Source organism: Streptomyces sp. NPDC012888 (genome assembly GCF_042900645.1).
Lineage (GTDB): Bacteria > Actinomycetota > Actinomycetes > Streptomycetales > Streptomycetaceae > Streptomyces.
On record NZ_JBIBBM010000006.1, the window covers coordinates 336646 to 390942 of the forward strand.

Annotated in this window: 57 protein-coding genes and 1 pseudogene (2 of these 58 cut by a window edge); 30 read left to right on the forward strand and 28 right to left on the reverse strand. The window is 73.7% G+C overall.

The genetic code is table 11. From position 1 onward, the window contains the following. Window positions 1-316 carry the final stretch of a hypothetical protein gene (locus ACFY61_RS13850; RefSeq protein ID WP_389471100.1) on the forward strand. Its footprint begins 431 nt before the window's first position, so the window shows 316 of its 747 coding nt (coding positions 432-747); its start codon lies beyond the left edge, outside the window; it ends in the stop codon at window positions 314-316. Window positions 317-350: 34 nt separating this feature from the next. On the opposite strand, the gene ACFY61_RS13855 is transcribed toward ACFY61_RS13850, so the two are convergent. From ACFY61_RS13855 to ACFY61_RS13870, 4 genes are all read right to left on the reverse strand, one after another. Further along, entirely contained in the window at window positions 351-551 is a 201-nt protein-coding gene (locus ACFY61_RS13855) for a PspC domain-containing protein (RefSeq protein ID WP_389471103.1), read from the reverse strand. 36 nt (window positions 552-587) lie between these two features. After that, entirely contained in the window at window positions 588-1172 is a 585-nt protein-coding gene (locus ACFY61_RS13860; RefSeq protein ID WP_389471106.1) for a VanZ family protein, read from the reverse strand. A 49-nt stretch (window positions 1173-1221) separates the two neighbouring features. Further along, window positions 1222-1848, reverse strand: coding sequence for a PH domain-containing protein (locus tag ACFY61_RS13865; protein WP_389471108.1), 627 nt, complete (start codon window positions 1846-1848; stop codon window positions 1222-1224). Between the two features lie 548 nt (window positions 1849-2396). Further along, window positions 2397-3143 carry a hypothetical protein gene (locus ACFY61_RS13870; RefSeq protein ID WP_389471110.1) on the reverse strand — a complete coding sequence of 249 codons (747 nt, stop codon included), beginning with the start codon at window positions 3141-3143 and terminating at the stop codon, window positions 2397-2399. Window positions 3144-3389: 246 nt separating this feature from the next. Between ACFY61_RS13870 and deoC the strand changes: the two genes are divergently transcribed. The 3 genes from deoC to ACFY61_RS13885 are packed head-to-tail and all read left to right on the forward strand — an operon-like array spanning window position 3390 to window position 6680. Continuing rightward, the gene (deoC, locus tag ACFY61_RS13875) at window positions 3390-4352 is read left to right on the forward strand and encodes a deoxyribose-phosphate aldolase (RefSeq protein ID WP_389471308.1); all 963 of its coding nucleotides are present in this window, start codon (window positions 3390-3392) and stop codon (window positions 4350-4352) included. A gap of 5 nt (window positions 4353-4357) precedes the next feature. Next, a complete protein-coding gene (locus tag ACFY61_RS13880) occupies window positions 4358-5794 on the forward strand; it encodes an aldehyde dehydrogenase family protein (RefSeq protein WP_389471112.1) in 1437 nt (478 codons plus the stop codon). Further along, window positions 5787-6680, forward strand: a complete 894-nt coding sequence (locus ACFY61_RS13885; protein ID WP_389471115.1) for an aldehyde dehydrogenase family protein — start codon at window positions 5787-5789, stop codon at window positions 6678-6680. Before ACFY61_RS13880 ends, ACFY61_RS13885 begins: the two co-directional genes overlap by 8 nt. 90 nt (window positions 6681-6770) lie before the next feature. On the opposite strand, the gene ACFY61_RS13890 is transcribed toward ACFY61_RS13885, so the two are convergent. Further along, a complete protein-coding gene (locus tag ACFY61_RS13890; protein ID WP_389471116.1) occupies window positions 6771-7118 on the reverse strand; it encodes a hypothetical protein in 348 nt (115 codons plus the stop codon). Window positions 7119-7141: 23 nt separating this feature from the next. Here ACFY61_RS13890 and ACFY61_RS13895 point away from each other — a divergent pair, with 23 nt between their 5' ends. Next, window positions 7142-7858 (forward strand): uridine kinase, encoded by a 717-nt coding sequence (locus ACFY61_RS13895; protein ID WP_389471119.1) that lies wholly within the window; start codon window positions 7142-7144, stop codon window positions 7856-7858. 149 nt (window positions 7859-8007) lie between these two features. Here the strand turns inward: ACFY61_RS13895 and ACFY61_RS13900 are convergent, their stop codons facing one another. Next, a complete protein-coding gene (locus ACFY61_RS13900; protein ID WP_389471121.1) occupies window positions 8008-8727 on the reverse strand; it encodes a SigE family RNA polymerase sigma factor in 720 nt (239 codons plus the stop codon). Window positions 8728-8883: 156 nt separating this feature from the next. Between ACFY61_RS13900 and afsQ1 the strand changes: the two genes are divergently transcribed. From afsQ1 to ACFY61_RS13920, 4 genes are all read left to right on the forward strand, one after another. After that, a complete protein-coding gene (gene afsQ1 / locus ACFY61_RS13905) occupies window positions 8884-9561 on the forward strand; it encodes a two-component system response regulator AfsQ1 (protein ID WP_190344991.1) in 678 nt (225 codons plus the stop codon). Continuing rightward, window positions 9558-11048, forward strand: a complete 1491-nt coding sequence (locus ACFY61_RS13910) for an ATP-binding protein (RefSeq protein ID WP_389471124.1) — start codon at window positions 9558-9560, stop codon at window positions 11046-11048. Before afsQ1 ends, ACFY61_RS13910 begins: the two co-directional genes overlap by 4 nt. Continuing rightward, window positions 11029-11811, forward strand: coding sequence for a hypothetical protein (locus ACFY61_RS13915; protein WP_389471127.1), 783 nt, complete (start codon window positions 11029-11031; stop codon window positions 11809-11811). The genes ACFY61_RS13910 and ACFY61_RS13915 overlap by 20 nt, the downstream gene beginning before the upstream one ends. A gap of 113 nt (window positions 11812-11924) precedes the next feature. Next, window positions 11925-12272, forward strand: coding sequence for a hypothetical protein (locus tag ACFY61_RS13920; protein ID WP_389471129.1), 348 nt, complete (start codon window positions 11925-11927; stop codon window positions 12270-12272). 72 nt (window positions 12273-12344) lie between these two features. Here ACFY61_RS13920 and ACFY61_RS13925 read toward each other — a convergent pair whose 3' ends face one another. The 4 genes from ACFY61_RS13925 to ACFY61_RS13940 form a co-directional block, all read right to left on the reverse strand. Beyond that, window positions 12345-12779 (reverse strand): CBS domain-containing protein, encoded by a 435-nt coding sequence (locus ACFY61_RS13925; RefSeq protein WP_389471131.1) that lies wholly within the window; start codon window positions 12777-12779, stop codon window positions 12345-12347. A 136-nt stretch (window positions 12780-12915) separates the two neighbouring features. Next, window positions 12916-14595, reverse strand: coding sequence for a phospho-sugar mutase (locus ACFY61_RS13930; RefSeq protein ID WP_389471134.1), 1680 nt, complete (start codon window positions 14593-14595; stop codon window positions 12916-12918). A gap of 44 nt (window positions 14596-14639) precedes the next feature. Beyond that, window positions 14640-15446, reverse strand: coding sequence for a purine-nucleoside phosphorylase (locus ACFY61_RS13935; protein WP_389471137.1), 807 nt, complete (start codon window positions 15444-15446; stop codon window positions 14640-14642). Between the two features lie 226 nt (window positions 15447-15672). Further along, window positions 15673-16110 (reverse strand): gamma-glutamylcyclotransferase, encoded by a 438-nt coding sequence (locus ACFY61_RS13940; RefSeq protein ID WP_219666007.1) that lies wholly within the window; start codon window positions 16108-16110, stop codon window positions 15673-15675. A 216-nt stretch (window positions 16111-16326) separates the two neighbouring features. Between ACFY61_RS13940 and ACFY61_RS13945 the strand changes: the two genes are divergently transcribed. Both ACFY61_RS13945 and ACFY61_RS13950 read left to right on the forward strand, forming a co-directional pair. Next, window positions 16327-17766: an NAD(P)H-quinone dehydrogenase gene (locus ACFY61_RS13945; protein WP_389471140.1), complete on the forward strand. Its 1440-nt coding sequence runs from the start codon at window positions 16327-16329 to the stop codon at window positions 17764-17766. A gap of 175 nt (window positions 17767-17941) precedes the next feature. Further along, window positions 17942-18886, forward strand: coding sequence for a DeoR/GlpR family DNA-binding transcription regulator (locus tag ACFY61_RS13950; protein WP_389471143.1), 945 nt, complete (start codon window positions 17942-17944; stop codon window positions 18884-18886). Between the two features lie 297 nt (window positions 18887-19183). On the opposite strand, the gene ACFY61_RS13955 is transcribed toward ACFY61_RS13950, so the two are convergent. Continuing rightward, complete coding sequence (locus ACFY61_RS13955) at window positions 19184-20947, reverse strand: acetyl/propionyl/methylcrotonyl-CoA carboxylase subunit alpha (RefSeq protein WP_389471145.1); 1764 nt, start codon at window positions 20945-20947, stop codon at window positions 19184-19186. A 306-nt stretch (window positions 20948-21253) separates the two neighbouring features. On the opposite strand from ACFY61_RS13955, the gene ACFY61_RS13960 reads away from it, so the two are divergent. Beyond that, complete coding sequence (locus ACFY61_RS13960) at window positions 21254-21697, forward strand: hypothetical protein (RefSeq protein WP_389471147.1); 444 nt, start codon at window positions 21254-21256, stop codon at window positions 21695-21697. On the opposite strand, the gene ACFY61_RS13965 is transcribed toward ACFY61_RS13960, so the two are convergent. The 4 genes from ACFY61_RS13965 to ACFY61_RS13980 all read right to left on the reverse strand — a co-directional run bounded on the left by ACFY61_RS13965 (window position 21678) and on the right by ACFY61_RS13980 (window position 24369). Beyond that, window positions 21678-22292 (reverse strand): nucleoside triphosphate pyrophosphatase, encoded by a 615-nt coding sequence (locus ACFY61_RS13965; protein WP_389471150.1) that lies wholly within the window; start codon window positions 22290-22292, stop codon window positions 21678-21680. The genes ACFY61_RS13960 and ACFY61_RS13965 overlap by 20 nt on opposite strands. A 43-nt stretch (window positions 22293-22335) precedes the next feature. Further along, window positions 22336-22470 carry a morphogenic membrane protein MmpB gene (gene mmpB / locus ACFY61_RS13970; RefSeq protein ID WP_389471153.1) on the reverse strand — a complete coding sequence of 45 codons (135 nt, stop codon included), beginning with the start codon at window positions 22468-22470 and terminating at the stop codon, window positions 22336-22338. Window positions 22471-22548: 78 nt separating this feature from the next. Next, window positions 22549-22755, reverse strand: coding sequence for an acyl-CoA carboxylase epsilon subunit (locus ACFY61_RS13975; protein ID WP_389471154.1), 207 nt, complete (start codon window positions 22753-22755; stop codon window positions 22549-22551). 15 nt (window positions 22756-22770) lie between these two features. Next, window positions 22771-24369, reverse strand: a complete 1599-nt coding sequence (locus tag ACFY61_RS13980; RefSeq protein ID WP_389471157.1) for an acyl-CoA carboxylase subunit beta — start codon at window positions 24367-24369, stop codon at window positions 22771-22773. A 130-nt stretch (window positions 24370-24499) separates the two neighbouring features. Between ACFY61_RS13980 and ACFY61_RS13985 the strand changes: the two genes are divergently transcribed. From ACFY61_RS13985 to hutH, 5 genes are all read left to right on the forward strand, one after another. Beyond that, complete coding sequence (locus ACFY61_RS13985; RefSeq protein ID WP_389471159.1) at window positions 24500-25351, forward strand: biotin--[acetyl-CoA-carboxylase] ligase; 852 nt, start codon at window positions 24500-24502, stop codon at window positions 25349-25351. A gap of 632 nt (window positions 25352-25983) precedes the next feature. After that, the gene (locus ACFY61_RS13990) at window positions 25984-27123 is read left to right on the forward strand and encodes an adenylate/guanylate cyclase domain-containing protein (RefSeq protein ID WP_389471162.1); all 1140 of its coding nucleotides are present in this window, start codon (window positions 25984-25986) and stop codon (window positions 27121-27123) included. Between the two features lie 34 nt (window positions 27124-27157). Next, window positions 27158-27973, forward strand: a complete 816-nt coding sequence (locus tag ACFY61_RS13995) for an enoyl-CoA hydratase/isomerase family protein (RefSeq protein WP_389471164.1) — start codon at window positions 27158-27160, stop codon at window positions 27971-27973. 106 nt (window positions 27974-28079) lie between these two features. After that, window positions 28080-29195, forward strand: coding sequence for a diguanylate cyclase domain-containing protein (locus ACFY61_RS14000; RefSeq protein WP_389471167.1), 1116 nt, complete (start codon window positions 28080-28082; stop codon window positions 29193-29195). Window positions 29196-29608: 413 nt separating this feature from the next. Next, complete coding sequence (hutH, locus tag ACFY61_RS14005) at window positions 29609-31150, forward strand: histidine ammonia-lyase (RefSeq protein ID WP_389471311.1); 1542 nt, start codon at window positions 29609-29611, stop codon at window positions 31148-31150. A 58-nt stretch (window positions 31151-31208) separates the two neighbouring features. Here the strand turns inward: hutH and ACFY61_RS14010 are convergent, their stop codons facing one another. Beyond that, window positions 31209-31559, reverse strand: coding sequence for a hypothetical protein (locus ACFY61_RS14010; RefSeq protein ID WP_389471169.1), 351 nt, complete (start codon window positions 31557-31559; stop codon window positions 31209-31211). A gap of 106 nt (window positions 31560-31665) precedes the next feature. On the opposite strand from ACFY61_RS14010, the gene ACFY61_RS14015 reads away from it, so the two are divergent. From ACFY61_RS14015 to ACFY61_RS14025, 3 genes are all read left to right on the forward strand, one after another. Further along, window positions 31666-32007, forward strand: a complete 342-nt coding sequence (locus ACFY61_RS14015) for a hypothetical protein (protein ID WP_389471171.1) — start codon at window positions 31666-31668, stop codon at window positions 32005-32007. 122 nt (window positions 32008-32129) lie between these two features. Continuing rightward, a complete protein-coding gene (locus tag ACFY61_RS14020) occupies window positions 32130-33404 on the forward strand; it encodes an Ig-like domain-containing protein (protein ID WP_389471173.1) in 1275 nt (424 codons plus the stop codon). 113 nt (window positions 33405-33517) lie between these two features. Then, on the forward strand, window positions 33518-34489 hold the full coding sequence (locus ACFY61_RS14025; protein ID WP_389471175.1) for a GNAT family N-acetyltransferase: 972 nt from the start codon (window positions 33518-33520) through the stop codon (window positions 34487-34489). On the opposite strand, the gene ACFY61_RS14030 is transcribed toward ACFY61_RS14025, so the two are convergent. Then, window positions 34479-35351, reverse strand: coding sequence for a helix-turn-helix transcriptional regulator (locus tag ACFY61_RS14030; protein ID WP_389471177.1), 873 nt, complete (start codon window positions 35349-35351; stop codon window positions 34479-34481). The two genes, ACFY61_RS14025 and ACFY61_RS14030, sit on opposite strands and share 11 nt — an antisense overlap. A gap of 179 nt (window positions 35352-35530) precedes the next feature. On the opposite strand from ACFY61_RS14030, the gene ACFY61_RS14035 reads away from it, so the two are divergent. Further along, window positions 35531-36586, forward strand: a complete 1056-nt coding sequence (locus ACFY61_RS14035; RefSeq protein ID WP_389471179.1) for an NAD(P)-dependent alcohol dehydrogenase — start codon at window positions 35531-35533, stop codon at window positions 36584-36586. Between the two features lie 16 nt (window positions 36587-36602). Here ACFY61_RS14035 and msrA read toward each other — a convergent pair whose 3' ends face one another. Together msrA and ACFY61_RS14045 are read right to left on the reverse strand one after the other, a co-directional pair. After that, window positions 36603-37280 carry a peptide-methionine (S)-S-oxide reductase MsrA gene (msrA, locus tag ACFY61_RS14040; protein ID WP_389471182.1) on the reverse strand — a complete coding sequence of 226 codons (678 nt, stop codon included), beginning with the start codon at window positions 37278-37280 and terminating at the stop codon, window positions 36603-36605. An 89-nt stretch (window positions 37281-37369) separates the two neighbouring features. Next, window positions 37370-38473: a hypothetical protein gene (locus ACFY61_RS14045; protein ID WP_389471183.1), complete on the reverse strand. Its 1104-nt coding sequence runs from the start codon at window positions 38471-38473 to the stop codon at window positions 37370-37372. Window positions 38474-38523: 50 nt separating this feature from the next. Between ACFY61_RS14045 and ACFY61_RS14050 the strand changes: the two genes are divergently transcribed. Next, on the forward strand, window positions 38524-39693 hold the full coding sequence (locus ACFY61_RS14050; RefSeq protein ID WP_389471185.1) for a cystathionine gamma-synthase: 1170 nt from the start codon (window positions 38524-38526) through the stop codon (window positions 39691-39693). Between the two features lie 320 nt (window positions 39694-40013). On the opposite strand, the gene ACFY61_RS14055 is transcribed toward ACFY61_RS14050, so the two are convergent. The 3 genes from ACFY61_RS14055 to ACFY61_RS14065 are packed head-to-tail and all read right to left on the reverse strand — an operon-like array spanning window position 40014 to window position 41260. Beyond that, a complete protein-coding gene (locus ACFY61_RS14055; RefSeq protein ID WP_389471188.1) occupies window positions 40014-40262 on the reverse strand; it encodes a hypothetical protein in 249 nt (82 codons plus the stop codon). Next, window positions 40259-40693, reverse strand: a complete 435-nt coding sequence (locus ACFY61_RS14060; protein ID WP_389471190.1) for an RNA polymerase — start codon at window positions 40691-40693, stop codon at window positions 40259-40261. Before ACFY61_RS14060 ends, ACFY61_RS14055 begins: the two co-directional genes overlap by 4 nt. A 33-nt stretch (window positions 40694-40726) precedes the next feature. Beyond that, on the reverse strand, window positions 40727-41260 hold the full coding sequence (locus ACFY61_RS14065; protein WP_389471192.1) for a MarR family winged helix-turn-helix transcriptional regulator: 534 nt from the start codon (window positions 41258-41260) through the stop codon (window positions 40727-40729). A 184-nt stretch (window positions 41261-41444) separates the two neighbouring features. Here ACFY61_RS14065 and ilvA point away from each other — a divergent pair, with 184 nt between their 5' ends. Next, window positions 41445-42677 carry a threonine ammonia-lyase gene (gene ilvA / locus ACFY61_RS14070; RefSeq protein ID WP_389471195.1) on the forward strand — a complete coding sequence of 411 codons (1233 nt, stop codon included), beginning with the start codon at window positions 41445-41447 and terminating at the stop codon, window positions 42675-42677. Window positions 42678-42796: 119 nt separating this feature from the next. Here ilvA and greA read toward each other — a convergent pair whose 3' ends face one another. Then, window positions 42797-43294, reverse strand: coding sequence for a transcription elongation factor GreA (gene greA / locus ACFY61_RS14075; protein WP_389471198.1), 498 nt, complete (start codon window positions 43292-43294; stop codon window positions 42797-42799). Between the two features lie 113 nt (window positions 43295-43407). Between greA and ACFY61_RS14080 the strand changes: the two genes are divergently transcribed. Beyond that, complete coding sequence (locus ACFY61_RS14080) at window positions 43408-43539, forward strand: CGNR zinc finger domain-containing protein (protein WP_389471200.1); 132 nt, start codon at window positions 43408-43410, stop codon at window positions 43537-43539. Between the two features lie 16 nt (window positions 43540-43555). Next, complete coding sequence (locus ACFY61_RS14085) at window positions 43556-43927, forward strand: hypothetical protein (RefSeq protein WP_389471202.1); 372 nt, start codon at window positions 43556-43558, stop codon at window positions 43925-43927. A 27-nt stretch (window positions 43928-43954) separates the two neighbouring features. Here ACFY61_RS14085 and ACFY61_RS14090 read toward each other — a convergent pair whose 3' ends face one another. Further along, window positions 43955-44359 carry a DUF4307 domain-containing protein gene (locus ACFY61_RS14090; protein WP_389471204.1) on the reverse strand — a complete coding sequence of 135 codons (405 nt, stop codon included), beginning with the start codon at window positions 44357-44359 and terminating at the stop codon, window positions 43955-43957. A gap of 96 nt (window positions 44360-44455) precedes the next feature. Between ACFY61_RS14090 and mca the strand changes: the two genes are divergently transcribed. Both mca and ACFY61_RS14100 read left to right on the forward strand, forming a co-directional pair. Further along, a complete protein-coding gene (gene mca, locus ACFY61_RS14095) occupies window positions 44456-45337 on the forward strand; it encodes a mycothiol conjugate amidase Mca (protein WP_389471207.1) in 882 nt (293 codons plus the stop codon). A 2-nt stretch (window positions 45338-45339) separates the two neighbouring features. Then, window positions 45340-45597, forward strand: coding sequence for a hypothetical protein (locus ACFY61_RS14100; protein WP_389471210.1), 258 nt, complete (start codon window positions 45340-45342; stop codon window positions 45595-45597). Window positions 45598-45866: 269 nt separating this feature from the next. Here the strand turns inward: ACFY61_RS14100 and ACFY61_RS14105 are convergent, their stop codons facing one another. Continuing rightward, on the reverse strand, window positions 45867-49166 hold the full coding sequence (locus ACFY61_RS14105) for a tetratricopeptide repeat protein (RefSeq protein ID WP_389471212.1): 3300 nt from the start codon (window positions 49164-49166) through the stop codon (window positions 45867-45869). A 168-nt stretch (window positions 49167-49334) separates the two neighbouring features. Between ACFY61_RS14105 and ACFY61_RS14110 the strand changes: the two genes are divergently transcribed. After that, window positions 49335-50003, forward strand: coding sequence for a hypothetical protein (locus ACFY61_RS14110; RefSeq protein ID WP_389471214.1), 669 nt, complete (start codon window positions 49335-49337; stop codon window positions 50001-50003). Window positions 50004-50024: 21 nt separating this feature from the next. Here the strand turns inward: ACFY61_RS14110 and ACFY61_RS14115 are convergent, their stop codons facing one another. Together ACFY61_RS14115 and ACFY61_RS14120 are read right to left on the reverse strand one after the other, a co-directional pair. After that, window positions 50025-50894: an alpha/beta fold hydrolase gene (locus ACFY61_RS14115; protein ID WP_389471217.1), complete on the reverse strand. Its 870-nt coding sequence runs from the start codon at window positions 50892-50894 to the stop codon at window positions 50025-50027. 136 nt (window positions 50895-51030) lie between these two features. Continuing rightward, entirely contained in the window at window positions 51031-51474 is a 444-nt protein-coding gene (locus ACFY61_RS14120) for an Lrp/AsnC family transcriptional regulator (RefSeq protein ID WP_389471219.1), read from the reverse strand. Between the two features lie 123 nt (window positions 51475-51597). Here ACFY61_RS14120 and ACFY61_RS14125 point away from each other — a divergent pair, with 123 nt between their 5' ends. Beyond that, the gene (locus tag ACFY61_RS14125) at window positions 51598-52143 is read left to right on the forward strand and encodes an RBBP9/YdeN family alpha/beta hydrolase (protein ID WP_389471222.1); all 546 of its coding nucleotides are present in this window, start codon (window positions 51598-51600) and stop codon (window positions 52141-52143) included. Between the two features lie 162 nt (window positions 52144-52305). Here ACFY61_RS14125 and ACFY61_RS14130 read toward each other — a convergent pair. Next, a pseudogene (locus tag ACFY61_RS14130) lies at window positions 52306-52422 on the reverse strand (Uma2 family endonuclease); the annotation flags it as partial. 193 nt (window positions 52423-52615) lie between these two features. Between ACFY61_RS14130 and ACFY61_RS14135 the strand changes: the two are divergent. After that, window positions 52616-54297 carry the 5' portion of a thioredoxin domain-containing protein gene (locus ACFY61_RS14135; protein WP_389471225.1) on the forward strand. Its footprint extends 379 nt past the window's final position, so 1682 of the gene's 2061 nt are visible here — the first part of the coding sequence; it begins with the start codon at window positions 52616-52618; its stop codon lies off the right edge, out of view.

Consider the following 54297-nt stretch of genomic DNA (forward strand, 5'->3'; position numbering starts at 1 on the left):
GAGGCTGATGAGCCGCCTGAAGGAGGCGGTGGCCGCCTGCGGTTCCGGGTTCTCCGCCACCGTCGAGAAGCAGACCGGCACCTACAGCCAGGTCACGGCCACCCCGTACCCCACGGGCGGCGAGGAGTCCGTCAGCTGGTCCACCGTGGCCGCCGCCGAAGGCGTCTCGGCCCGGGTACACCTGGTCGTCGTACGCCAGGGCGCGACCGTCATGCGGCTGATGGCGCTCAACGTGGCCGGCGCGAAGACCCGGGCCGAGGTACCGCACGAGATCGCCGACAAGCAGCTGGAAAAGGTCCGCCGGCACATCCGGTGAAACGCGGCGGCCGCCTTTCACCCGGCCACCGGGATCACCAGGCGGCCGAAGCCGACTTCTCGTTCGGCAGGAGCACCCACAGCGCCAGGTAGAGCAGGAACTGCGGGCCGGGCAGCAGGCAGGAAACGACGAAGATCAGACGCATCGTGTTCGCGGAAATACCGAAGCGTCGAGCGAGGCCGGCACAGACTCCGCCGATCCAGCGTCCGTCACGGGGGCGGGCAAGGGCGCTCATGGTTTCTCCTTATCGAGGACCGCTTTCTGCGATGCCTCAATACTCGCGCCGCGCCGCCGTCAATACCTCGGTCCACGGGTCGAATCCGACCCTGGCAATTCTCGGGGTCGAGCCCTGAGAACCCGCCGTTCCGCCAGCTCCGGGCCTCGCCCGCCGCAGCCGCGCCCGCATGACCGGCACCACCGCCAGGTGCGCCAGCGCCACCCCCGCCGTGTTGAGCAGCACCTGGTCCACGTCCGCGACCTGCCCCGGCACCGCGGTCTGCAGCAGCTCCAGCACGAGGGAGACCAGGGCCCCGGCGGCCACCGTCCGGCACAGCGAGGACCAGGCGGCCAGCGGGGAGGGCGCGAGCCGGCCGCTCACCAGCGGCAGCAGCACGCCCAGCGGCGCCAGCAGCGCCAGCGCCGAACCGATCCGGCGGGCCGCCTCCAGCGGCCCGTACGCGAGGTCCGCCCGGATCCCCGCCAGCGGGCTCAGGTTCGGAGCGGCCACCCAGGGCACGTCCAGGGGACGCAGGGCCAGCCAGCCGACCAGGGCGCAATGGGCGAGCAGCAGTACGCCGCCCAGTACCCGGAGCCGGAGTGGTATGGCGGTGTAGCCGCCCGCCTGATGACGCTGCACACCCGCGATGACGCCGCCCCCGCGCCCGCGGTTCCGCCCGGGCCCGGCTCTAGCGGGTGACGAGCAGCACGATCAGCAGGACCGCCCCGGCCAGGGCCGGCGCGATGACCTCGTACGCCCAGCGCACGCGCGGGCTGCCCTGGGCACCGGGACGGCCCGCTCCCCGCTCGGCCAGTTCGCGCAGCTCGTCCACGGTGCGGTCGGCCTGGGCCCGCGGCGGCGGCGCGTGCACGGCGTGCGGGTCGGCCGTGCCGCCCGCGGCCCCGGCCTGGCGGGCCTGCGCCCGGGCGGCCTTCTTCCGGTCGCGCAGCGAGACCGGGACCGCCCACAGCTGGTACTTCGCCCCGCCGCTGAGCGCCTCGACCGAGTAGGAGGACCGCAGGGCGTCCACGCTCGCCCAGGGCAGTTCGACGGTCCGGAACGGGTTGCGCACCCGCAGCCGGTCGGCGTTGGCGTACACGGCGGGCCGCAGCGTGAACGCCACGGTCAGCGGGACGGCGAACAGGGCGGCGGCCGCCCCGAACCAGGGCGCGGCGTCCTCGCCGCGCAGGACGGCGTCACCACACAGCCACAGGATCAGGGCCAGCATCAGCACGCCGCCGACGATGGCCATGGGGGAGCGGTACACGCGGTCCTGGTAGACCGGCTCGTCGGCGGAGGGCGAGGGGCTCGTCATGCCGCCGATTCTGCCGTACGCCCGCCCCCGCGGCGGGGCCGCCCGGCCCGAGCGGCGTCCGCCCGGCCGCGGGGCGCCGCCCCGCGGCCGGGTCCCGGCGGGGCGTTTCCAGCCCGAGCGGCGTTTGAGCGGGTCCGGCGGGGGCTCCGCCCGGGCTCGTGGGGCGCTGCCCCACACCCCGCGCCTCAATCGTCGGCGGGGCTGGAATGGCCTGGCCCAGGCGTTGGCCGCGCGGCCGGGCTCCGGTGGGGCCTATCAAGCCCGAGCGGCGTTTGAGCGGGCCCGGCGGGGGCTCCGCCCGGGCTCGTGGGGCGCTGCCCCACACCCCGCGCCTCAAACGCCGGCGAGGCTGGACGTGCCGGCCGGGCTGGAGATGCCAGCGGGGCTGGATGGCCCGGCGAGGGCGTTGCCCGTGCGGCCGGGTCCGGCGGGGCGTCTCCAGCCCGAGCGGCGCTTGAGCGGGTCCGGCGGGCGCTCCGCCCGACCACGCGGGCCCGCGCCCCCAGACGCCGCCGGGGCTGGACGTGCCGCCCGGCGCGGGCGTGGGGCTACGCCGTCGGGGCGCAGCCCGTCGGGAGGGGCGGGAACGGGTGGTGGCCGGGGCCGGCGGGGCCGCCCTGGGTCTTCCACTCCAGGACCGGCGCCGCCGTGGCCGCGTCCAGGACGCGGACCGTGATCCCGGCCGAGGCCGGCAGCGAGGTCCGCGCCCGGCTGAGGGTCGCGAAGGCCTTCTCCCCGCCCCACTCCCGCAGCACCGCCTTGGGCCCCCGCGGCGACGTGGTCAGGTCGGCGTACACGCCCGCGCCGAGGTCCAGGCGGGTCGTCTGGGAGACGCAGCCGCGGCCCACGTCGGAGTCGCGGACCGGCAGCGAGTGGGAGCGGGTGGCGGCGCCGGCCTTGGCGACGGTGAGGACCGGGCGGTCCGAGTCGGCGCGGGTGAGCTCCAGGTCCAGGCCGCCGATCCGCTCCTTGGTACGGGCCGAGTCGAGCAGGCCGGCGACCCGGACCATGTACGTCCGGCCCGGCTTCCAGTTCCGGCCGACCGTGCGGATCCAGACCTCGGGGCCGTGCTCGCTGGTGTTGCGCAGCACGGCCAGCTGGCCCTCGCCGAGGTAGACCGCCTGCCCCAGGTAGCGGCTGTCGTCGGCGGCCGGGACCTCGACCGGGGCCTGGGGCCGGGCCTGGGCCCCCTGCCCGGCGCCGGCGCCGGACGCGGACGCGCTGCCGGCCACCGGGGCCAGCACGGTGCCGGCGAGGGCGGCGGCGACGAGGGAGGATCGGAGGGCGGGGCGCATGACGACTCCTTGGAGCATTGTCGCGGGCGGGAGGGGCAGCCGCATGCCGCGCGGTCCTGTTCGGCCGGGGCTCAGTCTAGTGATCTTGTATGTACGGAAGGGGCCCCCTTCCGTCACGTCACCGTCACGGCACCTTCGGAACGACGCGCGCGCCCGCGCGCCCATTACAGATGTGTCACGTGCGGCTCGAAGGAGCGCCGGGGGGTGACAGCTCGCTACGCGCGTAGATATGCTCATGTGGTGACCATGCCCACCACCCTCACCGCATTCGCTGACGTGACGACGTCCGACAGCGCGCTGCGCCGGTTCCTGCACGGGCTCCCCGGCGTGGACGCCGTCGGCCTGGAGGCCCGCGCGGCCGCCCTCGGCACCCGTTCGATCAAGACCACGGCCAAGGCGTACGCCATCGACCTGGCCATCTCGATGATCGACCTGACGACGCTGGAAGGCGCGGACACCCCGGGCAAGGTCCGGGCGCTCGCCGCCAAGGCCGTCAATCCCGACCCGACCGACCGGACGACCCCGATGACGGCGGCCGTCTGCGTCTACCCCGACATGGTGGCCACCGCCCGGGCGGCGCTGAACGGTGCCGACGTCAAGGTGGCGTCCGTCGCGACCGCCTTCCCGGCCGGCCGCGCGGCCCTGCCGGTCAAGCTCGCCGACACCCGGGACGCCGTCGCCGCCGGCGCCGACGAGATCGACATGGTCATCGACCGTGGCGCCTTCCTCGCCGGCCGCTACCTGGAGACGTACGAGCTCATCAAGGCCGTGAAGGAGGCGTGCGTCCGCGAGGACGGCACCGCCGCCCGCCTGAAGGTGATCTTCGAGACCGGCGAGCTGTCCACGTACGACAACATCCGCCGCGCCTCGTGGATCGGCATGCTCGCGGGCGCCGACTTCATCAAGACGTCCACCGGCAAGGTCGGCGTCAACGCCACCCCCGCCAACACCCTCCTGATGCTCGAAGCCGTGCGCGACTTCCGGGCGCAGACTGGAATCCAGATCGGTGTGAAGCCGGCCGGCGGCATCCGGACCACCAAGGACGCGATCAAGTTCCTGGTCCTGGTCAACGAGACCGTGGGCGAGGACTGGCTGACCAACGAGTGGTTCCGGTTCGGCGCCTCCAGCCTGCTGAACGACCTGCTCATGCAGCGGCAGAAGCTCAGCACCGGGCGTTACTCCGGTCCCGACTACGTGACGGTGGACTGATCACCATGGCATCTGTATTCGAGTACGCACCGGCCCCCGAGTCCCGCTCGGTCGTCGACATCGCGCCGTCCTACGGTCTCTTCATCGACGGCGAGTTCACCGACGCCGCCGACGGCAAGGTCTTCAAGACCATCAGCCCGAGCAGCGAGGAAGTGCTGTCGGAGGTCGCCCGGGCCGGTGCCGCCGACGTCGACCGCGCCGTGGGGGCCGCCCGCCGCGCCTTCGAGAAGTGGTCCGCTCTGCCCGGCTCGGAGCGCGCGAAGTACCTCTTCCGCATCGCCCGGATCATCCAGGAGCGCAGCCGCGAGCTGGCCGTCCTGGAGACGCTGGACAACGGAAAGCCGATCAAGGAGACCCGCGACGCGGACCTCCCGCTGGTCGCCGCGCACTTCTTCTACTACGCCGGCTGGGCCGACAAGCTCGACCACGCCGGCTACGGCGCGAACCCGCGCCCGCTGGGCGTCGCCGGCCAGGTCATCCCGTGGAACTTCCCGCTGCTGATGCTGGCGTGGAAGATCGCTCCGGCGCTGGCCACCGGCAACACCGTCGTGCTGAAGCCCGCCGAGACCACCCCGCTCTCCGCGCTGTTCTTCGCCGACGTCTGCCGCCAGGCGGGCCTGCCCAAGGGCGTCGTCAACATCATCCCCGGCTACGGGGACGCCGGCGCCGAGCTCGTCGCGCACCCGGACGTCAACAAGGTCGCCTTCACCGGCTCCACGGCGGTCGGCAAGGCCATCGCCCGCCAGGTCGCCGGTACCGGCAAGAAGCTGACCCTGGAGCTGGGCGGCAAGGGCGCCAACATCGTCTTCGACGACGCCCCCGTCGACCAGGCCGTCGAGGGCATCGTCAACGGCATCTTCTTCAACCAGGGGCAGGTCTGCTGCGCGGGCTCCCGCCTGCTGGTCCAGGAGTCGATCCACGACGAGCTGCTGGACTCCCTCAAGCGCCGCCTGTCCACGCTGCGCCTCGGCGACCCGCTGGACAAGAACACCGACATCGGCGCCATCAACTCCGCCGAGCAGCTCGCCCGGATCACCGCGCTCGCCGAGACCGGTGAGGCGGAGGGCGCCGAGCGCTGGTCCCCGGCGTGCGAACTGCCGTCCGCCGGCTACTGGTTCGCCCCGACGCTGTTCACGGGCGTCACCCAGGCGCACACCGTCGCCCGCGACGAGATCTTCGGCCCGGTGCTGTCCGTGCTGACCTTCCGCACGCCCGACGAGGCCGTCGCCAAGGCCAACAACAGCCAGTACGGCCTGTCCGCCGGCATCTGGACGGAGAAGGGCAGCCGCATCCTCGCGGTCGCCGGCAAGCTCCGCGCGGGTGTGGTGTGGGCCAACACGTTCAACAAGTTCGACCCGACCTCGCCGTTCGGCGGCTACAAGGAGTCGGGCTTCGGCCGCGAGGGCGGCCGCCACGGTCTGGAGGCCTACCTCGATGTCTGAGCCGACGCGCCTGCACGTCTTCAAGACCTACAAGCTGTACGTCGGGGGCAAGTTCCCCCGTTCCGAGAGCGGCCGGGTGTACGAGGTGACCGACACTAAGGGCAAGTGGCTGGCCAACGCCCCGCTGTCCTCCCGCAAGGACGCCCGTGACGCGGTCGTCGCCGCCCGCAAGGCCTTCGGCGGCTGGTCGGGCGCGACCGCCTACAACCGCGGCCAGATCCTCTACCGCATCGCCGAGATGCTGGAGGGCCGCCGCGGCCAGTTCGTCCGCGAGGTCGGCGAGGCCGAGGGCCTGTCGAAGGCCAAGGCCGGCGCGGTCGTGGACGCGGCCATCGACCGCTGGGTCTGGTACGCGGGCTGGACCGACAAGATCGGCCAGATCGTGGGCGGGGCCAACCCCGTCGCGGGCCCGTTCTTCAACCTCTCCACCCCGGAGCCGACCGGCGTCGTCACCGTCGTCGCCCCGCAGGACTCGTCCTTCCTGGGCCTGGTCTCGGTGATCGCCCCGGTCATCGCGACCGGCAACACCGCGGTCGTCATCGCCTCGGAGAAGGCGCCGCTCCCGGCCCTCTCCCTCGGCGAGGTGCTGGCCACCTCCGACCTGCCCGGCGGCGTCGTCAACATCCTGTCCGGCAAGGCCGCCGAGATGGGCCCGCACCTGGCGGCGCACCAGGACGTCAACGCGATCGACCTGGCCGGTGCCGACCAGGCGCTCGCCAAGGAGCTGGAGATCGCCGCGGCCGACAACCTCAAGCGCGTCCTGCGTCCACAGCCTGTGGACGACTGGACCGCCGACCCGGGCACGCACCGCATGACGGCGTTCCTGGAGACCAAGACCGTCTGGCACCCCACGGGTTCGCTGGGCGCGTCCGGCTCGTCGTACTGACCGACGGGCACCGCGAGACCGGCCCCGGCAGCACATCCCCCGTCTGCCGGGGTCTTCGCGTACCCGGTGGCCGGTTGCCCGGTGGGCCGGTTACCGGGCCCCGCCCAGGGGCCCCAGGAGCGACGAGACGGCCGCCGTGGGGATTTCGCCCACCGAAGGGCCCTGGGTGAGCACTCCGGTGACCATCGTGGTGCCCACCGCCGGGAAGTCGGCGACCTGCGTGCCCACCCCGTTGTCCAGCGGGTCGACGCCCGTGCCCGCGAGCGGGTTCACCTTCAGGCTGGTCAGCGGGTCGGTCACCCCGGCCACCGCGTGCGGCACGGAGACCTCGGCCTGTGCGGTGCCCGCGGCCATCGCCAGGGCCGCGCCGGCCATCGATACGGTCAGACCGGCGCTGCGCAGGGCCTGCCGGGATACGGATGCTGCGTGACGTCCCATGCACCCACCGTAATCGAGGTGTGATGCTCGATACCAATGGCCCGGTACGGGGATCCCCTACCCGGGGGAATGGTTCAGACTGGTGTCCCGTGAGCTTCTCATCTCCCCTCCCCACGCGCGTCGTCCTGCTGACCGGGCCCTCGGGTTCCGGCAAGTCCTCGCTCGCCGCCCGCTCCGGGCTGCCGGTGCTCCGGCTCGACGACTTCTACAAGGAGGGCGACGACCCCACCCTCCCGCTGGTCGAGGGCAGCTCCGACATCGACTGGGATTCCCCGCTGTCCTGGGACGCCGACACGGCCGTGGCCGCCGTCGCCGAACTCTGCGCCACCGGACGCACCGAGGTGCCGGTGTACGACCTCGCCACCAGCTCCCGCACGGGCACCGAGACCCTGGACATCGCCCGCACGCCGCTGTTCATCGCGGAGGGCATCTTCGCCGCCGACATCGCCGCCCGCTGCCAGGAGCTCGGCCTCCTCGCCGACGCGATCTGCCTGCGCGGCCGCCCCTCCACCACCTTCCGCCGCCGCCTGGCCCGGGACCTGCGCGAGGGCCGCAAGTCGGTGCTGTTCCTGCTGCGCCGCGGCTGGCGGCTGATGCGGGCCGAACGCGGCATCGTCGCCCGGCACACCGCCCTCGGCGCCCACCCCTGTGGCCGTGACGAGGCCCTCGGGCGGCTCACCGCCGCCGCGGCCGGCCGTCACCGCACCGCCGGCACGGCCCCGGCCACCGCCACCGTCTGAACGCGTACGTACGGACGGGACGGACACCGGGCAAGACGAAGGGGCGGGAGCAGCCGGACCCCCGACCGGCTGCTCCCGCCCCTCTCCCCATGGCCTCCGCCCCACCCCCGCAGGACGGTTCCCCCCGGCCGCTGGTCCGGTGGCCCGTCTCAGGCGACGAGCTCCTCGAAGGACTCGGCCTCGTCACGGCCGAAGCTCAGCGCCTCGTCCTCCCGCAGCCGGCGCAGCGAACGCCAGATGCTCGACTTGACCGTGCCCACGCTGATGCCCAGGATCTCCGCGATCTCCGGGTCCGTGCGGCCCTCGTAGTAGCGCAGCACCAGCATCGTCCGCTGCGGCTCGGGCAGCCGGGTCAGGGCCTGCCACAGCACCGCGCGCAGCTCCGTGCCGCGCATCGCGTCCGAGTCGCCCACCGTCTCCGGCAGCTCCTCGGTCGGGTACTCGTTGAGCTTCCGCCGGCGCCACGCGCTGATGTGCAGGTTCGTCATCGTCCGGCGCAGGTAGCCGCCGACGGCCGCCTTGTCGGTGATCCGGTCCCAGGCGCGGTACGTCGAGAACAGCGCGCTCTGCAGCAGGTCCTCGGCCTCGTGCCGGTCGCCCGTCAGGTGGAAGGCCGTCGCGTACAGCGCGGCCCGGCGCTCCCGCACGTACGCCGTGAACTCGGCCTCCGAGGACGGCGACGGGGCCGCCGCGGAAGAAGTGCGCTGAGCGGGAACCGCCTGGTACTGGTTCGCGTCGATAGCGGTGACAGAGGCGGCCACCGCGTGTGCCGGCCGCTGCCGGGAGACCGTACGGACTCCGGCGCGGCGGTTCACGTCGTGCAGCCGCGTGACAACCGCGCTGGTGGTGGTGCTGTGCAGCGGGCTCATCTCGCGCCTCCCCGTCCTGGAGTCCGTCCTGTCCGATGGCAAAAGACTGCCCGGCCGACATAACCGGGGTGTCCGCCGACTGTCACAGCCCTGTCACAGGGATCCGCGCCGTCCCGACGGTCGAACTCCGATCGGGGCATGGGCCAGAATGAGCGGGTGCCTTTCCTGTTGCTGATCGAGGACGACGACGCCATCCGCACGGCCCTCGAACTCTCCCTGTCCCGCCAGGGCCACCGCGTGGCCACCGCGGCGACCGGCGAGGACGGCCTGAAGCTGCTGCGCGAGCAGCGCCCGGACCTGATCGTGCTCGACGTGATGCTGCCCGGGATCGACGGCTTCGAGGTGTGCCGGCGGATCCGGCGCACCGACCAGCTGCCGATCATCCTGCTGACCGCCCGCAGCGACGACATCGACGTGGTCGTCGGCCTGGAGTCCGGCGCCGACGACTACGTGGTCAAGCCCGTGCAGGGTCGCGTCCTGGACGCCCGCATCCGCGCCGTGCTGCGCCGCGGCGAGCGCGAGGCCAGCGACTCGGCGACCTTCGGCTCCCTGGTCATCGACCGGGCCGCCATGACGGTCACCAAGAACGGCGACGACCTCCAGCTCACCCCGACCGAGCTGCGGCTGCTCCTCGAACTCAGCCGGCGGCCCGGCCAGGCGCTCTCCCGCCAGCAGCTGCTCCGGCTGGTCTGGGAGCACGACTACCTCGGCGACTCCCGGCTGGTGGACGCCTGCGTCCAGCGGCTGCGCGCCAAGGTGGAGGACGTCCCGTCCTCGCCGACGCTGATCCGTACCGTGCGCGGAGTCGGCTACCGCCTGGACTCCCCGCAGTGATCCGCCGGCTGCGCCCGGGCCGGCGCTGGACCAGCCTGCGGCTGCGGCTCCTGGTCGTGTTCGCGCTCGTCGCGCTGACGGCCGCGGTGTCCGCTTCGGGCATCGCGTACTGGCTGAACCGCGAGGCCGTGCTCACCCGCACCCAGGACGCGGCCCTCGGCGACTTCCGGCAGGAGATGCAGAACCGGGCCGCCGCGCTGCCCGGCGACCCCACCCCGCAGGAACTCCAGCGCACCGCCGAGCTGATGGCGGGCAGCGCGCCCGGGTACAGCGTGCTGCTGGTCGACGAGCGTGAGGGCGGCGTACAGGTGACCGGGTCGGCGGGGCCCGACGCGTTCACCCTGGCCGACGTGCCCAGGTCCCTGCGGCACGCGGTGAACGACCGGCAGAAGGTGACCGCCGCCAACGACGCCGAGTACCACATGTACTGGCAGCGGACGAAGCCCGGCGGGAACCCGTACCTGGTCGGCGGCACCCGGATCGTGGGCGGCGGCCCGACCGGCTACATGTACAAGTCCCTGGCCACCGAGCGGGACGACCTGAACGCGCTGGGCTGGTCGCTGTGCATCGCCACCGTGCTGGCCCTGCTCGGCTCCGCGCTGCTGGCGCAGGCCGCGGCGCGCACGGTGCTCAAGCCGGTGCAGCGGCTCGGCGACGCCGCCCGCAGGCTGGGCGAGGGGGAGCTGGACACCCGCCTGGACGTCTCCGGCACCGACGAACTCGCCGACCTCTCGCACACGTTCAACAAGACGGCCGAGGCGCTGGAGAAGAAGGTCGCGGACATGAGCGCCCGGGAGGAGGCCAGCCGGCGCTTCGTGGCGGACATGTCGCACGAGCTGCGGACCCCGCTCACCGCCCTGACCGCCGTCACGGAGGTGCTGGAGGAGGAGGTCGACGGCCTCGACCCGATGATCGCGCCGGCCGTGGAGCTGGTGGTCAGCGAGACCCGGCGGCTCAACGACCTGGTGGAGAACCTGATGGAGGTCACCCGCTTCGACGCGGGCACCGCCCGGCTCGTCCTCGACGACGTGGACGTCGCCGACCAGGTCACCGCCTGCATCGACGCGCGGGCCTGGCTGGACGCCGTCGAACTCGACGCCGAGCGGGGGATCGTGGCCCGGCTGGACCCGCGGCGGCTGGACGTCATCCTCGCCAACCTCATCGGCAACGCGCTCAAGCACGGCGGCTCGCCGGTCCGGGTCTCCGTGCGGGTCGCCGACGACCGGCTGGTCGTCGCCGTGAAGGACAACGGGCCGGGCATCCCCGAGGACGTACTGCCGCACGTCTTCGACCGCTTCTACAAGGCGAGCGCCTCGCGGCCGCGGTCCGACGGCAGCGGGCTCGGCCTCTCCATCGCCATGGAGAACGCACACATCCACGGCGGCGACATCACCGCCGCCAACGCGCCCGACGGCGGCGCGCTGTTCACGCTGCGGCTGCCGGTCGACGTGGGGAAGGTGATCGACGGTGACGCTGCTCAGACGTGACGGGAGCGCGCGGACGGCGGCGGTGGCCGCCGGCACGGCCGCCGTGGCACTGCTCCTGGGCGGGTGCGGGATCCGGGCGACGACCGTGCCCGTCGACGTCGGCCCGGCGCCCTCCCGGGTCTCCTGCGACACCCCGGCCGACAAGGCCACCCAGGGGGTGCAGGGGTTCCGCGCCACCATCGAACTGGTCTGCGGCTCGCAGCTGGTGGGCGTCGAACGGGTGGTGCCGGTCCCGGAGAAGCGGCAGACGAAGGACCCCCTGGTGCTCGTCGCGCAGGCACTGCTGGAGGAACTCGAACGCGTCCCCTCCGAGGCGGAACGCGACGCCGGCTTCAGCACCGGTGTGCCGCCCGGGCTGACCGCCGGCCCGGCGCGGCCGGGAGACCCCCGGGGCACGCTGCGGCTGAGCCGGAAGCCGGAGGACCTGCCGCCGGTGGCGCTGGCCCAGCTGGTGTGCACCACCGCGGGCAGCGAGGCCGTGTCGGCCGGGTCCGGCCCGGTGGTGCTGGGCGGACCGGACGCGGACCCGCCGCGCAAGTGGGAGTGCACCGACGCCATGCGGGCCCGGCCCGAGTCGGTGCCGACGCTGGGCGAACTCGTACGGACCACCCCGTCCCCGGCCCACGCGCCCTCGCCGGAACCCTCCCCTGAGCCGTCGGCGGAGACCCGGCCGGGGGAGGGGACCGGCCCCGGCTCCGTCGCCCCGCCCGCCGCGAGCACCGGGCCCACCGGAAGCGACGCCGGGGCCACGCCGGCGGGCTGACGGCCTCGCGGCCGGACGGCCTTGACCTCGACCGCGCTCGAGGTCCGAGGATCGGCGCGTACGGTCCCGGCGGCGGCCCCGCCGGGACGGAGCACGCGACCCGGGGAGCCCCCTTGAGCGGAGAGTTCGCCTCCATCATCGAGTACGCCGTCGACGGGCCCGCGACCCAGCGGGAGCTGGTCGCCGCCTTCGTCCCGCTGCTCCACCGGTGGGTCGCCGGCCACCCCGGCTACGTGTCGGCCCGGTTCCACGCCAGCACCGACGGGCTGCGCGTCAGCAACGTGGTGACCTGGGCGAGCGAGGCCCACTACCGGGCCTTCCTCGACACCTCGGACACCCCCGGCCGGCTGGCCGCGATCGAGGCCGCCCTGGCCGCGCTGTCCGGCACCACCGAGTACGCCGTGCCGGGCGCCCCGACGTACCGGGTGCTCGCGGAGGTCGGGCCCGTCGCCGGCACCTGAGCGGGGGCGAGGGGGCCCGGTGGCGGGGGCCGCTCACAGGTTCCGCCACCGGGCCGCTGTGGGGCGCCGGGTTCAGTTGGCCGCGTACACGCGTACCGCGAACTCGGCGATCTCCTCGTCGGAGAGGTTCTTCGCGAGGTTGGCCTCGGTGATCATCCCGACCAGCCGGTGCCCGTTCCTGACGTCGATCACCGGCAGGCGCTTGATCTGGTGCGTCTCCATGGTGTCCACGGCCGCGGTCGCCTCGCTGTCCGCGTCGATCCAGTGCAGGTTGCCGCCGAGCTCGCCGGCCATCATCGTCGCCGGGTCCTTGCCCTCGGCACAGCAGCGGACCACGATGTCGCGGTCGGTGATCAACCCCTGGAGGCGCTGGTCGTCGCCGCATATGGGCAGGCAGCCGACGTTCAGGTCCCGCATCATCCGCGCCGCGTCCAGCAGGGACTGGTGCTCGCCGACGCACTGCACGCCCTCGGTCATGATGTCCCGGGCCCGCAGGTTCTTCGCCATGGCTCCTCCTTGGTTGCCGTTCGCTTGCCTGTCGTTCCCACTTACGAGCACAACACGGATGGCGCAGCACGGCGCGCCGGGCGCACGAAGGCCCCCGACCGGGCAGGTCGGGGGCCTTCGCGGCCTGCGGTCCGGATCAGATGCCGGCGGCCGCCGCCAGGTCCTTCTTGATCGCCGCGAGCACGTCCGCGCCACGGCCGCGCGCCGGACCCAGGTCGGAGGCGTCGGCGACCGGGACCACGACCTCCAGGTAGCACTTCAGCTTCGGCTCGGTGCCGGAGGGGCGGACGATCACCCGCGCCCGGTAGTCGCCGTCCAGGTAGTAGCGCAGGCCGTCGGTGGGCGGCAGCCTGTCCGTGCCCCGGGTCAGGTCCTCCGCCGAGACCACCCGCAGTCCCGCCAGGGCCGTGGGCGGCTGCTCGCGCAGCCGGCGCATCGCGTCGGAGATCACCGACAGGTCCTGGACCCGCACGGACAGCTGGTCGGTGGCGTGCAGGCCGTGCTCCATCGCCAGGTCGTCCAGCAGGTCGGTCAGGGTGCGACCCTGCTCCTTCAGCACCGAGGCCAGCTCCGCCACCAGCAGGGCGGCGGTGATGCCGTCCTTGTCGCGGACGCCCTCGGGGTCCACGCAGTAGCCGAGCGCCTCCTCGTAGCCGTACCGCAGACCCTCCACCCGGGAGATCCACTTGAAGCCGGTCAGGGTCTCCTCGTAGCCGACCCCGGCCGACTCCGCGATCCGCCCCAGCAGGGACGAGGAGACGATCGACTCCGCGAAGACGCCGCGCGCGCCCTTGTGGACCAGGTGCGCGGCCAGCAGCGCGCCCACCTCGTCGCCGCGCAGCATCCGCCAGCCGCCGTCGGCGGAGGCGTCCGGCACGGCCACCGCGCACCGGTCGGCGTCCGGGTCGTTGGCGATCACGATGTCCGGGTTCACCGCGCGGGCCGCCTCGAAGGACAGGTCCATCGCGCCCGGCTCCTCCGGGTTGGGGAAGGCCACGGTGGGGAACGCGGGGTCCGGGTCCGCCTGCTCGGCGACCAGCGCGGGCGCCGGGAAGCCGGCCCGCGCGAAGGCCGCCGTCAGGACCTCCCGGCCGACGCCGTGCATGGCCGTGTACACGGTCCGCACGGTCCGCGGGGACCCGGGGGTCAGGACCGCGTCCGTACGCGCCAGGTAGGCCTCCAGGACCTCGTCGCCGAGCTGTTCCCAGCCCTCGGACGGGCGCGGTACGCCGGCCAGCGCGCCGACCGCGGCGATCTCGGCCGCGATCTCCGCGTCGGCCGGCGAGACGATCTGCGAGCCGTCGCCGAGGTACACCTTGTAGCCGTTGTCCCGGGGCGGGTTGTGGCTCGCGGTGACCTCGACGCCGGCGACGGCACCCAGGTGCCTTATCGCGTAGGCCAGGACGGGCGTGGGCAGCGGGCGGGGCAGGACGGCCGCGCGGAGCCCGGCGCCGGTCATGACGGCCGCGGTGTCGCGGGCGAAGTCCGCCGACTTGTAGCGGGCGTCGTAACCGACGACCACCAGGCCGCCCTCGTGGCCCTTGGCCTTGAGGTACGCGGCGAGGCCGGCGGCGGCCCGGATGACCACGGAGCGGTTCATCCGCATCGGGCCGGCGCCGATCTCGCCGCGCAGTCCGGCGGTGCCGAACTGCAGGGTGCCGGAGAACCGGTCAGCGAGCTCGGTGCGGTCGTCGGCGGCGACGAGCGCGCGGAGCTCCTCGGCGGTCTCCGGGTCCGGGTCCTCGGCCAGCCAGGCCCGGGCCCGTGCGATCAGGTCGTCGTCCTGGTCGTCCTGCTGGTGCTGCGCGTCCTGCACTACTTCCACCTGTCTCGTCGGTCGCGTACGGCTGGTCGTCCCGCTCAGATCCGGGCGAGGACCTGGGTGAGCAGCTGGCCCATGCGGGCGGCCGAGTCGCGGCCGGCCTGGAGGACCTCTTCGTGGTTGAGCGGCTCGCCGGACAGGCCGGCCGCCAGGTTGGTGACCAGGGAGATGCCGAGCACCTCGGCGCCGGCCTCGCGGGCCGCGATGGCCTCCAGCACGGTCGACATGCCGACCAGGTCGGCGCCCATCACGCGGATCATGTTGATCTCGGCGGGGGTCTCGTAGTGCGGGCCGGGGAACTGGACGTACACGCCCTCTTCGAGGGTCTCGTCGATCTCCTTGCACATCGCGCGCAGGCGCGGCGAGTACAGGTCGGTGAGGTCCACGAAGTTCGCGCCGACGATCGGCGAGGTGGCGGTGAGGTTGATGTGGTCGCTGATCAGGACCGGCTGGCCGGGCTTCATGCCCTCGCGCAGGCCGCCGCAGCCGTTGGTCAGGACGACGGTCTTGCAGCCGGCGGCGACGGCGGTGCGGACACCGTGCGCGACGGCGGCGACGCCGCGGCCCTCGTAGTAGTGGGTGCGGCCCAGGAAGACCAGGGCGCGCTTGTCGCCGATCTTGTACGAGCGGACCTTGCCGCCGTGCCCTTCGACGGCGGCCGGCGGGAAGCCGGGCAGCTCGGTGACGAGGAACTCGGCCTCGGGGGCGCCGAGCGCCTCGGCGGCGGGGGCCCAGCCGGAGCCCATCACGAGGGCGACATCGTGGGTCTCGGCGCCGGTCAGCTCACGCAGACGCGCGGCGGCGGCGGTGGCGGCGGCGTGGGGGTCGGTAACAGATGCGTTCACGCGGACGAGGGTAGCCGCTCAATCCCTACGCGCGTAGATGGCACAGCTCACGGTGTTCGGATCGTTGCCTTGTCGTTTCCGACGATTTGGGCGCGGTGCCGCGAATCGCGCCCCGGGGGAGGCCTCCTGCGCCGCCGCGCCGCGGCCGGGCCGGGACAGGGGTTCCGCCCGGCTGCGCCAGGTGCCGGGGGCCCGGGCTGGGCGGGGGTGGCCGGGGGCCGGGGCGTCAGCAGGGGCGCTTGCGGAGTTCCATGACGTAGTCGTGCGGCGCGCCCGCCATCTCCGCCGCGTCAGCGATCTCGCCCAGGTACCGCGCCGAGGGCAGCCCGCCCTCGTACCCGTTCAGGACGTACACCCACGCGGCCTCCTCGCCGTCCAGCGTGTGCACCCGCACCCGCATCCGGCGGTAGATGTCCAGCCCGACGCCCTCCCACCGGTCCATCGAGTCCTCGTCCAGCGGAGCGATGTCGTACAGGGCCACGAACACCTGATGGCGCGGGGCCTCGACGATGGTCGCGAGGGCGCCTTCCCAGCCCATCTGCTCGCCGCCGAAGGTCAGCCGCCAGTCCTGGAGCCACCCGGTGCCGCGCAGCGGGGAATGCGGAGCGCGGCGCGTCATCAGCCGCGGGTCGAGGTTGCCGGCGTACGCGGCGTAGAGCGACATGAGGTCGAGGGTACGGGAGCGCCGGCGGTCACCGCGCTCCCGGCCGGTCCCCGGCTGGTCCGGCTGGTCCCGGCCCGTCCCCGGATGGGGCGCCCCGGGCGGAAGCACCTTGAAGCGTGCGGGACAATGGAGCACGGAATGCATCCCCCGGGGAGACCCCCCGGACACACCGGCCGAGGGCGGCAGCCGGCCGGGTAGACGTGAGGCGGACTTTTCGTGACCCGGATCGTGATCATCGGCGGTGGACCCGGCGGGTATGAGGCGGCGCTCGTGGGCGCCCAGCTCGGCGCGGAGGTGACCGTCGTCGACTGCGACGGCCTGGGCGGGGCGTCGGTGCTCACCGACTGCGTCCCCTCCAAGACCCTCATCGCGACCGCCGAGGTCATGACCAACTTCGACTCCTCCTACGAGGAGCTGGGGATCATCGTCGCGGACGACACCCCGCACATCGAGCAGGCGGCCCGCGTGGTCGGCGTGGACCTCGGCAAGGTCAACCGGCGCGTCAAGCGCCTCGCGCTCGCCCAGTCGCACGACATCACCGCCTCCGTCACCCGGGCCGGCGCCAAGGTCATGCGCGGCCGCGGCAAGCTGGGCGGCCCGCAGGGCATCGACGGCACCCGCGACGTGATCGTCACGACGGCCGACGGCACGGAGACGATCCTGACCGCCGACGCCGTCCTCATCGCGACCGGCGGCACCCCGCGCGAGATCCCCGACGCCCAGCCCGACGGCGAGCGCATCCTGAACTGGACCCAGGTCTACGACCTGGAGGAGCTCCCCGAGGAGCTCATCGTGGTCGGCTCCGGCGTCACCGGCGCCGAGTTCGCCGGCGCCTACCAGGCGCTGGGCTCCCGGGTCACCCTGGTGTCCTCCCGGGACCGGGTGCTGCCCGGGGAGGACCCGGACGCCGCCGCCGTCCTGGAGGACGTCTTCCGCCGCCGCGGGATGAACGTCATCTCGCGGGCCCGCGCCGAGTCCGCCAAGCGGGTCGGTGACCGGGTCGAGGTCACGCTGGCCGACGGCCGGGTCATCTCCGGCACGCACTGCCTGATGGCGGTCGGCGCGATCCCGAACACCAGGGACATGAACCTGGAGGAGTCCGGGGTCCGGCTCAAGGAGTCCGGCCACATCTGGACCGACAAGGTCTCCCGCACCTCCGCGCCCGGCGTGTACGCGGCCGGCGACGTCACGGGCGTCTTCGCCCTCGCCTCGGTCGCGGCCATGCAGGGCCGCATCGCGATGTACCACTTCCTCGGCGACGCGGTGACCCCGCTCAACCTCAAGACGGTCTCCTCGAACGTCTTCACCGACCCCGAGATCGCGACCGTCGGCTACACCCAGGCCGACGTGGACTCCGGCAAGATCGACGCACGCGTGGTGAAGCTGCCGCTGCTGCGCAACCCGCGCGCGAAGATGCAGGGCATCCGGGACGGCTTCGTGAAGCTGTTCTGCCGCCCGGGCACGGGCATCGTGGTCGGCGGCGTGGTGGTCTCGCCGCGCGCGAGCGAGCTGATCCACCCGATCTCGATCGCGGTCGACAACAACCTGACGGTCGAGCAGATCGCAAACGCGTTCACCGTGTACCCCTCGTTGTCGGGATCGATCGCCGAGGTGGCCCGCCAGCTGCACACCCGCAAGGCCGCCGGCGGGGCGTGACCCGGCCGAACCCCCGCGCCGGTCAAGGCGGTTGGGGCGGGGGTTCGTCGTGTCGCACGGGGTTCACCCGGCCGGTGGGCCGCGTATACCACTAGTCGACCCACGGTGCGAACAACTTCGGTATTCCGGCGCAAAGAGCTGAAAGCAGACGGTCGTTGGCATTACCGTCTGTTTCGTGTTCGCTGCAGAACGTCGCCAATTGATCCTCGAAATGGTGCGCGCCAACGGGGCGGTATCGCTCCGTGAGCTCGCCCGCGTCGTCCAGACCTCCGAAGTGACCGTACGTCGGGACGTGCGGGCGCTGGAGGCAGAAGGACTCCTCGACCGCCGGCACGGCGGTGCGGTGCTGCCGGGCGGCTTCACGCGGGAGTCCGGCTTTCCGCAAAAGTCCCACCTCGCGACGGCGGAGAAGACCGCCATCGCGGATGTCGCGGCCGGCCTCGTCGAGGAGGGCGAGGCCGTGGTCGTCGGCGCGGGGACCACGACCCAGGAGCTGGCCCGGCGGCTCGCCCGGGTGCCCGGGCTGACGGTGGTCACCAACTCGCTGCTGGTCGCCCAGGCATTGGCCCACGCCAACCGGGTGGAGGTGGTGATGACCGGCGGCACGCTGCGCGGCTCCAACTACGCCCTGGTCGGCAGCGGGGCGGAACAGTCGCTCCAGGGCCTCCGGGTCTCCCGCGCCTTCCTCTCGGGCAGCGGCCTGACGGCGGAGCGCGGGCTGTCCACGTCCAACATGCTGTCGGCGAGCGTCGACCGGGCGTTGGTCCAGGCGGCGGCGGAGGTGGTGGTCCTGGCGGACCACACGAAGCTGGGCACCGACACGATGTTCCAGACGGTGCCGACGGACGTGATCACGCGCCTGGTGACGGACGAGCCGCCGTCCCACGACGACCGGGCCGCGGCCGAACTCCAGGCCCTCGCGGACCAGGGCGTCCAGGTCACGGTCGCCGGCGCGGGCCCGGCGGCGGGGGTGGACGGCCTCCCCGGCCGCCGCCAGCCGCGCCGCGACTCCCCGCTCCCGGTCCAGCGCCGCGGGACCCCCGCAGCGCAACTCCGCAGCGCGGCCCCGGTCCCGGACCCGGCCGACCGCCCCCGCGTGGCAGACCTCCGCCGGCGCTGACCCGCCCGGCGGTACGTGGACCCCGAGCGGCGTTTGAGCGGCCCGGCGGGGGCTCCGCCCGGGCTTCGGGGCTCTGCCCCGTGCCCCGCGCCTCAAGCGCCGGCGGGGCTGAACTGCCGCCGCTCGGCGGCACGTAGAGCCTGAGCGGCGTTTGAGCGGCCCGGCGGGGGCTCCGCCCGGGCTTCGGGGCTCCCCGTGTCCCGCGCCGCAAGTGCCGGCACGGCGTGCCCGGGGTGTGCGGGAGCCCCCGGCCCGGGGGACCGGCGGCGGGGGCTCCGTGCGGGTGCGGGAAGGGCGTCAGTCCTTGATCTCGCAGATCACGGCGCCGGACGTGACCGACGCGCCCACCTCCGCCGTCAGGCCGACGATCGTGCCCGAGCGGTGCGCGTTCAGGGGCTGCTCCATCTTCATGGCCTCCAGGACCACGATCAGCTCGCCCTCCTGGACCTGCTGGCCCTCCTCGACGGCCACCTTGACGATGGTGCCCTGCATCGGGGACGCCAGGGTGTCGCCCGAGGCGGCCGGGCCCGACTTCTTCGCCGCGCGGCGCTTCGGCTTCGCGCCGCCCGCCGCGGCCGTACGGGCCAGGGTCATGCCCAGCGAGGACGGCAGGGAGACCTCGAGGCGCTTGCCGCCGACCTCGACGACCACGGTCTCGCGGCCGGGCTCGTCCTCCACGTCCTCCGCGGCGGGAGCGGCGAAGGCCGGGATCTCGTTGACGAACTCGGTCTCGATCCAGCGGGTGTGGACCTTGAACGGGGTGCCGTCCGTCGGGGCGAACGCCGGGTCGGAGACGACCGCGCGGTGGAACGGGATGGCCGTGGCCATGCCCTCCACTTCGAACTCGGCCAGGGCGCGCGCGGCCCGCTGGAGGGCCTGCTCGCGGGTCGCGCCGGTGACGATCAGCTTGGCGAGCAGGGAGTCCCAGGCCGGGCCGATGACCGAGCCGGACTCCACGCCCGCGTCGAGGCGGACGCCCGGGCCGGTCGGCGGCGCGAAGCGGGTGACCGTGCCGGGCGCGGGCAGGAAGTTCCGGCCCGGGTCCTCGCCGTTGATGCGGAACTCGAAGGAGTGGCCGCGCAGCACCGGGTCGCCGTAGCCGAGCTCCTCGCCGTCGGCGATGCGGAACATCTCGCGGACCAGGTCGATGCCGGTGACCTCCTCGGTGACCGGGTGCTCCACCTGGAGGCGGGTGTTGACCTCCAGGAAGGAGATGGTCCCGTCGAGGCCCACGAGGAACTCGACGGTGCCGGCGCCGACGTAGCCGGCCTCCTTCAGGATGGCCTTGGACGCGGCGTACAGCTCGGCGTTCTGGGCCTCGGAGAGGAACGGGGCCGGGGCCTCCTCCACCAGCTTCTGGTGGCGGCGCTGGAGCGAGCAGTCGCGGGTGGAGACGACGACCACGTTGCCGTGCTGGTCGGCGAGGCACTGGGTCTCGACGTGCCGCGGCTTGTCCAGGTAGCGCTCGACGAAGCACTCGCCGCGCCCGAAGGCGGCGACGGCCTCGCGGACCGCGGAGTCGTAGAGCTCCGGGACCTCTTCGAGCGTGCGGGCGACCTTCAGGCCGCGGCCGCCGCCGCCGAAGGCGGCCTTGATGGCGATGGGCAGGCCGTGCTCCTTGGCGAACTCCACGACCTCGTCGGCGCCGGAGACCGGGTCCGGGGTGCCGGCGACCAGCGGGGCGCCGGCGCGCTGGGCGATGTGGCGGGCGGCGACCTTGTCGCCGAGGTCGCGGATCGCCTGCGGCGGCGGGCCGATCCAGGTCAGGCCCGCGTCGAGGACGGCCTGAGCGAACTCGGCGTTCTCGGACAGGAACCCGTAACCCGGATGGACGGCGTCCGCGCCGGAGTCCGCGGCGGCCTGGAGCACCTTCTGGATGTCGAGGTAGCTGGCAGCCGGGGTGTCACCGCCCAACGCGAAAGCCTCGTCGGCGACGCGGACGTGCAGAGCGTCCCGGTCCGGGTCGGCGTAGACCGCGACGCTCGCGATCCCGGCGTCCCGGCATGCCCTGGCAACGCGGACCGCGATTTCGCCTCGGTTGGCGATGAGCACCTTGCGCACGATGACTCCCTCCTGGAAACAAGCTGAGTTTAGGGACAGCCGACACGGGCTTTCGACCCGTCCCCAGAGGTGAGCTTGCCCACACGGAGGGTGATTCGAGGCCGTTTCGAGTCCGGGAACCCTTGTGGCGCCCCAGGTCGGGGGCGTCCCCTACGGCACAGTAGCCCTGTCGTGTGGTCAAGGTCTCTGTGCCCAGGCGCAGCGGGCCCCGACTTTTCTTTGTGGGGTCCCTACCAACGCCCCGATCATTCTTTGCCCGTGTGAGACCTCTTGTCCCGAGGTTTACCCGTTAGTAGCCTCCGGGGCATGGTGCGCAGACTGGTGGCCGGGGCGGCCGCGCTGGTGCTCGTCGGGGAAGCGGCCGTCCTCGGCCTGGTCCACCTGGTGCTGGGGAGGACCACCCGGAACCAGTCCATGTCGATCGCCGGCATGGACCCGAATGTCATGTCCACGGCAACCTACGTCATGGGGGTCGGCCTGGCCGCCTTCCTGCTGTGCTGTGCCGTCCTGCTGGCCCTGACGGCCCTCCGCGACCGCCCACCCGGCAGGTTCGCCCGGGTGGCCCTCGTGTCGGCCGCCGTCACCCACGGCGTGCTCGGCGCACTGTCCGTCGGCCTGGTCGGCTGGACAGCCTTCGCCGTGACGATGACGATCCTCTGCCTGGTCGTCCTCACCCTGCTGCTCCACCCGGCCCCCGTACGGCCCCGAGCCCGGGTCGAGCGGACGGAGGTCAGGCCCACAGCTCCGTGATGGACACGCCCAGTTCGCCGAGGAGCGAGCGGAGCAGCGGCAGCGACAGGCCGATCACGTTCCCGTGGTCGCCCTCGATGCCCTCGATGAACGGCGCGGACAGCCCGTCGAGGGTGAACGCCCCGGCCACGTGCAGCGGCTCCCCGCTCGCCACGTAGGCCGCGACCTCCGCGTCCGTCGGCTCGCCGAAGCGGACCGTCGTCGAGGCCGTCGCCGACACCTGCCGCCCGGTCGCCGTGTCCACCACGCAGTGGCCGGTGCGCAGCACGCCCGCCCGTCCCCGCATGGCCTTCCAGCGCGCCGTCGCCTCCTCGGCGTCCGCCGGCTTGCCCAGCGCCTCGCCGTCCAGCTCCAGCACCGAGTCGCAGCCGATCACCAGCGCCCCCGCCGCGTCCGGCAGCGCCGCCACCACGGCCGCCTTGGCCTCCGCCAGCGCGAGCGCCAGCTCGGCCGGCGTGTCGGCGTCCACCGAGTCCTCGTCGAAGCCGCTGACGATGACGTGCGGCGCGAACCCCGCCTGGCGCAACAGGTTCAGCCGCGCGGGCGAAGCGGAGGCGAGGACCAGGGAACGCGGTGCGGCGGCGGCAGCAGTCATGCCGCTCATCGTAGGCCCGGCCGCCGTCCCGGCCGACCGGCGGTCAGAACCGGCCCACGCCCAGCACGTAGACCAGCACCGCCACGGCCACCGCCAGCACCACCACGAGCCTGCGCAGCATCGCCTGCGCCTCGCGCATGTCCTTCGGCGGTTCGTTCTCGGGATCGGACCAGAGCATGCCCCGATCCTGCTCCCCGGGGCCCCGGCGGCGCCTGAGTACGGGTACTCAGGCGCCCTCCGGGGACCGCCGGCCCGGCTAACCCGGCCAGTACGTACGGCCCCACGCGCGCGGCCCCGGCTGCGGCAGCGTCCGCCGCGCCACCCGGGCCGGATCCGCCCACTGGTCCACCGGCTCCGGCGCGCCCGGCGGCACCGAGGCCAGTGCCGCCGCGCGCGCCTGGACCACCGCCAGTGCGGCGGCCAGCTCCTCCGGGGTGGGGTTCCCCTTGACGACCTTGATCACTGGACCTCCTCGGGCCTACAGGGGGATGTTGCCGTGCTTCTTCGGCGGCAGGGACTCCCGCTTGGTGCGCAGCTGCCGCAGTCCCTTCACGATGTGTGCCCGCGTCTCGGACGGCATCACCACCGCGTCGACGTAACCGCGCTCCGCGGCCGTGTACGGGTTCAGCAGGGTGTCCTCGTACTCGGCGATCAGGCGGGCCCGGGTGGCCTCCACGTCCTCGCCGGCGGCCTCCGCCTCGGCGATCGCGCGGCGGTGCAGGATGTTCACCGCGCCCTGCGCGCCCATGACGGCGATCTGCGCCGTCGGCCAGGCCAGGTTCAGGTCGGCGCCCAGGTGCTTGGAGCCCATCACGTCGTACGCGCCGCCGAACGCCTTGCGGGTGATCACGGTGATCAGCGGGACGGTGGCCTCGGCATAGGCGTAGATCAGCTTGGCGCCGCGCCGGATGATGCCGCCGTACTCCTGGTCCACGCCGGGCAGGAAGCCGGGCACGTCGACGAAGGTCAGCACGGGGACGTTGAACGCGTCGCACGTCCGGACGAACCGCGCCGCCTTCTCGGAGGCGTTGATGTCCAGGCAGCCGGCGAACTGCATCGGCTGGTTGGCGACGATGCCCACCGGGTGGCCCTCGACCCGGCCGAAGCCGGTCAGGATGTTCGGCGCGAACATCGCCTGGGTCTCCAGGAACTCGCCGTCGTCCAGCACGTGCTCCAGCACGGTGTGCATGTCGTACGGCTGGTTGGCGCTGTCCGGGATGAGGACGTCGAGCTCGCGGTCGAGGTCGGACACCTCGGTGTCGGTCTCCTCGGGGAAGGCCGGCGGCTCCGACAGGTTGTTCGAAGGGAGGTAGGAGAGCAGCGACTTGACGTACTCGATCGCGTCCTTCTCGTCGCCCGCCATGTGGTGCGCCACGCCCGAGGTGGTGTTGTGCGTGCGGGCGCCGCCCAGCTCCTCGAAGCCGACGTCCTCGCCGGTGACCGTCTTGATGACGTCCGGACCGGTGATGAACATGTGCGAGGTCTGGTCGACCATCACGGTGAAGTCGGTGATCGCGGGGGAGTACACCGCGCCGCCCGCGCAGGGGCCCACGACCAGGCTGATCTGCGGGATCACGCCCGAGGCGTGGGTGTTGCGGCGGAAGATCTCGCCGTACATGCCGAGGGCCATGACGCCCTCCTGGATGCGGGCGCCGCCGGAGTCGTTGATGCCGACGACCGGGCAGCCGGTCTTCAGCGCGAAGTCCATCACCTTCATGATCTTCTGGCCGAAGACCTCGCCGAGGGCCCCGCCGAACACCGTGAAGTCCTGCGAGAACACGGCGACCGGGCGTCCGTCGACGGTGCCGTAGCCGGTGACCACGCCGTCGCCGTACGGGCGGGTCTTCTCGAGGCCGAAGTTGGTCGAACGGTGCCGGGCGAGCTCGTCCAGCTCGACGAAGGACCCTTCGTCCAGCAGCAGGGCGATGCGCTCACGCGCCGTCAGCTTGCCCTTCGCGTGCTGCTTCTCGACGGCCCGCTCGGAGCCGGCGTGGGTGGCCTCGTGGATCCGTCGCTGCAGATCCGCGATCTTCCCCGCGGTGGTGTGGATGTCGATCGGCTCTGAGGGTTGAGACATCGGGGTCGCGGCTCCCTGGTGGTGTCCACTGCCTGGTCAGTTGATTGACTACTGCTGGCTACTGGTGCGTAGCGTATCGGCGGGCATGGCGCGGCACAGTGCGGCGTTTGACACACCTACATTGACTTGCATGACGCCATCAGATGCCTCAGCCGGACGCTGGTCCGACCTCGACCGGCCGCCCCTCTCCGCCGCCTCCCTGCGCCGGGCCCTCGTCACCGAGGGCAGCCTCTGGACCTCCCTGGAGGTCGTCGAATCCACCGGGTCCACGAACGGGGACCTCGCGGCCCGGGCGGCCGAGCTGCCCGAGGGCGCCGTGCTGGTCGCCGAGGAGCAGACCGCCGGACGCGGCCGGCTGGACCGCAGCTGGGTGGCGCCGGCCCGGTCCGGGCTGTTCTTCTCCGTCCTGCTGAAGCCGGGGGCCGCGGTGCCGGCCGAGCAGTGGGGCTGGCTGCCCCTGCTGGCCGGGGTGGCCACGGCGACCGGGCTGTCCCGGGGGGCCGGTGTGGACATGGCCCTGAAGTGGCCGAACGACCTGCTGGTGACGGTGGACGGCGAGGAGCGGAAGGCCGGCGGCATCCTGGCGGAACGGACCGCGGACGGGATCGTCCTGGGCATCGGCCTGAACGTCACGCTGACGGAGGACGAGCTGCCCGTGCCGCAGGCGGGCTCGCTGGCCCTGGCGAAGGCGGCGGTGACCGACCGGGACCCGGTGCTGCGGGCGGTGCTCCGGTCGCTGGAGGAGTGGTACGGGCGCTGGCGCGACGCGGGCGGCGACCCGGCGGCGAGCGGCCTGCAGGAGACGTACGCGACGGGCTGCGCGACGCTCGGGCGGCACGTGCGGGCGGAGCTGCCGGGGGGGCGGGAGCTGACGGGGACGGCGGAGGCGGTGGACGCGGAGGGGCGGCTGGTCGTGCGGACGGCGGAAGGCGAGCGCTCGGCGGTCGGCGCGGCCGACGTGATCCACCTCCGCGGCCACTGACCCGCCCGGCCGCGCCCGGCCCGGCTCCACCGCGCCCGGCCCGGCTCCACCGCGGCCCTCCCCGGCTGTGCCCGGGCCCCTGCCCGGCCCGGCCCGCGCCCGGCCTGGCTGCGCCCGTACCCGGCCCGGCGTGGGGTCGGCCGTGTACCCGCCGCCGGGCGGTGGCTCCGCCGGGGCCCGCTCAATCGCCGCTCGGGCTGGATGGCGCGGCCCGGCTGCGCCAGGTGCCCGGGACCCGGGCTGGGCCCGCTCAATCGCCGCTCGGGCTTGGTGGGGCGCCGCGGGGTTTGGCCCTGCGGGCCGGTGCCGGGCGGGGAAATCCAGCCCCTCCGGCGTTTGAGGAGCGGGGTTCGGGGCGGAGCCCCGGGGCGTCGGGCGGAGCGTCGGCTGTGGGGCTTGGCTCCGCCGGGGCCCGCTCAAGCGCTGCTCGGGCTCGGTGCCCCGGGGCTCCGGTCGGGCCCGTTCGAGCGTCGCTCGGGCTGGATGGGGCGGCCCGGGCGAGCGGGGTCCGGGCGGGCCGGGGTGCGGTCCCGGGCGGGGGCGGGTGGACTGGCGAGTGAGCTACGGCACACCTGCCGTATGGTTTAGGCGTTCGGCAGGGCAGTGCGCACGGAATGGACAGGAGGCGGCCCTTGACCGTCGACGACGCTGGTTCCGGCGCTCCCGCCTCCTCCGGTCCCGCTACGCCGATCGGGCGGGATCAGCACACCCCGCACCACGAGGTGGACCACACGGCGCAGCCGACCGCGGACCCGCTGGCGATCCGGCTGGAGCAGCTCATCCTGGGCGCGGAGCGGCGGTACACGCCGTTCCAGGCGGCGCGGACCGCCGGGGTCTCCATGGAGCTGGCGTCCCGGTTCTGGCGTGCGATGGGCTTCGCGGACATCGGCCAGGCGAAGGCGCTCACCGAGGCGGACGTACTCGCGCTGCGCCGGCTCGCCGGCCTCGTCGAGGCCGGTCTGCTGAGCGAGCCGATGGCGGTGCAGGTGGCCCGGTCGACCGGCCAGACCACCGCCCGACTGGCCGAGTGGCAGATCGATTCCTTCCTGGAGGGTCTGACCGAGCCGCCGGAGCCGGGCATGACCCGCACCGAGGTCACGTACCCGCTGGTCGAGCTGCTGCTGCCGGAGCTGGAGGAGTTCCTCGTCTACGTGTGGCGGCGGCAGCTCGCCGCGGCCACCGGCCGCGTGGTCCAGGCCGCGGACGACGAGGAGATGGTCGACCGGCGGCTCGCGGTCGGGTTCGCCGACCTCGTCGGATTCACCCGTTTGACGCGGCGACTGGAGGAGGAGGAGCTCGGCGAGCTCGTCGAGGCCTTCGAGACGACCGCCGCCGACCTGGTCGCCGCCCACGGCGGCCGGCTGATCAAGACGCTGGGCGACGAGGTCCTGTTCGTCGCGGACGAGCCCGGCACCGCTGCCGAGATCGCGCTGCGGCTGGTCGAGACGATGGAGGCCGACCCGTCGATGCCGGAGCTGCGGGTCGGCATGGCCTTCGGCACGGTGACGACCCGGATGGGCGACGTCTTCGGCACCACCGTGAACCTCGCGAGCCGGCTCACCTCCATAGCCCCGAAGGACGCGGTCCTGGTCGACGGGGCCCTGGCGGAGGAGCTCAGCCGTACGGGTGACGCCCCGGTCTCGGAGAAGGAGGCCGAGGAGGACCGGACGTACCGGTTCGCGCTCCAGCCGATGTGGCAGCGGCCGGTCCGCGGCCTCGGTGTGGTGGAGCCCTGGTTGCTGACCCGCCGGAGTTCTAAGATCCCCGGGTGATGCGGTAACGCTCGTTAACCGGGAGGGTCTGGCAATGGCCGAGCAGGAGCAGCGGTTCGGGGAGTTCGTCGTGGTCCGGCGGCACGGCGGCGAGGAGCCGACCGGGGTCGTGGAGCTGGTGCTGGACCGGCCCAAGGCGATGAACGCGGTGTCGACCGAGATGGCGCGGTCCATCGGCGCGGCCTGCGCGGCGCTGGCGGCCGACCCCGGGGCGCGCGTGGTGGTGCTGACGTCCACGCACGAGCGGGCGTTCTGCGTGGGCGCGGACCTCAAGGAGCGGAACTCCCTGTCGGACGCGGAGCTGGTGCGGCAGCGGCCGACCACGCGGGGCGCGTACGGCGGCGTCCTGGAGCTGCCGATGCCGACGATCGCCGCGGTGCACGGGTTCGCGCTGGGCGGCGGCTTCGAGCTGGCGCTGGCCTGCGACGTGATCGTCGCGGACGAGACGGCCGTGGTGGGCCTGCCGGAGGTTTCGGTCGGGGTCATCCCCGGCGGCGGCGGTACGCAGCTGCTGCCGCGCCGGGTGGGGGCGGCCCGGGCCGCCGAGCTGATCTTCACCGCGCGCCGGGTGGAGGCCGCCGAGGCGGTCTCGCTGGGCCTGGTGGACGAGGTGGTGGCCGCGGGCGGCGACCGTGAGCGGGCGCTGGAGCTGGCCGGGCGGATGGCGGCGAACTCGCCGGTCGGACTGCGGGCGGCGAAGCGGGCGCTGCGGCTCGGGCACGGCATGGACCTGGCGGCCGGGCTGGAGATCGAGGACGCGGCGTGGCGGACGGTGGCCTTCTCCGGCGACCGGGCGGAGGGCGTGGCGGCGTTCAACGAGAAGCGCAAGCCGAACTGGCCGGGGGAGTAGCGCACAGTCGTGGTGGCGCCCCGATCGGTCACGGGGGGTGATGGGGCGGGGGCCGGATGCAGTACCAACCATCACTGAATCGGACAAAACTCCCTAACCTGGGGTGATGGGAGTTGACGGGCGGCTTCGGGCCGTGGTGAGCCTCGCGCAGGCCATGGCGGCGGCGCACACGCCGCGGGACAGCGTGCGGGCGGCCGCGCGGGGCGCGCGCACGGCGATGGACGGGTCCTTCGCCGCGATCTCCGCGTGGGAGCGGGAGCGGGGGCGGCTGCGGGTGCTGGTCAACGAGGGGGAGCGGCGGGCCGGGGAGGAGGAGTTCCCCGAGGACGAGTCCTACCCGGTGCACGACTTCCCGGAGATCACCGAGTTCCTGCACGAGCGCTGGGCCGGGGGCGGCGGCCCGCACGCCTGGGTGGACAGCGCGGCCGGTGGCCGTCCGGGCCGGCGCGGGGAGGCGCTGCGGCGGCGCGGGCGGGCGACCTGCGTGGTGGCGCCGCTGGTGCTGAGCGGGCGGGCCTGGGGCGAGCTGTACGTGGCCCGGGACGAGGGGCTGCCGGACTTCGACGAGGACGACGCGGAGTTCGCGACGGTGCTGGCGGCGGTGATCGCGGCCGGGCTCGCCCAGAACGAGCGGCTGGAGGAGGCCCGTCGGCTGGCCTTCACCGACCCGCTGACCGGGCTCGCGAACCGGCGGGCCGTGGACATGGCGCTGGACGAGGCGCTGGAGCGGCACCGGGCGGGCGGGGTGGTGGTCAGCCTGGTGGTCTGCGACCTGAACGGGCTCAAGCGGGTCAACGACACGCTGGGGCACGCGACGGGGGACCGGCTGCTGGAACGGTTCGGCTCGGTGCTGAGCCTGTGCGGGGCGATGCTGCCGGGCGCGCTGGTGGCGCGGCTCGGCGGGGACGAGTTCTGCGTGGTGTCGGCGGGGCCGTCGGCGGACGAGGTGGTGCGGGTGGCGGAGCTGGTGTGTGCGCGGGCGGGGGAGCTGGAGCTGGGGGAGGGGGTGGCCTGCGGGGTCGCTTCGACGGGGGACGACATCGGGGCGGTGAAGACCTCGCGGCGATTGTTCCGGCTGGCGGACGCGGCGCAGTACAAGGCGAAGGCGGCGAGGGCGGCGGGGCCGGTGGTGGCGGGGCGGGACACGGCGGTCGTGCGGCTGGCCGACGCGGCGCCCACGGGGTCGGCGGACCGCCGCCGCTTCCGGGGCCGCCCCACCTGACCGCCGCCGCGCCGCTGGCCCGCTCGGGTCCCGGGTACGCGCCGGAGCCGGGCCGCGCGATCCAGCCCGAGCGGCGTCTGAGCGGGCCCGGGCGGAGCCGCGGCCGCGCGCCCGGTGCTCCGCCCGAGCACACGGGGCTCCGCCCCGCACCCCGCGCCTCAAACGCCGGCGAGGCTGAAAGGCCGCCTCAATCGCCGGCGGGGCTGAAGGTCGCCTCAAGCGCCGGCGAGGCTGGATTTGCCCCCGGAGCCGGCCCGCAGGGCGGCACCCCGGTCGGGCCGTCCAGCCCGAGCGGGCCCGCCCGGGCGTCGGGCGCCTGGCGGGCCGGGCCGGGCCGGGGGATCGGGCGCGTCGCTTCGGGCAGTGGGCTAGTGACAGGTTGGGATTCAGTCCGTAGGGTGCTGAATATGGATATGCACACTGTCGTCGTGGGGACGTCCGGCACCACCGCCGAGGACGTCATCGCCGTCGCCCGCGGCAACGCGCGCGTCGAGCTGTCCGGGGAGGCGCTGGACGCCCTCGCCCGTGCGCGGGCCGTCGTCGACGCGCTGGCCGCGAAGCCCGAGCCCGTCTACGGGGTGTCCACCGGCTTCGGCGCCCTCGCCACCCGTCACATCTCGCCCGAGCTGCGGGCCCAGCTCCAGCGGAACATCGTCCGGTCGCACGCCGCCGGCATGGGTCCGCGCGTCGAGCGCGAGGTGGTCCGCGCGCTGATGTTCCTGCGGCTCAAGACGGTCGCGTCCGGGCACACCGGCGTGCGCCCCGAGGTGGCGCAGACCATGGCCGACGTGCTGAACGCCGGCATCACCCCGGTCGTGCACGAGTACGGCTCCCTCGGCTGCTCCGGCGACCTCGCGCCGCTCTCCCACTGCGCCCTCGCGCTCATGGGCGAGGGTGACGCCGAGGGGCCGGACGGCACCGTCCGCCCCGCCGGCGAGCTGCTCGCCGAGCACGGCATCGCCCCCGTCGAGCTCCGCGAGAAGGAGGGGCTCGCGCTCCTCAACGGCACCGACGGCATGCTCGGCATGCTCTGCATGGCCCTCGCCGACCTCCGCCGGCTCTACACCGCCGCCGACATCACCGCCGCGCTGTCCCTGGAGGCGCTGCTCGGCACCGACAAGGTGCTCGCCCCCGAGCTGCACGCCATCCGCCCGCACCCCGGCCAGGGCGCCTCCGCCGCCAACATGGCCGCCGTGCTGAAGGACTCCGGCCTCACCGGCCACTTCCAGCACGACGAGGCCCCCCGCGTGCAGGACGCCTACTCGGTGCGCTGCGCGCCCCAGGTGGCCGGCGCCGGCCGGGACACCATCGCGCACGCCGCCCTGGTGGCCTCCCGCGAGCTGGCCTCCTCCGTCGACAACCCGGTCGTGCTGCCCGACGGCCGCGTCGAGTCCAACGGCAACTTCCACGGCGCGCCCGTCGCGTACGTACTGGACTTCCTGGCCATCGCCGCCGCCGACCTCGGTTCCATCGCCGAGCGGCGTACGGACCGCCTGCTCGACAAGAACCGTTCGCACGGCCTGCCGCCGTTCCTCGCCGACGACGCCGGCGTCGACTCCGGCCTGATGATCGCCCAGTACACCCAGGCCGCCCTGGTCAGCGAGATGAAGCGGCTGGCGGTCCCGGCGTCCGCCGACTCCATCCCGTCCTCCGCGATGCAGGAGGACCACGTCTCGATGGGCTGGTCCGCCGCCCGCAAGCTGCGCACCGCCATCGACAACCTGACCCGGATCGTGGCCATCGAGCTGTACGCGGCCACCCGGGGGATCGAGCTGCGCACCGGGCTGGTCCCGGCGCCCGCCTCCGCCGCGGCGATCGAGGCGGCGCGGGCCGCCGGCGTGGGCGGTCCGGGCCCGGACCGCTTCCTCGCGCCGGACCTGGCCGCCGCCGAGCAGTTCGTCCGCTCGGGCGCGCTCGTCGAGGCCGTGGAGAAGGTGACCGGCCCGCTGCTGTGACGGGGCCGCGAGAGGGCCGGTCCGCCGCGGTGCGGGCCGGCCCTTCCGGCTTTCCGTGTCAGTGGGCGCGGCCGCGGCTCGCCGAGAAGACCACGAAGCCCGCGCCGACGCCCAGGCAGGCGATGCCGCCGAAGACGTACGGGGTGGTGTCCACGCCGCCGGTGTCGGCCAGCACCAGCTGCGGGCGGACGCCGCCGCCCTCTTCGGCGGTGGTGGCGCCGTCGTTGGCGTTCGCCGGGGCGCCGGCCGGGACGGGCGCGCCGCCGAGCGGCGCGGAAGCGGAACGCACAGCGGTGGTGCCGGTGGTGGCGCCCTCCGGCGCCGTGGCATTGGCGGAGGGTACGAACCAGAGGGCGCCGAGGAGGGTGGTCGCCCCGAGGGCGGTGAGCAGCGGTCGACGTGCGGACACGGTTCGATCCCCCTTGTGGCAGCGCGAATTGGCCGTGCGGGACGATGCTAGTGAAAGGGGCGGGTCGTGGGAAAGTCAGGGGGCCCGCAGGCTTACTCTCCGTCGTATGGAGACAGAAGAGAACGTGCGATATGTCCGCCTTCGGGTTGATCTGGTGCTGGAAGTGCCGGATCCGGATGCACTCACCGGAGCCGCACTGGAGCACGTCAAGGCCGACGAGTACATGCACGAAGAGGAGCGTGGGCACGCCGAGACGGTCGTCCGCGAGGACCTGGCGGAGGCCCTGGCCTACCTGGTGGACCCGACCGACCTGGTCGCGGAGGTGCCCGGGGTGGAACTGGCCCAGGCCTCCTGGAGCACCGAACCGGTCGAATACGACCCCGACTCCCTGGAGTGGGACATCGACGAGGAAGATGGGGTGTTCGACGAAGGGGACGACAAGGCCTGACAGTGGGATTGCCCACATCCGAACGGGATGTGGAACCAAACCGGTCCGCGCACGCGTTGTCTTCTGAACAGGCCGGGGGGGATCCCTCCTGCCCGGGGTATCCGGCAACGATGGAGTGACGTGTGAGGACGTACGGCAAGGGGCGGAGCGCGACCCGCAGAAGGGGCCTTGCGGCCGCTTCCGCCCTGCTCGGCGGTGTACTGGTGCTCTCGGCATGCAACGACGGCGGCGGTGACGAGCCCAAGAACGCGGGCGGCGCCTCGGCCAACTCGCAGGCGGACGTCGACGCCGCCGCGGCCAAGGACACCTCCAAGGCCCGAATAGTCATCACCCCCAAGGACGGCGCCACCAACGTCGGCCTGAACTCCGACGCCGCCGTCACGGTCACCGACGGCACCCTCACCAAGGTGGAGATGAAGTCCTCCGAGGGTGCCGCGGTCACGGGCAAGATCTCGGCCGACGGCAAGAGCTGGAAGCCGGAGGGCGCGCTCAAGCGCTCCACGAAGTACTCGCTGGCGGCGACCGCCAAGGACGCCGGCGGCCGCGAGGCGCACGAGAACGCCTCCTTCACCACCGTCTCCCCGGAGAACAGCTTCATCGGCTCGTTCACCCCGGAGGACGGCCAGAAGGTCGGCGTCGGCATGCCCGTGTCGATCAACTTCAACAAGCCGATCAAGGACCGCAAGGCCGTCCAGTCGGCCATCACGGTCACCTCCAGCAGCGGCCAGGAGGTCGTCGGCCACTGGTTCAACTCCCAGCGGCTCGACTTCCGCCCCGAGCAGTACTGGCAGGCGAACTCCACCGTCACGCTGAAGATGAAGCTGGACGGCGTCCAGGGCGCGCCCGGCATCGTCGGCGTGCAGGACCGCACCGCCACCTTCCAGATCGGCCGCAGCCAGGTCTCCGTCGTCGACGCCAAGACCAAGAAGATGACGATCAAGCGGGACGGCCAGGTCATCAAGACCATCCCGATCTCGGCCGGCTCCCCCGAGACGCCGACCTACAACGGCCAGATGGTGATCTCCGAGAAGTTCAAGGAGACCCGGATGAACGGCGCCACCGTCGGCTTCACCGACTCCGACGGCAAGGGCGAGTACGACATCAAGGACGTGCCGCACGCCATGCGCCTGTCCACCTCCGGCACGTTCATCCACGGCAACTACTGGGGCTCCGACTCCATCTTCGGCAGCGTCAACACCAGCCACGGCTGCGTCGGTCTGAACGACGTCCAGGGAGCGGGCGACCCGGGTCAGCCGGCCGCCTGGTTCTACGACAACTCGCTCATCGGCGACGTGGTCACCGTGATGAACTCCCCGGACAAGACCATCAAGCCGGACAACGGCCTCAACGGCTGGAACATGAGCTGGGCAGAGTGGAAGGCCGGTTCGGCCGTCTGATCCGAGCACACGTTCCCCCGGCCCCGGCGCGCGGCGGGGAGTCCACCACGGACTCCCCGCCGCGCGCGCATTTCCGGGCGTGCCGGAACCCCTCACGCCGTAGGGTCCGCTGTATGACACACCCCGCAGCGCCCGCACCCCTGTCCGTCCCGCCGACCGACGACGAGGTGGACACCTGGTGGGCGGTGCTCACCGCCGCCCGGACCGCGGACCTGCCGGGCCTGCCCCCGCCCGGCCGCGCCGAGGTCGCGGGCCGGCTGCGGACCGCCCCGCCGCGCGGCCGGTTCCTGCAGTGGCTGGCCGGGGACGAAGGGGTGGCCGCGCTGCTGCTGCACTCGGAGGCCGCGAACGCGCACACCGCCTGGCTGGACGAACTGACGGTACGTCCGGACGCCCGGCGGAACGGCACCGGAACCGCCCTGTGGCAGCGCGTCCGGGCCGAACTCGAGGCCGACGGCCGGACCTCGGTCAGCACCGTGCTCGACCTGGGCGGCCCGGGCCAGGCCTTCGCCGAGTCGCTGGGCTTCGTCAACGTGCTGCCCATGGCCTGGTACGTGCAGGAGGTGGCGGCGCAGGCCCCGGCCGCGCCGGCCGACGCCCCTCCCGGCTACCGCTTCGTGTCCTGGGAGGGCGTCGTCCCCGACCCCTGGGCGGACGCGGCGGCGGCCGCGCACGCGGCCATGGAGGACGCGCCCGACGGGGACCGGGAGGAACGCATCCCGGCCTGGGACGCCGACCGGCTGCGGGCGGCCGGCCGGCTGGTGGTGGACCGCGGCGGCCGCATCCGCACCGTCGCGGCGGTCACCGGCTCCGGCGAGGTGGCGGCGTACACGGAACTGGTGCTGCCGGTGCCGTCCGCCTCCCGCGCCCTGCAGTACGACACGGTGGTGGTGCCCGCCCACCGGGGAAGGGGACTCGGACGGGCCGTCAAGCAACGCATGCTGTCCGAGGCCTCGGCCGCGTACCCGGGGCTGCGGTGGATCGGCACCACCGTCGCCGACGACAACGCCCCCATGCGCGCGGTGAACCAGGCGCTGGGCTACCGCCACGAGCGCGCCGCGGGCCTCTTCCAGCTCAAGCTGTAGCCTCCGCCGGGTCGGGAACCCCCCAGGAGGACAGCAGGGCCAGCGCTTCGGCCGACGCCGAACCCGGCTCCGCGTGGAACACCACCAGCGCCTGCTCGGGGTTGTCCGTCACCCTGAACGTCTCGAAGGACAGCGACATCGGGCCGGCCAGCGGGTGGCGCAGCCGCTTCACGCCGTGCGTCTTGTCCGCGACCGTGTGCGCCGCCCACAGCCGCCGGAACTCCTCGTTCTTCACCGACAGTTCGCCGACCAGCGCGGACAGCTGGGGGTCCTCCGGATGCAGCCCGGCGTACAGGCGGAGGTTGCTGACCACCTCGCAGGCCCGGCAGTCCCAGTCCTGGTAGAGGTCGGCCGTCGCCGGGTCCAGGAACACCAGCCGCACCAGGTTCCGCTCCGCCGCCGGCATCGCCGCGAAGTCCCCGAAGACCGCCCGGGCCAGCCGGTTCCAGCCGATCACGTCCTGCCGCCGCCCCACGATGTACGCCGGGACGCCGTCCATGGCGTCCAGCAGCGTCAGCAGCTCCGGCCGCACCCGCTCGGGCCGGTAGCTCTGCCGGCACATCCGGCCGCGCCCCTTCGGGCGGGCCAGGTGCGTCAGGTGCGCCCGCTCCACCTCGTCCAGCCGCAGCGCCCGCGCTATGGCGTCGAGCACCCCGGCGGAGACGTTCTGCCCGTGCCCCTGTTCCAGCCGCGTGTAGTACGCGACCGACACCCCCGCCAGCTGGGCGAGTTCCTCGCGGCGCAGGCCCGGCACCCGCCGGTGCCGCCCGTACTGGGGCAGGCCCACGTCCGCGGGCTGCAGGCGGGCCCGGCGCGACCGCAGGAACTCGCTCAGTTCGGCTCGCTGATCAAGGTGGTCCATCCGGCCAGTATCACCGCTGCCCCCGCGACGCCGGCCCGTGAGCACCGCCGGGTTCCTGACCCTGCTGGGGATACGTTCGCCGGTCCTAGGCAGAGCAGGGGGCTGGGTGGCCCGCGCGGCCCGCGGCATCGTTCCCCACGACCCGCAAGACCGACGGAGCAGACCCGAGGAGCACCACGATGTCCCAGGCCACCGCCACCCGGGCCGCCGCCTACGCCGCGCCCGCCCCGAAGGCCCCGCTGGAGCGGACCACCGTCCCCCGCCGCGCCGTGGGCCCGCGCGACGTCCTCGTCGAGATCAGGTACGCCGGTATCTGCCACTCCGACATCCACCAGGTCCACGACGGCTGGCACGAGGGCATCTACCCGATGGTCCCCGGCCACGAGATCACCGGCGTGGTCACCGCGGCCGGCGCGGAGGTGACCCGGTTCGCGGTCGGCGACCGGGTCGGCGTCGGCGTCATCGTGGACTCCTGCCGCACCTGCGAGCACTGCCTGGCCGGCCAGGAGCAGCACTGCGCCGACGGCCCGACCGGCACGTACAACGCCCTCGACCGCGCCGGTGAACCGACCTACGGCGGCTACTCCACCCACATCGTGGTCGACGAGGGCTACGCCGTCCGGATCCCCGACGCCCTCTCCCTGGACGCCGCCGCGCCGCTGCTGTGCGCCGGCATCACCCTCTACTCGCCGCTCAGGCGCTGGCAGGCCGGCCCGGGCAAGAAGGTCGCGATCGTCGGGCTCGGCGGCCTCGGCCACATGGGCGTGAAGATCGCGAAGGCGCTGGGCGCGGAGGTGACCGTCCTCTCGCAGAGCCTGCGCAAGAAGGACGACGGCCTGGCGCTCGGCGCCACCCACTACCGCGCCACCTCCGACCCGGCCACGTTCACCGAGCTGGCCGGCCGCTTCGACCTGGTCGTCTCGACCGTCTCCGCCCCGATCGACCTCGGCGCCTACCTCCGGCTGGTCAGGGTGGGCGGCACGCTGGTGAACGTGGGCGCGCCTGAGGAGCCGGTCCGCCTCGACCTGTTCTCCGTCATCAACGGCAACAGGTCGCTGGCCGGCTCCATGATCGGCGGCATCGCCGAGACCCAGGAGATGCTGGACTTCTGCGCCGCGCACGGGCTCGGCGCGGAGATCGAGCTCATCCGCGCGGACCAGGTCAACGACGCCTACGACCGGGTCCTGGCCGGCGACGTCCGCTACCGGTTCGTCATCGACGCCGCCACCATCTGAGCCCGGGCGGTCGCGGTCACCCGTCCGACCCCGACCCGGCCCCGGCGATGCCGACCGGGCAGGACACGCCGGTGCCGCCGATGCCGCAGTACCCGCCGGGGTTCTTGTCGAGGTACTGCTGGTGGTACTCCTCCGCGTTCCAGAACGGGCGGTCGGCGGCCGGGAGCACGGCGGTGCTGATCGTGCCGTACCCGGAGCCGGTCAGCACCCGCTGGTAGGCGTCCCGGGAGGCCTCGGCGGTGGCCTGCTGGGCCTCGGAGTGCGTGTAGACGGCCGAGCGGTACTGGGTGCCGACGTCGTTGCCCTGGCGGAAGCCCTGGGTGGGGTCGTGCGCCTCCCAGAACACCTTCAGCAGCGTCTCGTACGCGACCTCGGCCGGGTCGAAGACCACCCGGACGACCTCCGTGTGGCCGGTCAGGCCCGAGCAGACCTCCTCGTACGTGGGGTTCTCCGTGAAGCCGCCCTGGTAGCCGACCAGCGTGGTCCACACGCCGGGGGTCTGCCAGAACTTGCGCTCCGCGCCCCAGAAGCAGCCCAGGCCGAAGTCCGCGACCTCCAGCCCCTCCGGGTACGGGCCGGCCAGCGGGTTGCCGAGGACCGTGTGGCGGGCGGGCAGCGAGAACAGCGGCTCCGGGCGGCCCTTCAGGGCCTCCTCGCGGCTGGGGAGCTCGGGCGTGCGGCGGTACGTGAACATGCGTGGCCTCCTTGTGTACGAGGAGAACGGGAACGGGCGGGCGGGGATTCCCCCCGGCGCGCCCGTTCCGGCGGTCCGCCGGTCGCCGCTCAGCGCGGCAGGGTCGCCGGCGAACCGCCGTTGGACTCGTAGCCGGCCACCGCCAGGGCGCGGAACACCGCGTACATCTCGGCCGGGTCCGGGCTGTGCGACCAGGGCAGCGCGCCCACGTAGCCGTCCACGTGGCGGACCTGCTCCATCGCCTCCGCCCACCGCTCGCCGCCGACCAGGAACCACAGCAGCAGGTGCCGGACGTGGGCCAGCATCGGGTCGTCGGCGCGGGCGTTGCGCACCGCGAACATCGCGCCCTCGACCGCGCGCGTGACCACCGCGGTGCGGTGGAAGTCGGTCAGCACCACCTCGGGGACGTGCTCGTACACGCCGAACAGCGGCAGCGCCGCCAGCAGCGAGCCCTGCGGGGCGCGGGCCGCCGCCGCATGCGTGAACGCGTCGGCCTGCTCGCGCGAACCGTGCCACTTGGCGCACCAGTAGTGCAGCGCCGCCAGGTGCGCCCCCATGTGGTCCGGCGCCCGGTCGATCACCTTCGCCCACAGCGCGTCGAACTCGACCGGCGGGTACGCCAGACCCCGCGCGACCGCCAGCTCGGTGATGTACGGGACGGGGTCGCCCGGCGCCAGCAGCGCCGCCTTCGCGCAGGCCTCCCGCGCCTCCTCCAGGATGATCCGGTGGTCGTCCGAGCCGACCCCGCCCGACTGCCGCCAGGCCTGCTGCACCAGGAACTCCGCGTGCACCTCGGCGCCGCCCGGGTCCTTCTCCGCCTCCAGCCGCCAGGTCCGCAGCCACTGCGCGCCCGTACCCGGCCGCTGCGCCAGCTCCAGCGCCGCCGCGCCCGCGAAGGCCTGGACCCGCTGCCACCGCAGCTCGCCCTCCTTCGGGGTGCCGGCCAGCAGCTGCGACGCCGCCCGCCACTGCTGGGTCTGCTGCACCAGCTCCAGGGCGTCCATCAGGTCCGTGTCCGGGCCCGGCACCCGGATGTCCAGCTGCTCCTGCCGGACGAATCCGTAGTTCGCGGGGTCGGCCGCGTCGGGGCTGCCCGGCGCGACCAGGCGCACACCGCCGCGCCTGCGCCGTATCCACGGGCCGAGGGCGGCCAGCAGCAGGCCGATCGCGATCAGGAACCAGAGAATCTCCATGTCCCCAAGCGAACCAGACCAACCGGCCCGGAGGCGAATAGGCTCTGTCCATGAGCCACGACAGCCACGACGGCAGCCACGAGCACCAGAATTTCGAGACCCGCGCCATCCATGCGGGCAATACGGCCGACCCGCTCACCGGCGCGGTCGTCCCCCCGATCTACCAGGTGTCCACGTACAAGCAGGACGGTGTCGGCGGTCTGCGCGGCGGCTACGAGTACAGCCGCAGCGCCAACCCGACCCGTACCGCACTGGAGGAGAACCTCGCCGCGCTGGAGGGCGGCCGCCGCGGCCTCGCCTTCGCCTCCGGGCTGGCCGCCGAGGACTGCCTGCTGCGCACCCTGCTCTCGCCGGGTGACCACGTGGTGATCCCCAACGACGCGTACGGCGGTACGTTCCGCCTCTTCGCCAAGGTGGTCTCCCGGTGGGGCGTGGAATGGTCGGTGGCCGACACCTCCGACCCGGCGGCGGTGCGGGCCGCGCTGACCGACCGCACCAAGGCGATCTGGGTGGAGACCCCGTCCAACCCGCTGCTGGGCATCACCGACATCGCGGTCGTCGCCGACATCGCGCGGGGTGCCGGCGCCAAGCTGGTCGTCGACAACACCTTCGCCTCCCCGTACCTGCAGCAGCCGCTGGCGCTGGGCGCCGACGTGGTCGTGCACTCGCTGACCAAGTACATGGGCGGCCACTCCGACGTGGTCGGCGGGGCCCTGGTCACGGCGGACGCCGCGCTGGGCGAGGAGCTGGCGTACCACCAGAACGCGATGGGCGCGGTGGCCGGGCCGTTCGACTCGTGGATCGTGCTGCGCGGCATCAAGACGCTGGCCGTCCGGATGGACCGGCACAGCCAGAACGCGGCGCGCGTCGCGGAGATGCTGACCCGGCACCCGAAGGTCACCCGGGTCCTGTACCCGGGACTGCCCGACCACCCCGGCCACGAGGTCGCCGCCAAGCAGATGCGGGACTTCGGCGGCATGATCTCGTTCCGGGTCGCGGGCGGCGAGGAAGCGGCCGTGGAGGTCTGCAACCGGGCGAAGCTGTTCACGCTCGGCGAGTCGCTGGGCGGGGTGGAGTCGCTGATCGAGCACCCCGGTCGGATGACGCACGCGTCGGTCGCCGGGTCGGCGCTGGAGGTTCCGGGGGACCTCGTGCGGCTCTCGGTCGGCATCGAGTCGGCGGACGACCTCCTGGCCGACCTCACCCAGGCCCTGTCCTGACTCTCTGACGCCCCCGCCCCCGCCCCCCGCCCGCCCCCCCCGCCCCCCCCCCCCCCCCCGGGGGGGGGGGGGGGGGGCGGGTGGGGGCGGGCGGGGCTCCGCCGCGCCTCGATCGCCGGCGGGCCGGATTCGTCCCCGGGAGCCGGCCCGCGGGGCGGCGCCCCGGCCGGGCCACCGAGCCCGAGCGGCGTTTGAGCGGGCTCGGGCGGAGTCGTAGCCGTGCGGCCGGGGCTCTGCCGGGGCACACGGGGCTCCGCCCCGTACCCCGCGCCCGCGGCGGGTTCCGGCCCGGGCGGGGGTGCACGTCGGGGGTGGCGTGGTCACCAGCCCTGGAGGGGTGGGGCTTTCGGGGCGGGCGGTGGGAGCCAGGGTTCGGTGTGGGAGGCCCAGACGGCCAGCGCGAGGGTGGCCAAGGCCACTAGGGCCCAGGCCAGCCGCCGCAGCAGCCGGCGCCGGCGCCGGATGCGGGTGCCGCGCGCCGCGGCCGCCGCGGCCAGGTCCGGCGGGACGGCCCCGTGCGGACCGGCTTCGAGCAGGCGGCGCAGGTCGGCCGCACGGTCCCCGGTCACGCCGCCCGCTCCCGCGTCCGCAGCACCGCCTCCGCATGGGCCCGCAGCGCGCGCAGCCGTTCCGGCGCCAGCCCCAGCTGGGCCGCCGCCTGCTGTTCCGCCACGCTCTCGTACACCAGCAGGACGACCGCCAGCCGCTGCTGCGGCCGCAGCCGGGACAGCACCCCGCCGCGCCCCCGCTGGTAGCGCCAGGCGCTGCGGGCGAACGCCGCGCACAGCTCCTGCCGGGTGTGGTCGTACGGATCGTCACCCCGCAGCCGCCGCCAGTCGGCGAAGGTGCGGGCCAGCGCACCCGCCAGCAGCTCCCGGGCGGCCGGGGCCCCGCCCTCCGGCTCGGCGGTCAGCAGCGTGGCGACGTGCAGCAACCGCGCCGCCGCACCCGCGACGAACGCTTCGAACTCCCTGAACCCCGCCTGGGTTTGGTGGTCCACATGCTCATGGTGCGGGCAGCCGGACCACCCGGGTCAAGAGGTCGGACCGCCCTCGGACGCCGCGCCCATCAGGTCGGACAGCGACAGGTTGAAGCGGGTCAGCAGGGCGGTGAAGGACTCCCGCTCTTCCTCCGTCCACTCGGCCGTCACCCGCGCCATGAGTTCGCGCCGCGACGAACGGACCTCCTCCAGCCGGGCCAGCCCGCGCGGGGACAGCGCCAGCACCACCGCGCGGCCGTCCTCCGGGTGCGAAGTCCGCTTCACCAGACCGGTGTCGACCAGCGGCGCGACCTGCCGGGTCACCGTCGACGAGTCGATCCCCATGCCCGCGGCGAGCGCCTTGACGCCCATCGGGCCTTCCAGGTCGAGCCGGTTGAGCAGCAGGTACGCGGCCCGGTCCATGGAGTTGCGGGCCTGGCCGACGCCGCCCAGCCGGGTCTGCTCGGCCCGGCGCGCGAACAGGGCGACCTGGTGCTGGAGGGCGTCGAGCAGGCCGGCTTCGGCCGGGGTCTCGGCCGGGGTCTCGGCCGTGGCCGGCAGGTCGGGACGGGCCGGGGTGGAGGACATGGCCGTGGGCTCTCTTCGCGTGGGGCCGACAGGGATGGGGCACAGCGTACGCGGCCGGGCTCCGGCCCGTGCGCGCCGTGGCAGAACTGGCGAGTAGCGGCCCGGGCCGCCCCGCCGCGGCGGGCCGCTGCCCGCACCTCGGACGTCCCGCGCCCCGTCGCTCCCGGACTGCGAGACTTGCGGCATGAACTACCGCGTGCCCGAGCCCGTCCCCCAGGTGATCCTCGACGACGTCAGGGGAGCGCAGAAGATGCTCTCCGGCGTCGCCCGGGTCACCGCCATGGAGGGCAGCCGGCACCTGTCGGCGCTGGTCGGCGCGCCGGTCCACCTCAAGTGCGAGAACCTCCAGCGCACCGGATCCTTCAAGCTGCGCGGCGCGTACGTGCGCATCGCGGGTCTCCGCCCCGAGCAGCGCGCGGCCGGCGTGGTCGCCGCCAGCGCCGGCAACCACGCCCAGGGCGTGGCCCTGGCCTCGTCCCTCCTCGGGGTGCGCTCGACGGTGTTCATGCCGGTCGGCGCCCCGCTGCCGAAGGTGGCCGCGACCCGGGAGTACGGGGCGGAGGTGCGGCTGGAGGGCCAGGTGGTCGACGAGACCCTGGCCGCCGCGCAGGAGTACGCGGACCGGACCGGGGCGGTGTTCATCCACCCCTTCGACCACCGGGACATCATCGCCGGGCAGGGCACCGTGGGCCTGGAGATCCTGGAGCAGTGCCCCGAGGTGCGGACCATCCTCGTGGGCATCGGCGGCGGCGGGCTGGCCGCCGGCGTGGCCGTCGCGGTGAAGGCGCTGCGTCCCGACGTGCGGGTCGTCGGCGTTCAGGCGGCGGGCGCGGCCGCGTACCCACCCTCGCTCGCGGTGGGCCACCCGGTGTCCGTGGACGAGCCGAGCACGATGGCCGACGGCATCAAGGTGGGCCGCCCCGGCGACGTCCCGTTCCGGATCATCGCGGAGCTGCTCGACGACGTCCGTACGGTCTCCGAGGACGCGCTGTCCAGCGCCCTGCTGCTCTGCCTGGAGCGGGCCAAGCTGGTGGTGGAGCCGGCCGGCTGCAGCACCGTCGCGGCCCTGCTGACCGAGCCGGAGCTGTACGGCAAGGGTCCGGTGGTGGCCGTGCTGTCCGGCGGCAACGTGGACCCGCTGCTGCTCCAGCGGATCCTCCGGCACGGCATGGCCGCGGCCGGCCGCTACCTGTCGCTGCGGCTGCGGGTGGCGGACCGGCCCGGCGCGCTGGCCGGGCTGCTGGGGGTGCTGTCGGGCATGGACGCCAACGTGCTCGACGTCAGCCACGTGCGGACCGACCCCCGTCTGGGCCTGACGGAGGTCGAGGTCGAGCTGCACCTGGAGACGAAGGGGCCGGAGCACTGCAAGGAGGTGGCCCGCTCCCTGCACGCGGCGGGCTACCGCGTGATGGGCTGAACCGTCCCCGCCCCGGTACCCCTACCCGTGCCCGTACCGCTCCGTCCGCGTCCCCGGGCAGCGGCGAGCCCCCGCCGGAAGGGGTCCGGCGGGGGCTCGACGGTCGTCGTGCGGGGCGGTCAGCCGGTGAAGGGCTTGACCGCGAGGATGCGCACCGAGGCCTTCTTGCCGTTGGGCAGCTCGTACTCGGCGTCCTCGCCCTCCTTCTTGCCCATGACGCCGGTGCCCAGCGGGGACTGCGGCGAGTAGGTCTCGAAGTCGGAGGAGGCGTACTCGCGCGAGGCGAGCAGGAACTCCATGGTGTCGTCCGGGTCGCCGTCGAAGGCGATGGTCACGACCGTGCCGGGCGCCACGACGCCGTCGGACGCGGGCGCGGTGCCGACCTTGGCGCTCTCCAGGAGCTGGGTGAGCTGGCGCACGCGGAGCTCCTGCTTGCCCTGCTCCTCCTTCGCAGCGTGGTAGCCGCCGTTCTCACGGAGGTCACCCTCCTCGCGGGCGGCCGCGATCTTGGCGGCGATCTCCGTGCGTGCGGGACCAGACAGGTAATCCAGCTCGGCCTTGAGCTGGTCGTACGCCTCCTGGGTCAGCCAGGTGACGCTCTCGCTCGTCTGGGTCACAGGTGCTCCTCGTCGGTACAGGGGACTTCATGGCCGCGCACTCGTCGGTGCGGGCGAAACCACGAGCCTAACAATTCGGGAAGAAAAGGGGGAGGACACCGTGTGTATGAAGTGTGTCATTGCGGCCGGACGCGGGACGCCTCCGGCGCCGCTGGTGCTCGATGGACCGGTGCGGCAACCTCGCGGAGATCGCCGCCTACCGGTCCCGCAGGAGCGGGGGGAGACTGGAGGGACAGGGGGCGTGACCGACCTGGAGGAGCCATGACGTCAACGACATGGGACAGCACTCCGGTGATGTTCAAGACCGACGGGGCGGAGCTGCGCACCGTGGACATCGGAGGGGACATCAGCGTCGCGTTCGTCCGGTTCGTCGCCGGCACGGACATGACCCCGGCCTTCAAGGGCCTGCCCGACGACCTGTGCGACTGCCCGCACTGGGGCTACGTGATCAAGGGGCGGATCAAGCTGCACATGACCGACGGCTCGGCGCCGGTCTACTCCGCCGGAGACGCCTTCTACTGGGCGCCCGGACACGCGCCCGAGGCGCTGGAGGACTGCGAGTTCCTCGACTTCTCGCCGAGCTCGGAGTTCAGGAAGGTCGTCGACCACGTCAAGGCGGCGGTCGGCGGATAGCGGGACCGGAGGAGAGAGAGGGCAGGGTCAGCCGGCTGCCTGGCAGCCGACCAGCTCGATCATCACGGCCCGGCTCGTGGTCTTCAGCGTGACGAGTTCGTCGACCCGCCCCACCGGCTGTGCGAACGTGAAGTCGCCGCGACCGACCTCACCGTGCTCCTTGTCCTGCGAGCTCAGCGTGCAGACACCGGTGACCCCGGGCTCCTTGCGGATCTCCAGGTGCACCTGCACCTCGGAGTCGGAGACCACCTCGTACTTGATCACCTCGGCGCTGACGCTCTGGCCGGCCACGTAGTCCCAGCCGATCCAGCCGACCAGGCCCAGCAGGCCCACACCCAGCAACGAGCCGACGATCTTGAGCTTGCGGTCGGCGCGGTCGTCCGCGGAACGGCCGTACCGCCCCTCGGGCAGCCCTTCGCGCACCGTACCCATCGCTCGATCCTCTCTCCACGGGGGCTGGAATTTTCCTCCCCCCGATTCGGTCACTATAGAAGCCGCCGACCGTGCCCGATCGCAGAGGATCCCGTCTTGACCGAGCAGCTTCGACTGATGGCCGTCCACGCCCACCCCGACGACGAGTCCAGCAAGGGTGCGGCGACCATGGCCAAGTACGTGTCCGAGGGCCTGCCGGTCCTGGTCGTCACCTGCACCGGGGGCGAGCGGGGCTCGATCCTCAACCCCAAGCTCCAGGGCGACAAGTACATCGAGGAGAACATCCACGAGGTCCGCCGCAAGGAGATGGACGAGGCCCGCGAGATCCTCGGCGTCCAGCAGGAGTGGCTGGGCTACGTCGACTCCGGCCTCCCCGAGGGCGACCCGCTGCCGCCGCTGCCCGAGGGCTGCTTCGCGCTGGAGGACGTCGACGAGGCGGCCGGCCGGCTGGTGCGGAAGATCCGCGAGTTCCGGCCGCAGGTCATCACCACGTACGACGAGAACGGCGGCTACCCGCACCCCGACCACATCATGACCCACAAGATCACGATGGTGGCCTTCGACGGCGCGGCCGACACCGAGAAGTACCCGGAGGCCGAGTTCGGCCCGGCCTACCAGCCGCTGAAGCTGTACTACAACCAGGGCTTCAACAAGCCGCGCACCATCGCCCTGCACAACGCGATGCTGGAGCGCGGGCTGGAGTCCCCGTACGGCGAGTGGCTGGCGCGGTGGAAGGAGTTCGAGCGCAAGGAGCGCACGCTGACCACGCACGTGCCCTGCGCCGAGTTCTTCGAGATCCGCGACAAGGCGCTGATCGCGCACGCCACGCAGATCGACCCCGACGGCGGCTGGTTCCGCGTCCCGATGGACGTCCAGAAGGAGGTCTGGCCGACGGAGGAGTACGAGCTGGCGAAGTCGCTCGTGGACACCACCCTCCCCGAGTCCGACCTCTTCGCGGGCATCCGGGAGAATGCGTAAGCATGAGCGCCACGCACGCAGCCATCGCCCAGGTCCTCCCGCTGGCGGCGGACACCTTCGACAAGAACAAGGTGACGCCCGGTGTGCTGGGCTTCATCGTGTTCGCCGCGCTTGCGGTGGGGGTGTGGGCCCTGATGAAGTCCATGAACCGGCACATGGGCCGCGTCAACTTCGAGGAGGCCCCCGCCGCCTCCGCCTCCGCCTCCGCCGGGGCCGCCTCCGACCCGGCCACGACGCCGCCCGCCCCGACCAAGCCGTAACCGCCCGGCTCGGGCCCGGCGGAACCGCTGCTCGGGCCCGGCGGGCCGGTGCCGGGCGGAACCCGGCCTCGCCGGCGTGCGAGGCGCGGAGCTTTGGCTCCGCCCGGTCCCGCTCAATCGCCGCTCGGGCTTGAGGTGCGGCCCGGCTCCGCCGTGTGCCCCCGGCTTCGGTGCGGGCGCCGCCCGGAAGGATCCAGCCCCGCCGGCGTTCGAGGCGCGGGTTGCGGGGCGGAGCGTTGGCTGTGGGGCTTGGCTCCGCCCGGGTGTGGTCAGGTGTCGCTCGGGCCGGGGTCGGGGCGGGGCGGGAGGGACAGGATTTCGCGGGAGTGGCGGTTCGGCACCATCGCCAGGCGCCACCCCTGCCAGCCCTCCGCGGGGTCCACCCCGCGCCCCAGGGCCACCGCGTAGGGATCGAGGCAGTCCTCCAGCCGCGCGTCCCGCCCCGCGTGCGGCGCCGCCGCCAACGCGGCCAGCCCGGCCGCCGCCTCCTCCGCGCGCCCCGCGTACGGCAGCACCGTGCACCGCAGGAACCGCGCCCAGTCCCCGCCCCGCCGGTCCCCGTACGACTCGAACAGCCGGTCCGCCTCCTCGCACAGCGCCAACGCCTGCGCGATCCGCCCGTTGCCCGCGTCCACCACCGCCAGCTCCAGGCACGTCCACGCCTCGCCGTGGGCCAGCCCGATCTTCCCGAAGTCCGCCCGCGCGTCCACCAGCAGCTGCCGGGCGAAGCCGGAGTTGCGCAGGTTGCCGGTCTGCGCGGCCCGCTGGTCCCGGGTCACCCGCCCCGAGTGGTGCCGGGCGCAGGCCAGCCCGTACACGTCCCGCATCCGCGAGAACATCGTCCGCGCCCGCTCCAGCTCCCGCACCGCCCGGTCCCGGTCGCCCTGCTCCTCCAGCGCCTGCCCCAGGTAGTACAGCGACCACGCCTCGCCCCGCGCGTCCTCCGCCTCCCGGTGCCGTTCGTGCGCCTCCCGCAGCCGGTCCGCCGCACCCGTCGCGTCCCCGTCCACCAGCCGCGCCCGGCCCAGCTGGGTCAGCGCCCACGCCTCCCCGCGCGCGTCGTGAGTACGCCCGTACAGCTTCAGGGCCAGCCGGAGTTCCTCCTCGGCCGCCGGCACGTCCCCCGCCCGCAGGAACACCTGCCCCAGGTGGAAACGCCCCCACGCCTCGCCGTGCACGCTCCCGCTCTCCCGGTGCAGCGCCAGCGACCGCTCCAGCAGCTCCAGCGCCTCCGGCAGCCGCGCCAGGTCCCGCTCCACCGCCGCCAGCGCGTGCAGCGCCCACGCCAGGTCGCCGGTCAGCCCCGCCGCCTCCTGCGAGGCCGCCGCCTCGCGGATCCTCGTCCGCGCCTCCGGCAGCTGGCCCTGGTGGTGCAGGGTGATGCCCAGCGACACCAGCGCCCGCGCCGCCCCGGCCTGCTGGTTCGCCTCGCGGAACTGGTCCACCACCGAGGTCAGCGTCGTCCGGGCCCGGTCCAGCTCACCCAGCTGCCGCGCGGCGATGCCGGTACGCCACTGCACCGAGCGGGCCATCACCTCCTGCGCGCCGCCCTCCGCCCGCACCGCCTGCGTCAGCTCGTTGATCTCGCCCAGCCGGTACAGGTCCCCGCGCAGCAGGCAGTGGTCGCACAGCGCGCCCAGCAGGTCCAGTACCGCCCGCTGGTCCACGCCCTCCGTGTGCCGCAGTGCCGCGGTGATGAAGCTCGACTCCTCGTCCAGCCAGCGCAGCGCCGCGTCCAGCGAGGCGAAACCGTGGCCGTCGAACCGGTCCGCCCGCGTCGAGGTCTTCCCGTCGACCATCCGGATCACCGCGTCGGCGAGCTGCGCGTAGTTCCGGATCAGCCGCTCGTGGGCCGCGGCCAGCGCCTCCCGGTCCACCGACTCCGCCTGCCGGGCGGCCGCGTACGCGCGCACCGCGTCGTGCAGCCGGAACCGGTCACCGCGGACCCGGTCGATCAGCCCCGCCCGCCACAGCTCCTCCAGCGCCCGCCGGGCCGCCGACTCCGGTACGTCGAGCAGCGCGGCGGCCGCGGCCCCGCCCAGCGAGGCGCGGCCGGCCAGCGGGAGCCGCAGCAGCAGCCGCCCCGCCTGTTCGCCGAGCTCCGGCCCGGCCACCGCCAGTGCCCGTTCCACCGGGCCGGCGCCGGGCCGTGTCGCCATGGCCGCCGCGAGGGCACCCGCCCCGGGCCCGTCCAGCAGCGGGCCCAGCACCCGCAGCGCCAGCGGCAGCCCACCGGCCGCCGCGGCCAGCGCGGCCACCTCCGCACCGGCGTGCGCCGCGCCGCCCGCGCCGCCCACGCCGGCGCGCGCCGCGTCGACCACGCTCCCCGCGCCGCCCGCGCTCCCCGTACCGCCGGCACTCCCCGCGCCGCCCGCGAGCAGCTCCGTCGCCTCCGCCGGCTCCAGCGGGCCCACCTCCAGCTGGTGCACCCACGCCGGGAGGTCCTCGCCCAGCTCCAGCCGCTCCCGCGCCGTCACCAGCACCAGCGAGTCCGACCGCTCCGGCAGCAGCGCCCGCACCTGCGCCGCGTCCCCCGCGTCGTCGAGCACCACCGCGACCGGCAGTCCCGCCAGGTGCTGGTGGTACAGCTCGGCCAGCCTCCGCACCTGCTGCTCCGCCGACGACCGCTCCCGGAACAGCAACTGCTCCCGTGGCGCGCCCAGCCGGTTCAGCAGGTGCAGCAGCGCCTCCCGCGTCGGCAGCGGGGCCGGGCCGGCCGGGGAACCGCCGCGCAGGTCCACCACGCACGCCCCCCGGTACTGGTCCCGCAGCTGGTGGGCCGCCCGCAGCGCGAGCGCCGTCCGCCCCGCGCCGGGCTCCCCGTACAGCACCACCACCACCGGCCGGGTCTCCGTGCTGGCCCGCGCCGCCCGCACCCACTGCGCGATCCGCGCCAGCTCGGCCCGCCGCCCCGCGAACGCCCCCACCGGCTCCGGCAGCTGCCCGAAGCTCTGCTCCAGCGCCCGCCGCCGCCGGGCCTCCGCACTGCGGTCCGCCCCGCGCAGCTGCGGCACCGGCTGCTTCCCCGGCCGGGCCGCCCGGGCCGCCGCCACCTGCCGCTGCTGCTCCAGGAACGGCCTGACCCCCCGCACCTCCAGCGCCGACAGCCACTGGAGCCTCAGCTGTTCCACCCCGCCGGGCTGCCCCAGCGCCCCGGCCCGCCGGTGCGCGGCCGGCACGTGCCCCGCCGTCACCTTGAGCACCGTCGCCACCGCACCGGCCGCACCCACCACCGCCCCCGCGCCCAGCGCCGTACCGGACTCCACGCCCAGCGCCACGTCCGCGCCGAAGGCCGCCACCGCCGAGACCGCCGCCACGAGCAGGGCCGTGGAGGCGTTGCCGTGCCGGAACGCGTCCCCGAGCGAGCGCTCACCGGCCGCCGCCTCGTCGACCGCCCGTACGTAGGCCTCGTACTCCGCCGCCGCGCTCGCCGCCAGCGCGTCCAGCGCCTCCCGGCCCCGCGCCAGCAACCCGCCCCGGTCGACCACCGCGCCGGGGTGCCGCCGCACCTCCTCGTCGACGGCCCGCACCCACAGCGCCTCGGCCTCGCTCCGATGGACGTCCCGCATCAGCGATCCCCCTTCGAGGGTTCCGACGGAGCTACACAGTGTCCTGCGGGACACCCCTCGGCGCGAGCAATCTGAGCTAGATCAGAGGGAGTTGCCTCCCGCGCGGACCGCTCGGAGCGGGCGTCTACACTCACCGAGTCGATCCGACACGGGTATACGGGGGCTTGCATGACGGTACGTGACATACGCACGGCGGCACGGTTGATCGGGCGCCGCAACGCCCTGCGCTACCTGGCCATCGGCGCCGGCGCGGCGCTCCTCGCCGCCTGCACGGGCAAGGACCGCCCGAAGGCCGCGTCGGGCTCCTCCGCGGCCCCCTCCACCGGGCCCTCCACGACGTCCGCCGCCTCCTCCTCCCCGTCCACCGCCGCCTCCGGATCCGCCACCCCCGGGCCGGCCGCCACGCCCGCCCGACGGGGCGTGCTGGAGCGGTCCTTCGAGGCCTTCCTCAAGGGCCCCTGGGCCATCGAGTCGACCTCGTCGAACGGACTCGTGGCCCGGGCCGCGGCCACCGTCGAGCTCTCCTCCTGGACCATCGTCTGGGAGGGCGACGGCGGCACCTGGCGCGGCGGCCACCGCCTCCACGGCAGCGGCGTCCTGGCGATCGAGGTCCACGAGGGCCCCAAGGCCCTGACCCGTGAGACCGGCACCCAGGCCCACCAGGTCCCGGAGAAGGTCGCCGACGGTTTCGAGCTCACCCTCCCCTGGCAGCCCCCGGGCCGCCGCCGCCCCGCCGACGACCAGCGCCTCTCGGTCACCTACGCCGGCAACACCCTCACCATCCGCCACGTCGAACGCTCCGGCAGCACCACCACCCACGTCTGCACCCGCGCCTGAAACGCGCGCCGCGGGGCGTGGTCAGCGGGACAGGAAGGCGAGGATGCGCTGGTTGACCTCCTGCGGCTTCTCGGTGAGGAGGAAGTGGCCCGCGCCTTCGATCATCGCGCCGTCCGATCCCGGCGGCAGCATGGAGACGAGCTCGGCGAGCGTCGCCTCGTCGACCACGGGGTCCTCGGTTCCGTGGAGGTAGAGGGTGGGCTGGGAAGGCAGCTCGTCCAGCACTCGGGCCATCTCCCATCGCGGGGTGCCGAAGGTCGCGGCCGGGAAGTTCTGCCGGTAGAGCTCCAGGCCGAGGTGGAGCCTCTCCGGCGTGTCGAGTCCCTCCTTCATCGCCTTGCGGTCCTCCGTGGAGTCGTAGCCGGGGACGGTCCCCGTCCAGTGGTTCCAGAGCCAGTCGAGGTAGGCGAGGTCGTCGGCCGCGACGAGCTGGTCGGCTATGGCCATCTGGAAGAAGTAGAAGTGCACGTACCGCTCGATGCGGGCGGGATCCGCGCTGCCGCGGTCGTAGAACGACAGGGGCGGGACGTCGTTGACGACCACCTTGGCCCATCGCTCCGGCGCGGCCGCGGCGGCGCCCCAGGTGGTGAAGCCGCCCCAGTCGTGTCCGATCAGGACCGCGTCGGAGCCGCCGCCGAGCGCCTCGTGCAGGCCGTTGGCGTCGGCGATCAGGTCGGGCAGGCGCATGCTGCCGTCCGGCGGCACCTGGGACGGGGCGAAGCCGCGCATGGTGGGGACCACGGCGCGGTACCCCGCCTCGGCCAGCGCGGGCATGAGGTACCGGTACAGCCTGGGCGTGTCGAAACCGTGCAGCATCAGGGCGAGCGGCCCTTCTCCGGCTTCGACGTAGGCCAGGTCCAGGCCGTTGACGGTGATCCGCTTGTGTTCCATATCAGCTCCTTGTTCGCGAGGTTCTAGAGAGAACGTTCTATCTAGTCGGAAGCTAACACGGGGGCCGGAGTGATCCACAAGCTAGAACGAGCGCTCTATCCAGCGATCGCTGCGGGGTCGCGGGCCGGCAGGGCGCCTACGGTGCCGTCGGCAGCGGCTTGGGCGGGTAGCTGCGCAGGACGAGGGATGTGGTGACCGGTCCGTAGCGGGCGAGGGAGTCCACGATCCGTTCCAGGCGCTCGGCGTGGGAACAGTGCACGTCGAGCACCAGACAGTCCTCGCCGGTCACGCGGAGGGTCGAGACGACCTCGGGAGTCCGGGCGGCGAGGGCGAGCGCTTGGGTCAGCTGCGCGTGGGTGGTCCGCAGCCGGACGACGGCGTGGATGTTCAACCCGACTGCCGACGGGGCGACGACGGCGCGGTACCCGGTGATGGTCCCGTTCTTCTCCAGGCGCTGGATGCGGGCGGCGGCCGCAGGCTGGGACAGCCCGACCCGGCGTCCGACCTCGGCTCCGGTGAGCCGGCCGTCGACCTGGAGCAGATCCAGGATCGCCCGGTCTATCTCGTCGAGTGATTCCATCGTCGTCGCCCCCACTTTCCTTGAGATCACTTGCTGGGCCCGGCCACCGGCGCTGCCCCGTCGAGAATCGCCCCAGGGTGTCCCGGCGAAGTGCGGGGACCGCGACGGGAACGGCGGTGGGCGATGGTCGCGTACGTCATCATCCCCGGCATCGACGGTTCGGATGAGCGGCACTGGCAGAGCGTGTGGGAGGAGCGATGGGGGCCCTCGGCGGTACGGATCGCGCCGGCGTCGTGGAGCGAGCCGGACCTGCCGGACTGGGTCGCCGCGATCCAGGCTGCCTACGGGATCGCTTCCCGGCGTGACGGCCGGGTGGCGTTGGTGGCGCACAGCCTCGGCTGCTGGGCGGCCGCGCACTGGCTGGAGCAGGCGCTGCCCGACTCGGTGGCGGCGTTCCTGGTCGCGCCCCCCGACCCCCGGGGGCCGGCGTTCCCGCAAGAGGCCGCCCCGACGTTCCTGGGCCTGTCCGCCCGCCCCCTGCCCTGCCCGGCCCTGGTGGTGGCCGGCGACGACGACCCCTACTGCGACGCGGAGGCGTCCGCGTCCTTCGCGCGGGAGTGGCGGGCGCAAGGCCACCTCCTCGAAGGCCACGGCCACATCAACTCCGACAGCGGCCTCGGTGACTGGCAGGCGGGCCTGGAACTCCTCCGCGGGCTCCTCGACCGCTGAGCCCCCGTGCGGCACGGCGGGTTCGGGCGGCTTCGAGGGAGTCGACCCAGGCGGTCAGGCGAGCGCCATGCCCGACTCCGTACGACGCAGGAACTGCCGGCCCAGTACGGCCAGAGCGAGCGTCTGCCCGAGACGGGCGAGCACGAGGCCTCTCCGCCCTTACACGACCCCAGGATCGACCGTGATGGAGAAAGGTGCGGGCTCCTCGGACCAGGAGTCGTACTGCTCCGCGCTGATCTGCGTATGCATCCACGCGGGCGCCACCATCTCGGCGGACATGGTGTACCTCCTTCGAGGAGCCTCGGCAGGTCCGGTTCTGCTGCGCCCAGCCTGCTGTTCCGAGATGGCGGGTCGCCCGGCACGGAAGGAGGAGTCACCCTCCATGTGATGGCTCACCAGTGCAATTCGGCCACGTGAGGCGGGCGCGTCAGGGTTTCGCCGGTCGCGTCAGCCGTTGTGAGAGGCTGGCCGCATGAACCGGTTGGCTGGTGTGACCTCGCCGTATCTGCTTCAGCATGCTGACAACCCGGTCGACTGGTGGCCGTGGGGACCGGAGGCGTTCGAGGAAGCGCAGCGCCGCGGTGTCCCCGTTCTGCTGTCGGTCGGGTACTCCGCGTGCCACTGGTGCCACGTCATGGCGCACGAGTCCTTCGAGGACGAGCTCACCGCCGCCTACATGAACGAGCACTTCGTCAACATCAAGGTGGACCGCGAGGAGCGGCCCGACGTCGACGCCGTCTACATGGAGGCCGTGCAGGCGGCCACCGGGCAGGGCGGCTGGCCGATGACCGTGTTCATGACGGCGGACGCCGAGCCCTTCTACTTCGGCACCTACTTCCCGCCGGAGCCGCGCCACGGCATGCCCTCCTTCATGCAGGTGCTCGAAGGCGTACGGGCCGCCTGGGTCGGGCGCCGCGACGAGGTCGCCGAGGTGGCCGGGAAGGTCGTGCAGGACCTCGCCGGACGGCAGTTGGAGTACGGGCGGGCCGGGGTGCCGGGGCCGGAGGACCAGGCGCGGGCGCTGCTCGCGCTGACGCGGGAGTACGACGCGCGCCACGGCGGTTTCGGCGGGGCGCCGAAGTTCCCGCCGTCGATGGCGCTGGAGTTCCTGCTGCGCCACCACGCCCGGACCGGCGCCGAGGGCGCCCTCCAGATGGCCGCGGACACCTGCGAGGCCATGGCCCGGGGCGGGATCTACGACCAGCTCGGCGGCGGCTTCGCCCGGTACTCGGTGGACCGGGAGTGGGTGGTCCCGCACTTCGAGAAGATGCTCTACGACAACGCGCTGCTCTGCCGGGTCTACGCCCACCTGTGGCGGGCCACCGGCTCCGACCTGGCGCGCCGCGTCGCGCTGGAGACCGCCGACTTCATGGTGCGCGAACTGCGCACCGCCCAAGGCGGGTTCGCGTCCGCGCTGGACGCCGACTCCGAGGACCCGGGCAGCGGGCGCCACGTCGAGGGCGCGTACTACGTCTGGACGCCGGCCCAGCTGCGGGAGGTGCTCGGCGACACCGACGGCGAACTGGCCGCGGCGTACTTCGGGGTGACGGAGGAGGGGAACTTCGAGCACGGGACGTCGGTGCTGCGACTGCCCCAGGACGGGCCGGCCGTGGAAGCCGGGCGGATCGCCGGGATCCGCGAGCGGCTGCTGGCGGCCCGGGCCGGCCGGCCGGCGCCCGGGCGGGACGACAAGGTGGTGGCGGCCTGGAACGGCCTGGCCATCGCGGCGCTCGCCGAGTGCGGGGCCTTCTTCGAGCGGCCCGACCTGGTGGAGCGGGCCACCGAGGCCGCGGACCTGCTGGTGCGGGTGCACTTCGACGCGACGGCCGGGAAGGTCCGGCTGGGGCGGATCAGCAAGGACGGGCGGGCCGGTGGCAACGCGGGCGTGCTGGAGGACTACGGCGACGTCGCGGAGGGCTTCCTGACGCTGGCCGGGGTGACCGGCGAGGGGGTGTGGCTGGAGTTCGCCGGTTTCCTCGTGGACCTGGTGCTGGACCGGTTCGCCGCCGAGGACGGCTCGCTGTACGACACGGCGCACGACGCGGAGCGGCTGATCCGGCGCCCGCAGGACCCCACCGACAACGCGGCGCCGTCCGGCTGGACGGCCGCGGCCGGCGCGCTCCTGTCGTACGCGGCGCACACCGGCTCGGAGGC

Coding starts and splice junctions, on each gene's coding strand:
- ACFY61_RS13855 (WP_389471103.1), bottom strand. CDS start 551: ATGAGCGCCCTTGCCCGCCCCCGTGACGGACGCTGGATCGGCGGAGTC.
- ACFY61_RS13865 (WP_389471108.1), bottom strand. CDS start 1,848: ATGACGAGCCCCTCGCCCTCCGCCGACGAGCCGGTCTACCAGGACCGC.
- ACFY61_RS13870 (WP_389471110.1), bottom strand. CDS start 3,143: ATGCGCCCCGCCCTCCGATCCTCCCTCGTCGCCGCCGCCCTCGCCGGC.
- deoC (WP_389471308.1), top strand. CDS start 3,390: ATGCCCACCACCCTCACCGCATTCGCTGACGTGACGACGTCCGACAGC.
- ACFY61_RS13880 (WP_389471112.1), top strand. CDS start 4,358: ATGGCATCTGTATTCGAGTACGCACCGGCCCCCGAGTCCCGCTCGGTC.
- ACFY61_RS13885 (WP_389471115.1), top strand. CDS start 5,787: ATGTCTGAGCCGACGCGCCTGCACGTCTTCAAGACCTACAAGCTGTAC.
- ACFY61_RS13890 (WP_389471116.1), bottom strand. CDS start 7,118: ATGGGACGTCACGCAGCATCCGTATCCCGGCAGGCCCTGCGCAGCGCC.
- ACFY61_RS13895 (WP_389471119.1), top strand. CDS start 7,142: ATGCTCGATACCAATGGCCCGGTACGGGGATCCCCTACCCGGGGGAAT.
- ACFY61_RS13900 (WP_389471121.1), bottom strand. CDS start 8,727: ATGAGCCCGCTGCACAGCACCACCACCAGCGCGGTTGTCACGCGGCTG.
- ACFY61_RS13925 (WP_389471131.1), bottom strand. CDS start 12,779: ATGGCGAAGAACCTGCGGGCCCGGGACATCATGACCGAGGGCGTGCAG.
- ACFY61_RS13940 (WP_219666007.1), bottom strand. CDS start 16,110: ATGTCGCTCTACGCCGCGTACGCCGGCAACCTCGACCCGCGGCTGATG.
- ACFY61_RS13960 (WP_389471147.1), top strand. CDS start 21,254: ATGGTGCGCAGACTGGTGGCCGGGGCGGCCGCGCTGGTGCTCGTCGGG.
- ACFY61_RS13965 (WP_389471150.1), bottom strand. CDS start 22,292: ATGACTGCTGCCGCCGCCGCACCGCGTTCCCTGGTCCTCGCCTCCGCT.
- mmpB (WP_389471153.1), bottom strand. CDS start 22,470: ATGCTCTGGTCCGATCCCGAGAACGAACCGCCGAAGGACATGCGCGAG.
- ACFY61_RS13980 (WP_389471157.1), bottom strand. CDS start 24,369: ATGTCTCAACCCTCAGAGCCGATCGACATCCACACCACCGCGGGGAAG.
- ACFY61_RS13985 (WP_389471159.1), top strand. CDS start 24,500: ATGACGCCATCAGATGCCTCAGCCGGACGCTGGTCCGACCTCGACCGG.
- ACFY61_RS13995 (WP_389471164.1), top strand. CDS start 27,158: ATGGCCGAGCAGGAGCAGCGGTTCGGGGAGTTCGTCGTGGTCCGGCGG.
- ACFY61_RS14000 (WP_389471167.1), top strand. CDS start 28,080: ATGGGAGTTGACGGGCGGCTTCGGGCCGTGGTGAGCCTCGCGCAGGCC.
- hutH (WP_389471311.1), top strand. CDS start 29,609: ATGCACACTGTCGTCGTGGGGACGTCCGGCACCACCGCCGAGGACGTC.
- ACFY61_RS14015 (WP_389471171.1), top strand. CDS start 31,666: ATGGAGACAGAAGAGAACGTGCGATATGTCCGCCTTCGGGTTGATCTG.
- ACFY61_RS14025 (WP_389471175.1), top strand. CDS start 33,518: ATGACACACCCCGCAGCGCCCGCACCCCTGTCCGTCCCGCCGACCGAC.
- ACFY61_RS14030 (WP_389471177.1), bottom strand. CDS start 35,351: ATGGACCACCTTGATCAGCGAGCCGAACTGAGCGAGTTCCTGCGGTCG.
- ACFY61_RS14035 (WP_389471179.1), top strand. CDS start 35,531: ATGTCCCAGGCCACCGCCACCCGGGCCGCCGCCTACGCCGCGCCCGCC.
- msrA (WP_389471182.1), bottom strand. CDS start 37,280: ATGTTCACGTACCGCCGCACGCCCGAGCTCCCCAGCCGCGAGGAGGCC.
- ACFY61_RS14045 (WP_389471183.1), bottom strand. CDS start 38,473: ATGGAGATTCTCTGGTTCCTGATCGCGATCGGCCTGCTGCTGGCCGCC.
- ACFY61_RS14050 (WP_389471185.1), top strand. CDS start 38,524: ATGAGCCACGACAGCCACGACGGCAGCCACGAGCACCAGAATTTCGAG.
- ACFY61_RS14065 (WP_389471192.1), bottom strand. CDS start 41,260: ATGTCCTCCACCCCGGCCCGTCCCGACCTGCCGGCCACGGCCGAGACC.
- ilvA (WP_389471195.1), top strand. CDS start 41,445: ATGAACTACCGCGTGCCCGAGCCCGTCCCCCAGGTGATCCTCGACGAC.
- ACFY61_RS14085 (WP_389471202.1), top strand. CDS start 43,556: ATGACGTCAACGACATGGGACAGCACTCCGGTGATGTTCAAGACCGAC.
- ACFY61_RS14090 (WP_389471204.1), bottom strand. CDS start 44,359: ATGGGTACGGTGCGCGAAGGGCTGCCCGAGGGGCGGTACGGCCGTTCC.
- ACFY61_RS14100 (WP_389471210.1), top strand. CDS start 45,340: ATGAGCGCCACGCACGCAGCCATCGCCCAGGTCCTCCCGCTGGCGGCG.
- ACFY61_RS14105 (WP_389471212.1), bottom strand. CDS start 49,166: ATGCGGGACGTCCATCGGAGCGAGGCCGAGGCGCTGTGGGTGCGGGCC.
- ACFY61_RS14110 (WP_389471214.1), top strand. CDS start 49,335: ATGACGGTACGTGACATACGCACGGCGGCACGGTTGATCGGGCGCCGC.
- ACFY61_RS14115 (WP_389471217.1), bottom strand. CDS start 50,894: ATGGAACACAAGCGGATCACCGTCAACGGCCTGGACCTGGCCTACGTC.
- ACFY61_RS14120 (WP_389471219.1), bottom strand. CDS start 51,474: ATGGAATCACTCGACGAGATAGACCGGGCGATCCTGGATCTGCTCCAG.
- ACFY61_RS14125 (WP_389471222.1), top strand. CDS start 51,598: ATGGTCGCGTACGTCATCATCCCCGGCATCGACGGTTCGGATGAGCGG.